Annotated in this window: 51 protein-coding genes and 10 pseudogenes (2 of these 61 cut by a window edge); 42 read left to right on the forward strand and 19 right to left on the reverse strand. The window is 56.1% G+C overall.

The genetic code is table 11. The features are described 5' to 3' along the window. The 11 genes and pseudogenes from JNO11_RS06700 to JNO11_RS06750 all read left to right on the forward strand — a co-directional run. Positions 1–498: the end of a glycosyltransferase gene (locus JNO11_RS06700; protein WP_325177094.1), read on the forward strand. Its footprint begins 1212 nt before the window's first position; 498 of the gene's 1710 nt are visible here — the last part of the coding sequence; its start codon lies beyond the left edge, outside the window; it ends in the stop codon at positions 496–498. Further along, entirely contained in the window at positions 491–904 is a 414-nt protein-coding gene (locus tag JNO11_RS06705; protein WP_325177095.1) for a thioesterase family protein, read from the forward strand. Before JNO11_RS06700 ends, JNO11_RS06705 begins: the two co-directional genes overlap by 8 nt. Continuing rightward, positions 898–1506 carry an outer membrane lipoprotein carrier protein LolA gene (locus JNO11_RS06710; protein WP_010246442.1) on the forward strand — a complete coding sequence of 203 codons (609 nt, stop codon included), beginning with the start codon at positions 898–900 and terminating at the stop codon, positions 1504–1506. The genes JNO11_RS06705 and JNO11_RS06710 overlap by 7 nt, the downstream gene beginning before the upstream one ends. After that, positions 1493–3800, forward strand: a pseudogene (locus JNO11_RS06715) (MMPL family transporter). Before JNO11_RS06710 ends, JNO11_RS06715 begins: the two are co-directional and overlap by 14 nt. Continuing rightward, the gene (locus JNO11_RS06720; RefSeq protein WP_022625891.1) at positions 3797–4369 is read left to right on the forward strand and encodes a DUF3261 domain-containing protein; all 573 of its coding nucleotides are present in this window, start codon (positions 3797–3799) and stop codon (positions 4367–4369) included. Before JNO11_RS06715 ends, JNO11_RS06720 begins: the two are co-directional and overlap by 4 nt. Next, entirely contained in the window at positions 4366–5526 is a 1161-nt protein-coding gene (locus JNO11_RS06725; protein ID WP_033766909.1) for a beta-ketoacyl-[acyl-carrier-protein] synthase family protein, read from the forward strand. The genes JNO11_RS06720 and JNO11_RS06725 overlap by 4 nt, the downstream gene beginning before the upstream one ends. Beyond that, a complete protein-coding gene (locus JNO11_RS06730; RefSeq protein ID WP_010246435.1) occupies positions 5516–5992 on the forward strand; it encodes a 3-hydroxy-fatty acyl-ACP dehydratase in 477 nt (158 codons plus the stop codon). The genes JNO11_RS06725 and JNO11_RS06730 overlap by 11 nt, the downstream gene beginning before the upstream one ends. Next, entirely contained in the window at positions 5989–6720 is a 732-nt protein-coding gene (locus JNO11_RS06735) for a 3-ketoacyl-ACP reductase FabG2 (RefSeq protein WP_060679923.1), read from the forward strand. Before JNO11_RS06730 ends, JNO11_RS06735 begins: the two co-directional genes overlap by 4 nt. Beyond that, entirely contained in the window at positions 6717–7952 is a 1236-nt protein-coding gene (locus JNO11_RS06740; protein WP_187494385.1) for a beta-ketoacyl-ACP synthase, read from the forward strand. Before JNO11_RS06735 ends, JNO11_RS06740 begins: the two co-directional genes overlap by 4 nt. Before the next feature lie 132 nt (positions 7953–8084). Next, entirely contained in the window at positions 8085–8228 is a 144-nt protein-coding gene (locus tag JNO11_RS06745) for a hypothetical protein (protein ID WP_010246429.1), read from the forward strand. Between the two features lie 39 nt (positions 8229–8267). Further along, on the forward strand, positions 8268–8441 hold the full coding sequence (locus tag JNO11_RS06750; RefSeq protein WP_325177096.1) for a hypothetical protein: 174 nt from the start codon (positions 8268–8270) through the stop codon (positions 8439–8441). On the opposite strand, the pseudogene JNO11_RS06755 reads toward JNO11_RS06750, so the two are convergent. Then, positions 8429–9593 (reverse strand): annotated as a pseudogene (locus tag JNO11_RS06755) (beta-glucosidase). The gene JNO11_RS06750 and the pseudogene JNO11_RS06755 overlap by 13 nt on opposite strands. A 154-nt stretch (positions 9594–9747) precedes the next feature. Here JNO11_RS06755 and JNO11_RS06760 point away from each other — a divergent pair. Further along, the gene (locus JNO11_RS06760; protein WP_010669827.1) at positions 9748–11208 is read left to right on the forward strand and encodes a phospholipase D family protein; all 1461 of its coding nucleotides are present in this window, start codon (positions 9748–9750) and stop codon (positions 11206–11208) included. A 296-nt stretch (positions 11209–11504) separates the two neighbouring features. Here JNO11_RS06760 and mdoC read toward each other — a convergent pair. Next, positions 11505–12639 (reverse strand): annotated as a pseudogene (gene mdoC / locus JNO11_RS06765) (glucans biosynthesis protein MdoC). A gap of 268 nt (positions 12640–12907) precedes the next feature. On the opposite strand from mdoC, the pseudogene JNO11_RS06770 reads away from it, so the two are divergent. From JNO11_RS06770 to JNO11_RS06780, 3 genes and pseudogenes are all read left to right on the forward strand, one after another. Beyond that, positions 12908–14444, forward strand: a pseudogene (locus tag JNO11_RS06770) (glucan biosynthesis protein G). Then, positions 14437–16989 (forward strand): glucans biosynthesis glucosyltransferase MdoH, encoded by a 2553-nt coding sequence (gene mdoH / locus JNO11_RS06775; RefSeq protein WP_033766916.1) that lies wholly within the window; start codon positions 14437–14439, stop codon positions 16987–16989. Before JNO11_RS06770 ends, mdoH begins: the two are co-directional and overlap by 8 nt. 134 nt (positions 16990–17123) lie before the next feature. Further along, positions 17124–17363, forward strand: coding sequence for a YceK/YidQ family lipoprotein (locus JNO11_RS06780; protein WP_033779799.1), 240 nt, complete (start codon positions 17124–17126; stop codon positions 17361–17363). On the opposite strand, the gene JNO11_RS06785 is transcribed toward JNO11_RS06780, so the two are convergent. From JNO11_RS06785 to JNO11_RS06795, 3 genes are all read right to left on the reverse strand, one after another. Beyond that, positions 17354–17755 (reverse strand): MysB family protein, encoded by a 402-nt coding sequence (locus JNO11_RS06785; protein ID WP_010246413.1) that lies wholly within the window; start codon positions 17753–17755, stop codon positions 17354–17356. The genes JNO11_RS06780 and JNO11_RS06785 overlap by 10 nt on opposite strands. A gap of 130 nt (positions 17756–17885) precedes the next feature. Then, on the reverse strand, positions 17886–18152 hold the full coding sequence (locus JNO11_RS06790; RefSeq protein ID WP_010669830.1) for a hypothetical protein: 267 nt from the start codon (positions 18150–18152) through the stop codon (positions 17886–17888). Between the two features lie 531 nt (positions 18153–18683). Beyond that, complete coding sequence (locus tag JNO11_RS06795) at positions 18684–19607, reverse strand: Kdo(2)-lipid IV(A) acyltransferase (protein WP_010246409.1); 924 nt, start codon at positions 19605–19607, stop codon at positions 18684–18686. A 252-nt stretch (positions 19608–19859) separates the two neighbouring features. Here JNO11_RS06795 and JNO11_RS06800 point away from each other — a divergent pair. Further along, a pseudogene (locus tag JNO11_RS06800) lies at positions 19860–20910 on the forward strand (rhodanese-related sulfurtransferase). A gap of 39 nt (positions 20911–20949) precedes the next feature. Here JNO11_RS06800 and JNO11_RS06805 read toward each other — a convergent pair. The 9 genes and pseudogenes from JNO11_RS06805 to grxB all read right to left on the reverse strand — a co-directional run bounded on the left by JNO11_RS06805 (position 20950) and on the right by grxB (position 27886). Continuing rightward, on the reverse strand, positions 20950–21525 hold the full coding sequence (locus JNO11_RS06805; RefSeq protein ID WP_010669831.1) for a YceI family protein: 576 nt from the start codon (positions 21523–21525) through the stop codon (positions 20950–20952). 1 nt (position 21526) lies between these two features. Then, positions 21527–22102, reverse strand: coding sequence for a cytochrome b (locus JNO11_RS06810; protein ID WP_029519566.1), 576 nt, complete (start codon positions 22100–22102; stop codon positions 21527–21529). A gap of 295 nt (positions 22103–22397) precedes the next feature. Next, positions 22398–23510: an N-methyl-L-tryptophan oxidase gene (gene solA, locus JNO11_RS06815; protein WP_022625882.1), complete on the reverse strand. Its 1113-nt coding sequence runs from the start codon at positions 23508–23510 to the stop codon at positions 22398–22400. A 94-nt stretch (positions 23511–23604) separates the two neighbouring features. Beyond that, positions 23605–23859, reverse strand: coding sequence for a biofilm formation regulator BssS (bssS, locus tag JNO11_RS06820; RefSeq protein ID WP_010246399.1), 255 nt, complete (start codon positions 23857–23859; stop codon positions 23605–23607). Between the two features lie 246 nt (positions 23860–24105). Further along, on the reverse strand, positions 24106–24378 hold the full coding sequence (locus JNO11_RS06825) for a hypothetical protein (RefSeq protein WP_010246397.1): 273 nt from the start codon (positions 24376–24378) through the stop codon (positions 24106–24108). A 166-nt stretch (positions 24379–24544) separates the two neighbouring features. Beyond that, entirely contained in the window at positions 24545–24769 is a 225-nt protein-coding gene (locus JNO11_RS06830; protein WP_325177097.1) for a DinI-like family protein, read from the reverse strand. Between the two features lie 62 nt (positions 24770–24831). Next, a pseudogene (pyrC, locus tag JNO11_RS06835) lies at positions 24832–25876 on the reverse strand (dihydroorotase). Between the two features lie 684 nt (positions 25877–26560). Then, the gene (locus JNO11_RS06840) at positions 26561–27124 is read right to left on the reverse strand and encodes a lipoprotein (protein ID WP_010246390.1); all 564 of its coding nucleotides are present in this window, start codon (positions 27122–27124) and stop codon (positions 26561–26563) included. Between the two features lie 114 nt (positions 27125–27238). Then, positions 27239–27886 (reverse strand): glutaredoxin 2, encoded by a 648-nt coding sequence (gene grxB / locus JNO11_RS06845; RefSeq protein WP_033757257.1) that lies wholly within the window; start codon positions 27884–27886, stop codon positions 27239–27241. 299 nt (positions 27887–28185) lie between these two features. Between grxB and rimJ the strand changes: the two genes are divergently transcribed. The 4 genes and pseudogenes from rimJ (at position 28186) to murJ (ending at position 32016) form a co-directional block, all read left to right on the forward strand. Continuing rightward, complete coding sequence (gene rimJ / locus JNO11_RS06850; RefSeq protein WP_010246386.1) at positions 28186–28776, forward strand: ribosomal protein S5-alanine N-acetyltransferase; 591 nt, start codon at positions 28186–28188, stop codon at positions 28774–28776. Between the two features lie 16 nt (positions 28777–28792). Next, positions 28793–29431 (forward strand): DUF480 domain-containing protein, encoded by a 639-nt coding sequence (locus JNO11_RS06855; RefSeq protein WP_325177098.1) that lies wholly within the window; start codon positions 28793–28795, stop codon positions 29429–29431. A 1-nt stretch (position 29432) separates the two neighbouring features. Beyond that, complete coding sequence (locus JNO11_RS06860; protein ID WP_245116717.1) at positions 29433–30353, forward strand: Gfo/Idh/MocA family oxidoreductase; 921 nt, start codon at positions 29433–29435, stop codon at positions 30351–30353. 123 nt (positions 30354–30476) lie between these two features. After that, positions 30477–32016 (forward strand): annotated as a pseudogene (murJ, locus tag JNO11_RS06865) (murein biosynthesis integral membrane protein MurJ). Between the two features lie 702 nt (positions 32017–32718). On the opposite strand, the gene flgN reads toward murJ, so the two are convergent. The 3 genes from flgN to flgA form a co-directional block, all read right to left on the reverse strand. Continuing rightward, positions 32719–33150, reverse strand: coding sequence for a flagellar export chaperone FlgN (gene flgN / locus JNO11_RS06870; RefSeq protein ID WP_325177099.1), 432 nt, complete (start codon positions 33148–33150; stop codon positions 32719–32721). Between the two features lie 5 nt (positions 33151–33155). Further along, the gene (gene flgM / locus JNO11_RS06875; protein WP_010246375.1) at positions 33156–33464 is read right to left on the reverse strand and encodes a flagellar biosynthesis anti-sigma factor FlgM; all 309 of its coding nucleotides are present in this window, start codon (positions 33462–33464) and stop codon (positions 33156–33158) included. Positions 33465–33568: 104 nt separating this feature from the next. Beyond that, a complete protein-coding gene (gene flgA / locus JNO11_RS06880; protein ID WP_325177100.1) occupies positions 33569–34228 on the reverse strand; it encodes a flagellar basal body P-ring formation chaperone FlgA in 660 nt (219 codons plus the stop codon). 154 nt (positions 34229–34382) lie between these two features. On the opposite strand from flgA, the gene flgB reads away from it, so the two are divergent. From flgB to flgL, 11 genes and pseudogenes are all read left to right on the forward strand, one after another. Then, complete coding sequence (flgB, locus tag JNO11_RS06885) at positions 34383–34796, forward strand: flagellar basal body rod protein FlgB (RefSeq protein ID WP_009090882.1); 414 nt, start codon at positions 34383–34385, stop codon at positions 34794–34796. 2 nt (positions 34797–34798) lie between these two features. Further along, positions 34799–35203: a flagellar basal body rod protein FlgC gene (gene flgC, locus JNO11_RS06890; RefSeq protein WP_013357440.1), complete on the forward strand. Its 405-nt coding sequence runs from the start codon at positions 34799–34801 to the stop codon at positions 35201–35203. Between the two features lie 12 nt (positions 35204–35215). After that, positions 35216–35890, forward strand: coding sequence for a flagellar hook assembly protein FlgD (gene flgD, locus JNO11_RS06895; RefSeq protein ID WP_010669841.1), 675 nt, complete (start codon positions 35216–35218; stop codon positions 35888–35890). 26 nt (positions 35891–35916) lie between these two features. After that, complete coding sequence (gene flgE / locus JNO11_RS06900) at positions 35917–37173, forward strand: flagellar hook protein FlgE (protein ID WP_022625876.1); 1257 nt, start codon at positions 35917–35919, stop codon at positions 37171–37173. A 20-nt stretch (positions 37174–37193) separates the two neighbouring features. Continuing rightward, positions 37194–37950: pseudogene (locus JNO11_RS06905) on the forward strand (flagellar basal body rod protein FlgF). Positions 37951–37967: 17 nt separating this feature from the next. Then, a complete protein-coding gene (gene flgG, locus JNO11_RS06910; protein ID WP_003849881.1) occupies positions 37968–38750 on the forward strand; it encodes a flagellar basal-body rod protein FlgG in 783 nt (260 codons plus the stop codon). Between the two features lie 60 nt (positions 38751–38810). Continuing rightward, entirely contained in the window at positions 38811–39521 is a 711-nt protein-coding gene (locus JNO11_RS06915; protein WP_029518984.1) for a flagellar basal body L-ring protein FlgH, read from the forward strand. A gap of 9 nt (positions 39522–39530) precedes the next feature. Then, positions 39531–40640: a flagellar basal body P-ring protein FlgI gene (locus JNO11_RS06920; RefSeq protein ID WP_010669845.1), complete on the forward strand. Its 1110-nt coding sequence runs from the start codon at positions 39531–39533 to the stop codon at positions 40638–40640. Beyond that, the gene (gene flgJ / locus JNO11_RS06925) at positions 40640–41602 is read left to right on the forward strand and encodes a flagellar assembly peptidoglycan hydrolase FlgJ (RefSeq protein WP_010246357.1); all 963 of its coding nucleotides are present in this window, start codon (positions 40640–40642) and stop codon (positions 41600–41602) included. Before JNO11_RS06920 ends, flgJ begins: the two co-directional genes overlap by 1 nt. 123 nt (positions 41603–41725) lie before the next feature. Continuing rightward, positions 41726–43375, forward strand: coding sequence for a flagellar hook-associated protein FlgK (gene flgK / locus JNO11_RS06930; protein ID WP_010669846.1), 1650 nt, complete (start codon positions 41726–41728; stop codon positions 43373–43375). A 14-nt stretch (positions 43376–43389) separates the two neighbouring features. After that, on the forward strand, positions 43390–44355 hold the full coding sequence (flgL, locus tag JNO11_RS06935) for a flagellar hook-associated protein FlgL (protein ID WP_022625873.1): 966 nt from the start codon (positions 43390–43392) through the stop codon (positions 44353–44355). A gap of 398 nt (positions 44356–44753) precedes the next feature. Here the strand turns inward: flgL and rne are convergent, their stop codons facing one another. Next, positions 44754–48212 carry a ribonuclease E gene (gene rne / locus JNO11_RS06940; RefSeq protein WP_157351856.1) on the reverse strand — a complete coding sequence of 1153 codons (3459 nt, stop codon included), beginning with the start codon at positions 48210–48212 and terminating at the stop codon, positions 44754–44756. 573 nt (positions 48213–48785) lie between these two features. Between rne and rluC the strand changes: the two are divergent. Next, a pseudogene (gene rluC / locus JNO11_RS06945) lies at positions 48786–49743 on the forward strand (23S rRNA pseudouridine(955/2504/2580) synthase RluC). An 11-nt stretch (positions 49744–49754) separates the two neighbouring features. Here rluC and JNO11_RS06950 read toward each other — a convergent pair. Further along, complete coding sequence (locus JNO11_RS06950; RefSeq protein WP_010246348.1) at positions 49755–50342, reverse strand: nucleoside triphosphate pyrophosphatase; 588 nt, start codon at positions 50340–50342, stop codon at positions 49755–49757. Between the two features lie 140 nt (positions 50343–50482). Between JNO11_RS06950 and yceD the strand changes: the two genes are divergently transcribed. The 10 genes and pseudogenes from yceD to yceG form a co-directional block, all read left to right on the forward strand. Then, the gene (yceD, locus tag JNO11_RS06955; RefSeq protein WP_010246346.1) at positions 50483–51004 is read left to right on the forward strand and encodes a 23S rRNA accumulation protein YceD; all 522 of its coding nucleotides are present in this window, start codon (positions 50483–50485) and stop codon (positions 51002–51004) included. A gap of 14 nt (positions 51005–51018) precedes the next feature. Further along, positions 51019–51189: a 50S ribosomal protein L32 gene (gene rpmF, locus JNO11_RS06960; protein ID WP_003849870.1), complete on the forward strand. Its 171-nt coding sequence runs from the start codon at positions 51019–51021 to the stop codon at positions 51187–51189. A gap of 25 nt (positions 51190–51214) precedes the next feature. Continuing rightward, positions 51215–52255 (forward strand): phosphate acyltransferase PlsX, encoded by a 1041-nt coding sequence (gene plsX, locus JNO11_RS06965; RefSeq protein ID WP_061704083.1) that lies wholly within the window; start codon positions 51215–51217, stop codon positions 52253–52255. Continuing rightward, the gene (locus JNO11_RS06970) at positions 52256–53209 is read left to right on the forward strand and encodes a beta-ketoacyl-ACP synthase III (RefSeq protein ID WP_010246341.1); all 954 of its coding nucleotides are present in this window, start codon (positions 52256–52258) and stop codon (positions 53207–53209) included. 16 nt (positions 53210–53225) lie between these two features. Beyond that, positions 53226–54158, forward strand: a complete 933-nt coding sequence (gene fabD / locus JNO11_RS06975; protein ID WP_010669852.1) for an ACP S-malonyltransferase — start codon at positions 53226–53228, stop codon at positions 54156–54158. A 10-nt stretch (positions 54159–54168) separates the two neighbouring features. Further along, positions 54169–54903, forward strand: a complete 735-nt coding sequence (gene fabG / locus JNO11_RS06980; protein WP_010246337.1) for a 3-oxoacyl-ACP reductase FabG — start codon at positions 54169–54171, stop codon at positions 54901–54903. A gap of 154 nt (positions 54904–55057) precedes the next feature. After that, positions 55058–55294, forward strand: a complete 237-nt coding sequence (acpP, locus tag JNO11_RS06985; RefSeq protein ID WP_003849865.1) for an acyl carrier protein — start codon at positions 55058–55060, stop codon at positions 55292–55294. A gap of 85 nt (positions 55295–55379) precedes the next feature. Next, positions 55380–56621, forward strand: a complete 1242-nt coding sequence (fabF, locus tag JNO11_RS06990; RefSeq protein ID WP_010246329.1) for a beta-ketoacyl-ACP synthase II — start codon at positions 55380–55382, stop codon at positions 56619–56621. 93 nt (positions 56622–56714) lie between these two features. Then, positions 56715–57531, forward strand: a pseudogene (gene pabC, locus JNO11_RS06995) (aminodeoxychorismate lyase). After that, positions 57528–57671, forward strand: partial view of a cell division protein YceG gene (gene yceG, locus JNO11_RS07000; protein WP_010246324.1) — the beginning only. It continues 876 nt past the right edge of the window; 144 of the gene's 1020 nt are visible here — the first part of the coding sequence; it begins with the start codon at positions 57528–57530; its stop codon lies beyond the right edge, outside the window. The pseudogene pabC and the gene yceG overlap by 4 nt, the downstream one beginning before the upstream one ends.

Genomic DNA, 57671 nt, shown 5'->3' on the forward strand with positions numbered 1-57671 from the left:
CGTTTTCGGGCGGTGCTGGAAACCATCGCCCCGCAGGCGGGGGTGAATCTGATGCCGGTGAGCGATATCGGGCCGGAGACCGCTATCCTGCTGCAACAGAAGCTGGATGCGGGCGAATGGGTGGCGATTGTCGGGGATCGCACCGCGGTCAATCCGCAGCGCGGCGGCGAGCGGCGGGTGATCTGGAGCGACTTTCTGGGCCGCGCCGCGCCCTTTCCACAGGGGCCGTTTGTACTGGCGGCCGCGTTGCGCTGTCCGGTGCTGCTGATGTTCGCCCTGCAGCAACAGGGTAAACTGCGTATTCACTGTGAGCCCTTCGCCGATCCGCTGCTGCTGCCGCGTGCGCAACGTCAGCAGGCACTGCAACAGGCGGTCGATCGTTACGCAGCGCGGCTGGCCCATTACGCACTGCTGGCGCCGCTCGACTGGTTTAACTTTTTCGATTTCTGGACGCTGCCTGATCAACAGGCGCACCACAAGGAGTCTGACCATGACTGAACATCATGCTGAAGTCGTGCTGACCGTCTCATTCCACGACTGCGATCCTATGGGCGTGGTCTGGCACGGCAACTATTTCCGCTTTTTCGAAGTGGCGCGTGAAGCCCTGCTGCGCAGCATTAACTACAGCTATGACGAGATGGCCGCCAGCGGCTACGTCTGGCCGGTGGTCGATACCCGGGTCAAATACCGCCAGCCACTGCGCTGCGAAGAGACGATCCGCGTCAGCGCCCGGATTACGGAATATGAGAACCGTCTGCGCATCGACTATGAAGTGCGAAATGCTGCCGGCCAGATCACCACCAAAGCGCATACTCTGCAGGTGGCGGTGGAGCAGGAGAGTCAGGCGTTGTGCTTTGTTTCACCCGATATTTTACTGGAACGTTTAGGAGTGAAAGGATGCTGAAAATTGTGCTTACCAGCCTGCTGCTGTGGGCCAGTGCCGCCAGCGCGGTCACGCTGGATCAGCTGCAGCAGCGTTTTGCCAGCCAGCCTGTGATTCGGGCAGACTTTATCCAGACGCGCACCATTTCCGGCATGCGTCAGCCGCTGGTCTCGCACGGGCAGATGCTGATCGCTCGCGAGCAGGGCTTATGGTGGCATCAGCAGACACCCTTTGTGATGACGCTGCTGCTGGATGATAAACGCATGGTGCAGAGCCTCAGCGGCCAGAAGCCTCAGGTAATCACCGCCGACAGCAACCCGCAGATGTTCCAGTTCAACCATCTATTGCGGGCGCTGTTCCAGGCCGACCAGAAAGTGCTGAACGAGAACTTCAGCGTGGCCTTCAGCGATCGCGGCAACGGAGCCTGGACGCTGGAGCTGACGCCCAAAGCGGCGCCGCTCAACAAAATCTTCAACCGTATCTCGCTGGCGGGCAGCGCCTACCTGGACAGCATCAACCTGGATGATAAGCAGGGCGATAAAACGCAAATAGAGCTCAGCAACACCCGAATTGAACCGCCGCAGTTAAGCGACGAGGAGCAGGCGCGTTTTGCCGGGCCGTAACGATCGGCTGCTGGCCCTCCTGTGGCTGGCCCTCTGTCTGATGCTGGCAGCTGCGCTCTCTTTTTTGCTGCCGCGCAGTCAGCTCAACAGCAGTGTGCTGGCGCTACTGCCGCAGCAGAATCTGGGGGGCGGCACCGCCTGCGCTGCAGCAGGGCTTTATGCAGCGGCTGGATCGCCAGCTGGTGTGGCTGGTTTCACCCGGTGAGCAGGACGATCCCCAGGTCGCCGCCTGGTGGCTGGCCCAGCTGCGTGCGCTGCCTGACCTGAAACAGGTGCAGGGTGATCTCGACGGGCAACAGCAGCAGCAGTGGGGCCGCTTTGCCTGGCAACACCGTAACGGCCTGATCGATGAGGTGACGCGCGACCGCTTACAGAACGGCGGCGAGGCGCAGGCTGACTGGCTGCTGGCGCAGCTCTTTTCGGCCTTCTCTGGCGTCAGCAGCAAAGAGTTGCAGGGCGATCCCCTGATGCTGGTGCGGGGTTCGCAGCTGGCGCTGGCACAAAACGCCGGGCGCATGACGCTGCATGATGGCTTGCTGACAGTAAAAGATGCACAGGGTCAGCAGTGGTATTTTCTGCATGGCGAACTGGCGAACAACGCTTTCAGTATGCAGCAAAGTCATGCGCTGGTTACCCGACTCAGCGCGCTGGAGCAACAGCTTAAAAGCCGCTGGCCGCAGGCGAAACTGCTGACGCGTGGCACGGTGCTGTTCAGCGACAACGCCAGCCAGCGTGCGCAGCATGACGTTAAAACGCTGGGCAGTGTGACGCTGGGTGGCGTCGTCCTGCTGGTGCTGCTGGTCTTCCGCTCACTGCGCCCGCTGTTGCTGACGGTCACGTCTGTGGCCATCGGCGCGATGGCGGGCACGGTGATGACGCTGCTTTGCTTCGGTGAACTGCATCTGATGACGCTGGTGATGAGCCTGAGTATTGTCGGCATCTCTGCGGATTACACGCTCTATTATCTCACTGAGCGCATGGTTCACGGCGATCAGCAGACGCCGTGGCAGAGCCTGCGAAAAGTCCGCGGCACGCTGCTGCTGGCGCTCGGGACCACCGCCATCGCCTGGCTGCTGATGCTGCTGGCACCGTTCCCGGGGCTGCGGCAGCTGGCGGTGTTTGCCGCCAGCGGATTAACGGCTTCCTGTCTGACGGTGATTCTGATCTACCCGTGGCTGGTACGCGGATTACCGGTGCGTCCGGTGCCGCTGATGGTGCCGCTGGCGCGCTGGCTTGCCGCCTGGCGTCGCCAGCGCGGGCTGCGCGTCGGATTACCGGTGGCGATGGCGATCTTCGCGCTGGCCGGTATCGCCCAGTTAAAGGTGGATGATGATATCGCCCATCTGCAAAGTGCGCCTGCGCATCTGCTGGAGCAGGATCGCCAGCTGGCAACCCTGACCGGACAGCGCGCCGATCAGACCTGGTTTGTGGTCTGGGGCGATGATGCACAGCAGACGCTGCAGCGGCTGGAAAAACTGGCACCGGATCTGCACCAGGCGCAGCAGCAGGGCTGGCTGCAGCACTATCGTCTGCTGCCGCTGACGTCGCTGGCGCAGCAACAGCGGGATCTTCAGCTGTTGAAACAGGCAGCACCGGATATTACGGCCCGCCTGCAGCAGGCGGGTATCACGCTGCCGGCACCGGATCTGACCCCGATGCCGGTAACACCAGAGGCGTGGCTGTCGAGTCCGCTGAGTGAAGGCTGGCGACTGCTGTGGCTGACGCTGCCAGACGGGCGCAGCGGTGTTTTGATCCCCACCAGCGGCGTAAAAAACAGCGCTGCACTCGCGGAGCTGACCAAACAGCATCCGGGCGTCAGCTGGATTGACCGCAAATCAGGTTACGATTCGCTGTTCAGCTTCTGGCGCACCCTGCTGAGCGGGTTACTGGCGCTGGCGCTGCTGCTGATCACCCTGAGTTTTGTCCTGCGACTGGGGTTAAAGGCTGGCTTACGCAGCGCGCTGCCGTCAGTGCTGTCGCTGGCGATGGCGCTGGCAACGCTGGGCTGGATCGGCGCGTCGCTGAATCTGTTTGCCCTGCTGGCACTGATTCTGGTGCTGGGCATCGGCATTAATTACACGCTCTTTTTCAGCAACCCGCAGGGTACGCCGCTGACCTCGTTGCTGGCGGTGTCGCTGGCGATGATTACCACCTTACTGACGCTGGGTATGCTGGTATTCAGCAGCACCAGCGCGATTGCCAGTTTTGGCACAGTGTTATGCAGCGGCATCTTCAGCGCTTTCCTGCTGTCGCCGCTGGCGATGCGACCCACCCGATCAAGGAGTAAACGATGATCCGCGCCGCTCTTATTCTGCTGACGGCTCTGCTGCTCAGCGCCTGTGCCGGACCTGCACCCGACAGCAGCCGTCCCACCGCCTGGCTGAAACCGGGCGTGAAGGTGACGCTGCCACCGCCGGGCATCCGTCCCGCCTTCCAGCAGCAGCAGTTGCTGACCGGACAGGTGAAAGGCCAGAGTCAGTCACTGCTGGTGCTGCTCAGCGCCGATGAACAGCAAATTGATCTGGCCGGACTCTCCTCGGTGGGTATTCGTCTGTTCAGCCTGCGCTACGATGCCAGCGGTATTCACACCCAGCAGCTGATGCCGCTGCCGCAGATGCCGCCTGCCAGTCAGGTGCTGGCGGATATTATGCTCAGTTACTGGCCACGGGAGCTGTGGCAAAAACAGCTGCCGCCAGGCTGGACGTTGCAGGATCAGGGGTTAAAGCGACGGCTGATCGATGCCGATAATAAGCTGGTTACCGAAATCGATTATCTGCAACGCGGTAATCAGCGCCAGCCCATCAGCATTCAGCAGCATGCGTTTGGCTATCAGATCCGCATTCAACATCTGGACGGCTCATGATTTACATCTCTGCCATCGGCATGCTGAATGCCCTGGGGAACAACACTCAGCAGATTGCGGCCAGCCTTACCAGGGGTGAGGCACCCGGCATGCAGCTGCGTCATGGCTGGCTGAGCGGCGACCGCGCCTGCTGGCTTGGCAGGGTTGAAGGCGATTTGCCATCGGTTCCTGCTGCCCTGAGCGTGCACAACACCCGTAATAACCAGCTGCTGCTGGCCGCGCTGGCGCAAATCCGTCCGGCGCTCGACGCGGCGATTGCTCACTATGGTGCCAGCAGAGTGGCAGTTGTGCTGGGAACCAGCACCTCGGGCGTGGATGAGGGCGATCAGCAGATTGGCGGCAGTCAGTCCGGTTATCACTATCAGATGCAGGAGCTGGGCGATCCCTCCCGTTTCCTGGCTCACTATCTAAGCCTGGATGGCCCGGCCTATACCATTTCAACCGCCTGCTCCTCCAGCGCCCGCGCCATTATCAGTGGTGAGCGGCTGATCGCGGCAGGGCTGGTGGATGTGGCGCTGGTGGGCGGTGCGGACTCGCTGAGCCGGATGCCGATCAACGGATTCGACAGCCTGGAGTCGCTCTCTGAACGTCGCTGCGCCCCTTTCAGCCGCGATCGCGACGGCATCTCGATTGGCGAAGGGGCCGCACTGATGCTGCTGACGCGGGAACCGCAGCCGCTGGCGCTACTGGGAGCTGGCGAATCGTCTGACGCCTGGCACATGTCTGCTCCCCATCCGCAGGGCGAGGGCGCTGAACGGGCGATGCGTATGGCGCTGCAACAGGCGAATTTGTTGCCAGAGCAGGTGGGTTATATCAATCTGCACGGCACCGCGACGCCGCTTAACGACCAGATGGAAGCCGCCGTGATTCAGCGCCTGTTTGGCAATGCGGTGCCGTGCAGCTCGACCAAACATCTGACCGGCCATACGCTCGGCGCGGCAGGAGTGTGTGAAGCCGCCCTCAGTGCGCTGATCCTGCAAAACAATCTGCCGCTGCCCGCGCAGGATTTCAGTGAGATGGCGCCGGATGAGACGCTGCCGGATTGCGGATTGTTATTACAGCCGCAGGCGCTGCAACGGCCTGTCATCGCTTCTAACTCCTTCGCCTTTGGCGGCAACAACACCTGTCTGATTCTGGGACGCCAACATGGTTATTAATTCTCCCGCGGCACGCTGGCTGCCGCATGCTGCGCCGATGCTGCTGCTTGATCAGCTGATCGCCGTTGATGATGAGCAGGTCCACTGTCAGGTGTCGACCTGCGCCGGTGGCGTACTGACACCGTTTCTGACGCCTCAGGGTGAACTGCCCGCCTGGTTTGGCGTCGAGATGATGGCGCAAACCGTGGGCGTCTGGTCGGGCTGGCATGCAAAGCAGGGCGGCGCCACCCTTATCCCGCCCGGCATGCTGCTGGGCGGACGCGGCTGGCGGGCAGAGCGATCCCTCTTTCCCGCCAGTGTTACGCTGGATATCAGAATGACGCTGCTGATGCGCGATGACCGCATGGGCAGCTTTGAGGGTGACATTCATTACGGCACCCAGCGGCTTGCCAGCGGTCGCCTGAATACGTATCAACCCAATGAAGCAGAATTACAGCAATTGATGTCACAAGGAAATCAGCCATGACAGATTCGGTATTAGTGACGGGCGCCAGTAAAGGGATTGGCCGCGCGATTGCGTTGCGTCTCGCCCAGGATGGCTATCAGGTTATCGTCCATTTCAACCGTGACCGCGCAGGCGCTGAGCAGTGCCTGCAGCAGATCGAAACCGCAGGCGGCAGCGGCCGTGTGCTGGGATTTGATGTGGCCGATCGGGCGGCAACCCGCGCTGCGCTGGAGGCGGATATTGAGCAATATGGCGCCTATTATGGTGTGGTGAGCAACGCCGGTATCACCCGCGATGCGGCGTTTCCTGCCCTGACGGATCAGGAGTGGGACAGCGTCATCCACACCAATCTCGACAGTTTTTACAATGTGATCCAGCCCTGCGTGATGCCGATGATCGGTCTGCGGCGCGGCGGCCGCATTATCACGCTCTCGTCGGTGTCGGGGATAATGGGTAATCGCGGTCAGGTGAACTACAGCGCGGCGAAAGCGGGCATTATTGGTGCCACTAAGGCGCTGGCGATTGAGCTGGCGAAACGCAAAATCACCGTTAACTGCATTGCGCCAGGCCTGATTGATACCGGTATGGAGGGGCTGGAACCTCAGGTGATTGAGGAAGCGATGAAGATCGTGCCGATGAAGCGCATGGGCGCGGCTGAAGAGGTCGCCGGACTGGCGAGCTATCTGATGTCCGATATTGCAGGCTACGTGACGCGTCAGGTCATTTCTATTAACGGAGGCATGCTGTGATCCAGCGGGTAGTCGTAACCGGCATGGGCGGCGTAACCGCCTTTGGTGAGTCCTGGGCTGAAGTTTCGGCACGGATCCGTGCGGGCCGCAATGCGGTGCGCTTTATGCCGGAGTGGCAGATCTACGACGGGCTGCATACGCTGCTCGGCGCACCGGTGGATGACTTTGTGCTGCCGGCGCACTACACCCGCAAGCGTATCCGCGCCATGGGCCGCGTTTCGCTGCTGGCAACGCGCGCGACCGAGCTGGCGCTGACCCAGGCGGGCCTGATTGACCATCCGGTGCTGACCAGCGGAGAAACGGGTATCGCCTACGGTTCTTCCACCGGCAGCACCGGGCCGGTCAGCGAGTTCGCCACCATGCTGACCGAAAAGCACACCAACAATATCACCGGCACCACCTATGTGCAGATGATGCCACACACCACGGCCGTCAATGCCGGGCTCTTTTTCGGCCTGCGCGGCCGGGTGATCCCGACCTCCAGCGCCTGTACCTCTGGCAGCCAGGCGATTGGCTATGCCTGGGAAGCGATTCGTCACGGGTATCAGACGGTGATGGTGGCTGGCGGCGCAGAAGAGCTCTGTCCGTCGGAAGCCGCGGTGTTCGACACCCTGTTTGCCACCAGCCAGCGTAATGACGCGCCGCACACCACACCTGCACCTTTTGATCAGCAGCGCGATGGCCTGGTAATTGGCGAAGGGGCAGGCACGCTGATCCTTGAGTCGCTGGAACATGCCCTGGCACGCGGTGCAACGATCTACGCCGAGCTCACCGGGTTTCATACCAACTGCGACGCCGCCCATATTACTCAGCCGCAGCGGGAAACCATGCAGATCTGCATCGAGCGGGCGTTGCAAAGCGCCGGTATCACGGCCGCAGACGTTGGTTATGTGAATGCGCACGGCACCGCCACTGAACGGGGTGATATGGCCGAAAGTCTGGCGACGGCGGCGGTGTTTGGCGAAACGACGCCGATCTCTTCGCTGAAGTCATATTTTGGCCATACGCTGGGTGCCTGTGGGGCGCTGGAAGCCTGGATGAGCATTGAGATGATGCGGGAAGGGTGGTTTGCGCCAACCCTGAACCTGACGCAACCGGCAGCAGATGGCGGCCAGCTGGATTACATCATGGGTGAGCCGCGTGAGATTGAAACCGACTATATCCAGAGCAACAACTTTGCCTTTGGTGGCATTAATACTTCACTGATTTTCAAACGCTGGCGCGGCGTCTGATCTCAGGCCCGTGCCGCGCTGGCACGGGCCAGTTTATTTTTCGGACGAAAGAACCGGACGATAATCAGCCTTTCATCTACACTGTCACTCACCGCATCACTCCCGGCGGCCCATGTTTTTCACAGGATAGTTATGTCTTTACCCTTGCCACCCGACGATCACGATGAGCCAATTCGCCAGTCACTTGACGATGCGCACTTTGCGATAGTGGTGCTTGCGGTGACCTCGGTAACGCTTATAATCTTTGTCCTGATGATTACGCTCTGGATGAGCTGACACGCACAGGGATTCAACGGATTGAATAAGGAGAAGGCGATGGACTCCGGAGATGACAAATTAATCGCAATTATCGGTTTGCTGGCGGCCTGCCTGATCGGGGTGATCTTCCTGTTTACCATGGTCTGGCTGACCGACGTACGTCATCCTGCCGATCCCTCTCTCGACGTTCGCTCCTGTTACCCTAAAAAGCCACCTTCTCAGCACGTCTGATTTCGTGTCGCAAACTTAATCTGCTGACTGCGCAATACCAGCGCCAGCGGCTCATGCAGATTACGGTTGCCATTGGGATCGGCTAATCCCAGCAGCGGGCCAGGGGAACGCCGGTCATCGGCCCAGGCCGGATACTCCACTACCGGATAGAGCGAAATCCCCTCCACCGCAATGCCCTGATCCAGCGCCACCGCCACATTTTCACTGATCTCCTGCAGCCAGGGGGGCGCGCGCTTCACCCTCAGCGCCAGTTTCAGCAATCAGCATCGGACGCTGGTAGCGCTGCCAGCACTGCGCCAGCAGAATATGCAGCGGCACACGCTCCGGATCCTCCAGCGACATCGGCTGGTCGGGGAAAAACCAGTGGTTATCGGGATAGTAGTTCAGGCCGAGGATATCCAGGCAATCTTCACTGCCGCCTAGCTCCTTATCGACGCGACCAGCCAGCATGTCCCAGGCTTCGAACTGCGCCTGATGCTGCGCATCGGCATAGGGTTTGCTGTCCGGATTATCGGGATGATGAGCGATCTGCACCAGCGGGTCAGTCAGCACAAAGCGCGCCTCCGGATAGACCTCGCGAATGGCATGTATCGCCGCCAGCGAGGCGCGGACCAGCTGGCGCTTCAGCTCTTTACCACGCTGCGCCGCATGAGGATTAAACCAGGCCACATCCGCCCCGGCCCATGACCAGAATGAGATTTGATTAACCGGTGTAAAGAAGGGGCGTTCGATGCCCTGATCGCGCATCAGTTGTGCCATCGCGCGGGCGAAACGACTAAAATGGTCAACAAATTCGGCTTTCCAGATATTAAGATGATCGGGATAACCGAAATGAGCCAGCTCCCAGATGATCTCCATCTGCTGACGTCGCGCGGCGTCGACCATCGGCAGAAAGCTCTGCCAGTCATACTGGCCAGGGATCTTTTCGATCAGATGCCAGCGCGCACCGTCGCGGGCGGTGAGCAGATGCTGCTCAGCCAGGGCGGCATAATCTTTTTCCAGCAGCATATCGTGTCCGCTGCTGATCACCATATCCAGCCGTTTACCGGGCGTACGGCAGGCAGTGGAACAGGGGAAACTGCCCTGGAAAAAGCTGCGAAACAGGCTGGGATGATAGCGCTGGCGGGCATCTGTAAGGGATTGATGAGACATATTCCTCTCCTGCCGGGATAATGCCGGTCACAGATCGTCCGGTTAAGTCTAGACTAAAAACGCCCGTGACCCCTCACTAACTCAGAACAGAGGAATAGCATCAGAGGTCGGACCGGGGAATAATAAAAATAACTGCATTTTACAGGGAAATGTCATGACCGAAGCGTTTGAGCTCTCCCAGCCATTGGAACGGTCCAGCTGGCTGGAAACACAGCTGGAGCCAGAGTGTCTGCGCCATCCGGGGCTGAGCGGCGTCCATCAGCTGAGCGACGGGCTGGATGCCTTTGCTGCCCGCTATCTGCTGATGCAAAAAGCGGAGCGTTCACTCGATATCCAGTATTACATCTGGCAAAACGATCTCTCTGGCCGGTTGCTGTTCAGCGCCGTGCTGGAAGCTGCCCGACGCGGCGTGAAAGTGCGGCTGCTGCTGGATGACAACAATACGCCGGGCCTGGACGACACGCTGGCCCAGCTCAACCGCCATCCCAACATTGAGGTGCGGCTGTTTAATCCGTTCTCGTTTCGCACCCTGCGCGCGCTGGGTTATCTCACCGACTTTGCCCGTCTGAACCGCCGCATGCACAACAAAAGCTTTACGGTGGATGGCGTCACGACCGTGGTCGGTGGGCGCAATATCGGCGACGAATATTTCGGCACCGGCAATGAACCGCTGTTTGCCGATCTCGACGTCATGGCAATAGGCCCGGTGGTTAAAGAAGTCGCAGAGGATTTTGAGCGCTACTGGCGCAGTAAGCCGGTCTCGCCGCTGCAGCAGGTGCTGGATGAAGAGGAGCCGGAAGAGGACAGTGTGAGTCTGCCAGCAGAGTGGCGTCACAGTGAACCGGTGCAGCGCTATCTTCAGCGGCTGGAAAATTCTTCGCTGCTGCAGGAGCTGGAAGAGGGCACGCTGGCTCTGACCTGGGCAAAAGCGCGACTGCTGAGCGATGATCCGCGTAAAGGGCTGGGCAAAGCGCGTGCCAGAAGCCTGCTGCCGCAGCGAATGCTGGAGGTGATAGGCACGCCGCAAAAGCAGTTCGACATCATCTCGGCCTATTTCGTGCCGACCCGCGCAGGGGTCGCTCAGCTGCTGTCGCTGAAGCGCAAAGGGGTAAAAATTGCCATTCTGACCAATTCGCTGGCGGCTAACGATGTGTCGATTGTCCATGCCGGCTACGCTAAGTGGCGCAAAAAACTGCTGCGTCATGGTATTGCGCTCTATGAGCTGAAACCGCAGGCGGGCGTGCCTGATGCCCCGCACGACCGGGGATTAACCGGTAACTCCGGCTCCAGCCTGCATGCCAAAACCTTCTCAGTGGATCAACAGACGCTGTTTATCGGCTCGTTTAACTTCGATCCCCGTTCAGCGGTGCTCAATACGGAAATGGGACTGGTGATTGAGAGTGCGGCGCTCGCCGGAGAGACGCATCAGCGTTTCAGCCAGTCAATGCGCGATCGGGCATGGACGCTGCGGCTGGATAAGTGGGGCAGGGTAAACTGGCTGGAGTATCCGGGTGAGCCGCAGCAGATTGTGCATAAACACGAGCCGGGCTGCTCCTGGTGGCAACGGCTGCAGGTGCGGTTAGTGTGGCGGTTGCCGATTGAGTGGCTGCTTTAAGCTGGACCTTGCCTGGGTACAGGCGCTGGCTCAGGAAGCATACGCCCTCCGCAAAGACGCAAAACCCGCCATCCCTGGCGGGCTCAGCGCGGGCGATTACGCACCTCATCCCTGAGGTGCGCCCGTTGCCGGGCCAACGCGTTGCTTTGTTCAAAAACGCTCCCGGCGTTTTTGTCCCTGGCCCGCTATGCTTTGCTACTGGCGTATGCTCCCATCGCTTTAAACTCTTAAGCTGTCTGTGAGACACATCATTTATAGCCTGACCTCACTTATGGCCCGAGGTCACTGATCGCCTGTCATTGTGCTTGTTTACGCTCAAATTTCCCCGAGAAAAGGAACCGCAGCAGCGGGATGCGCAGGTGAATCTCATACAGCAGAAACGCGATGCCAAACACCATCAGCAGGCCAACGAAGAAGCCCAGGGTGTTGTTTTCAATCCGCGGCGTCACGTAAATGCCATACAGCAGCGTCAGCGGATGGTGCACCAGATAGATAAACAGTGACGCATTGACCAGATACATAATGCGCGGCGAATGTGAATTCAGCAGCTTATGACCAAAGCAGAAGCAGACATTCAGCATGCAAATGCCCATCAGCGTCGAGATAATCGCATCCAGCTCATACAACCAGCCCTCACCGCTGCTCAGTCGCTGGTTGGCGCAATAGGCCGCAAACATCAGCAGCGCACCGACCCACATCACCAGATTGAAGCGGACAAACAGCTGCTTCAGCGGGGGGATGTTTCCACGCCAGCGCTCCCAGCATAAAGAACGGCAGATAGAAGAGCGTCTGCATCACAATGATGCTAAACAAACCATCCATCAGCCACGCAGGCTGGAAAATAAACACCAGACGCCGGAACACGCACCAGAGCAGCGCCCACGCCAGTACGCCCGCCGTCAGCGATCCCCAGCCAACCCGCGAATAATCAATGGTGCGATGCTGATCGCGCAGCCAGCGGAAGGTCACCATCCCCAGCGTGGTCAGCATCACCAGCACCACCAGGAACCACAGGTGTGAAATCAGCTCCCACATCAGGTTATTAAATTTCTGATAGGGGGTGAAACGGGGCCAGTCAGCCAGCTTATCCGTCCACTCTTTCAGCATAAAAAATTGCGGCAGCGTCAGCAGCGGAATGGCGGTCAGCATTGGGATACCTACCCGTTCCAGACGCACCTTCAGGAAGCGACGTGGCTGATAGCGCAGATAAAGCATGTAGGAGAAATAGCCCGAAATGACGAAAAACACCTGCATACGAAACGCATGAATAAAATCATTCAGCAGCGTCAGCCATAACGACGCTTCATGACTGTTTACTGCCCATTTCTGCGCGGAGTAGATGAGGGAAACGTGAAACGGCACCCCCAGTAACATCAGATAGGCGCGGATGGAGTCGAGGAAGTATTCACGTTCAGGTTTTACAGTACTCATAAAGTTCCAGTTCGTTAGTACGTTTAACCGGTTTCACCCTGAAACCGGATTATGCTCTGTGAAAATTCTACCTGGGATAAACCAGGTATACTATCAGTGGAATCCGTAGTGTCTAATTGTCCTAAAAGCAGGGTTAAGCCTGACGAAATGCGGGAACAATGTTGCGCATAAGCTGTCGGAAAACCGAATAATCCTTTAAGATAAACGGGTTTGATTTAAGCACACGAAAGGGGGGGATGTGCTGACTAAAGAAAAAAATAAAGCCGGACTGATGAAGGTACGCTGGATTGGTACTGCAGTTCTGCTGGCGTTGTACGCCAATAACAGTTGGGCGTTTAACATCGACGATGTTGCCAAACAAGCCAAAGCGTTGGCAGGGAAAAGCTTCGAAGCGCCTAAAAGCAATTTACCCTCTCAATTTCGTGAAATGAAATTTGCTGATTATCAGCAGATCCAGTTTAACCACGATAAAGCGTATTGGGGCAAACTGCGCACGCCGTTCAAGCTGGAGTTTTATCATCAGGGAATGTATTTCGATACCCCGGTGCAGATCAACGAAGTGACCGCCAGCGCGGTGCGCGAGATTAAATACAACCCCGATTATTTTAATTTCGGTAATGTAAAACATGACGCAGATGCGGTAAAAAAACCTCGGTTTTGCCGGTTTCAAAGTACTTTACCCACTCAACAACAAGGGTAAAAACGATGAGATCGCCAGCTTCCTGGGCGCGAGCTATTTCCGTGTCATCGGTGCCGGTCAGGTTTATGGCCTGTCGGCGCGTGGACTTGCCATCGATACGGCGCTGCCGTCCGGTGAAGAGTTCCCGCGCTTTAAAGAGTTCTGGATTCAGCGTCCTAAACCACAGGACAAACAGCTGGTGATCTACGCACTGCTCGATTCGCCGCGTGCGGCGGGTGCGTATCGCTTTGTGCTGCATCCGGGTGACGCTTCAACGGTTGATGTGCAGTCAAAAGTTTACCTGCGTGATAACGTCGGCAAACTGGGTGTTGCACCGCTGACCAGTATGTTCCTGTTTGGTCAGAACCAGCCATCGACGGTGAACAACTTCCGTCCGGCACTGCACGACTCTGACGGTCTCTCTATCCACAATGGCAACGGGGAGTGGATTTGGCGTCCGCTGAACAACCCGCGTCATCTGGCAGTGAGCACCTTCACCATCGAGAATCCGAAAGGGTTTGGTCTGCTGCAGCGTGGGCGTGACTTTAACAACTATCAGGATCTTGATGACCGCTATGATCTTCGTCCAAGCGGCTGGGTTGAGCCAATAGGCGACTGGGGTAAAGGCCGGGTTGAACTGGTTGAAATCCCGACGGCAGATGAAACCAACGACAACATCGTTGCGTTCTGGACGCCGGAGACGCTGCCAGAGCCTGGCAAAGAGATGAACTTCAAATATCGTCTGCACTTCTCGCGCGACGAAAACCAGCTGCACTCCGATGATACCGCCTGGGTCAAAAATACCCTGCGTTCAGCGGGTGACGTGAAGCAGTCTAATCTGGTGCGTCAGCCGGATGGCACCGTGGCTTTCACCATCGACTTCGTGGGTAAAGACATGAGCAAGATGGCGGAAAACAGTCAGGTGGCACCGCAGGTCAGCGTGGGTAAAAATGCTGATGTGGTTGAGCAGAGCGTACGTTATAACCCGGTCACCAAAGGCTGGCGTCTGGTGTTGCGTCTGCGTGTGAAAGATGCCAAACAGTCCACCGAAATGCGTGCGGCCTTGGTTAGCGGCGACAAGACATTGACGGAAACCTTGAGCTATCAGTTACCTGCCAATGAATAAATCGACTTTTACACCTCAACGTTATGTGGAATCTCTGCCGCTGGATGCGGCAGGGAAGGCACGCCTGAGCGTCTCATTGCAGAATGCCAGCGAGTTCCACTTCATCCATGATGTGCTGGGCAGGGATGTCGCAGCCAGTGACCGTCCCGACGATGCGCCGTTAAAATCGGTCTCATCGCGGGTTGAAATGGCCTGGCCCGATTCGCTGGCCGAAGGTCAGCAGTTGGGTAAAGATTACCTCGACCGCACCACGCTGAAGGCGATGCCGAAGGTCAAACGCTCACTGATGTTCCCGGAAGCCTGGCGTACCAACCCGGTCGCCCGTGCCTGGGACTCACTGCGTGGACACAAATCGGTGCCGCGTTATGCCAATGCGGAAGAGCGGCGTGCCGAGGAGAAGTGGCGTCATGTTGGTTCAATTCGACGCTACATTCTGCTGATCCTGACCATTTTCCAGACCGTGGTCGCCACCTGGTACATGAAGAGTATTCTGCCGTATCAGGGCTGGACGCTTCTGGATCCGATGGAGATGATCAATCAGAACTGGCAGCAGTCAGTGATGCAGATCCTGCCTTATTTGTTGCAGACCGGCATCCTGTTCCTGTTCGCCATACTCTTCTGCTGGGTCTCAGCCGGTTTCTGGACGGCCCTGATGGGCTTCCTGCAGCTGCTGATTGGACGTGATAAATACAGTATCTCTTACTCAACGGTCGGAGATGAACCGCTTAACCCGGAACATCGTACCGCGCTGATTATGCCGATCTGTAATGAAGACGTTGAGCGTGTTTACGCCGGTCTGCGTGCGACCTGGGAGTCGGTGGTTCGTACCGGTAACGCTGAACACTTCGACGTCTATATCCTCAGCGACAGTTACGATGCGGATATCGCGATTGCCGAACAGAAAGCCTGGATGGAACTGGTGCGGGATGTTGGCGGGGCAGGCAAGATTTTCTATCGCCGTCGTCGTCGTCGCGTGAAGCGTAAAAGCGGAAACATCGATGACTTCTGCCGTCGCTGGGGCAGCAACTACAGCTACATGGTGGTGCTGGATGCCGATAGCGTCATGAGCGGAGAGTGTCTTACCGGTCTGGTACGCATGATGGATGCCAACCCGAATGCCGGGATCATCCAGTCGTCGCCGAAAGCATCGGGTATGGATACGCTTTATGCGCGCTGTCAGCAGTTTGCGACCCGCGTTTACGGTCCGTTATTTACCGCCGGTCTGCACTTCTGGCAGCTGGGTGAGTCTCACTACTGGGGTCACAACGCCATTATCCGCGTGAAACCCTTTATTGAGCACTGTGCCCTGGCACCGTTACCGGGAGAAGGCTCCTTTGCGGGTTCAATCATGTCGCATGACTTCGTAGAAGCTGCGCTGATGCGTCGTGCCGGTTGGGGCGTCTGGATTGCCTATGACCTGCCGGGATCCTATGAAGAACTGCCACCGAACCTGCTGGATGAGCTGAAACGTGACCGCCGCTGGTGTCACGGCAACCTGATGAACTTCCGCCTGTTCCTGGTGAAAGGGATGCACCCGGTTCACCGTGCGGTGTTCCTGACGGGTGTGATGTCCTACCTCTCGGCTCCGCTATGGTTTATGTTCCTGGCGCTCTCCACTGCCCTGCAGGTAGTGCATACGCTGATGGAACCGACTTACTTCCTGCAACCGCGGCAGCTCTTCCCGGTCTGGCCGCAGTGGCGTCCGGAGCTGGCGATAGCGCTGTTCTCGACCACCATGGTGCTGCTGTTCCTGCCGAAAATGCTGAGTGTCGTGTTGATCTGGTTTAAAGGATCGAAGGCCTACGGCGGACCTCTGCGGCTGCTGGCTTCACTGGTGCTGGAAACGCTGTTCTCGGTGCTGCTGGCACCAGTGCGTATGCTGTTCCATACGGTGTTTGTGGTCAGCGCCTTCCTCGGCTGGGAAGTGGTGTGGAACTCACCGCAGCGTGATGACGATGCAACACCATGGAGCGAGGCGTTTAAACGTCACGGTTCGCAGATGGCATTGGGTCTGGTGTGGGCGATTGGTATGGGACTGCTGGATCTTAACTTCCTGTGGTGGCTGGCACCGATCGTCTTCTCACTGATTCTGTCGCCGTTTGTCTCGGTCATGTCGAGCCGCGCAACGCTGGGCATTAAGAGCAAGAAAGCGAAGCTGTTCCTGATCCCGGAAGAGTACTCGCCGCCGCAGGAGCTGGTGGATACCGATCGCTATGTGGTACTGAACCGTGAGCGCGCGCTGGAAAATGGCTTTATGCATGCCTTATTCCATCCTGCCTTCAACGCGCTGGCAACGGCACTGGCCACATCGCGCCACAAGCAGAGTCAGTTACTGGACTATGCGCGTGACCGTCGGGTTGATCAGGCGCTGAGCGATGCGCCGGATAAACTGGGCCGCGAACAGCGTCTGCAGTTGATCAGCGATCCGGTGGTGCTGGCCCGTGTTCATACCCGACTGTGGGAAGATGCGGACAAGTATCATCAGTGGGTTGAGAGTTATCAAAAACTCACGCTCAACCCCAACGCGCTGGCAAACAACGCGTAATCTGAAAAAGCGGCAGCGATGCCGCTTTTTTTATCGGATTAAAACAGCGATTCGCTGATAAATTTATTGCTGGCAGTCGCCGCGAGCAGCGCGTGACGATCTCAATGGCTGTTTCTTCATGGCGGATATGAGTGGTGAAAGGGTGCTTAAAGGCGGGTGTTATCGTCGTGGCTGTACTCTGCTTAAGCGGATGCGGCAGTATTATCAGCCGTACCATTCCCGGGCAGGGGCACGGTAATCAGTACTATCCCGGCGTACAGTGGGATGTTCGCGACAGCGGATGGCGGGTCCTGACGATCCTCGACCTGCCGCTGTCGCTGGTGGTTGATACCCTGTTGTTACCGGTGGATGCCAGCCACGGTCCTTACGAGTAACTGCGATCGGAATCGCTGTTATCATCTTCCCACTCTTGCGCGGCAGCTTCACCCTCTTCGGTGTCCAGCGGCGGCTCCAGCTGGAACTCGCCGTCATCCCACTCGTGCAGGGTATTTTCTGCTAACCACTCCTGACGTAGTTCAACTTCGTCAAAATCTGCATCAAAAATGGCCTGTGCCGCTTCACCGCTACGGTAAGGCAGACATTCGCCTGCTTCACCTTCTTCTGCCATGAATTCAGCCTGCCACATGATATCGCCATCCTGCATTACATACTTTTGCAGACCAAACTGGCTGATTGATGCATCCCCTTCCTCAAGCTCTGGGTGGTTAGCGAGGAACTCTTCACGTGCAGCATCGATGGCTTCCTCTAAGGTACTGTACATGCTCATCGCTCTTCTCCTTCACGGGTCTTTGACTATGGATTTATTTGATTTCAGTGAAGGATAGACGAAATCTGAAGGAGGGAAAGGTCAGGCCGGTGCAACTGGCGGGAAATAAGCCATTTCCCGCCAGTCAGGGTCAGATCATCTTTTGCGGGAAATGCAAAACCGGTTGAACGGACTCATGAATCACGGGGGCTGAGTAGCGGATACAACATTTTATGCATGGCTTAACTTTCTTAAAATTAATTCTGGCGATGGAGAGGGCCTGACTCAAGTTATATAACGTGCCGATAAATATGACCTCTTCTTTATCAGGCATACGCTTGCACCCTTTACGATGAAGAAAGTGATAATTTTCCTGATCGGTACCGATTGTAACGTAATAGTAGAGACCTTTGTTCATATTAACTGTCCCATTAGAGGTTTGCTGTGTTGTCTTTTTTTATAATTCTGGCCAGAGCCGTTAAAGGCCTGACGGTTACAAAAGAAACTACCGATAAGCATTAATGAGTTCAAATTCCATAATGATCTATCGGGGTGTTAAAAAAATGTAAAATGGAATATAAGCTAAATCAGCAAGGCAATCGCTTGTAAAATAAGTTAATTTTTATCGATTCATAAGCGGTGAGACACCGTTAAGACCGGCTAAATAGGATTAGGCCTGGCGTGCAGAATAATCAGCGCCATAACAGATTTAATAGCACTCGCTGCAATATTAATTAATAAATAGCGAAACAGGCTGAATGCCGCCTGCCGTCCTGTTAATTGATTAGCTTTTTTTAAATTTAAACAGAGAGAAATTATATTATGAATATAGGTGTTTATTAACTACTGGACCTGCGGTTTCGCTTACAGGCTGAGTCAGCCATGAGTGATTTATTTAGCAGGGGAGTAAAACGCGCTAAATGCCTGACAGACATTTAGCGCGAACAGATTAATAACGGGAGGGTTCGCCCTCGGGGCGCGTTTTAAAGCGGCGGTGGAGCCACATATACTGTTCAGGTGCCAGCAGCACACCCTCTTCAACAACCTGATTCATTCTGGTTGCGGTTGCGACATCACTTTCCAGCGTAAATTCGCCGCTGATGTCAGGCAGTATCATCAGTTCATAGCCACGACCCCCAGGCAGACGACGCGGTACGAAAGGGATGACAGCCGGTTTACCGGTGCGGATCAGCAGATGAGTGCCCACCGTTGTGGCTGCTTTTTCCACGCCAAAGAAGGGGACAAAGACGCTGCTGCGCGGGCCATAATCGTGGTCAGGCGCATACCAGATAATGTCACCCTGTTTCAGTGCGCGGATCATTCCTTTGAGATCTTTACGGTCGAGCATGCTTTTATTCGACCGCATCCGACCTTTGACCTGAAGCCAGTCGATCAGTTTGTTGTCATTCGGGCGATAGACGCCAATGCCAGGGTTATGGATACCAAACATGCGTGCACCAATCTCCAGCGTCAGAAAGTGCATGCCGATAAGCAGCACGCCGCGCTGGCTATCGCGCGCCTGCTGAATATGCTCCAGCCCTGAAGGCGTATGCCATTTATTGATGCGCCAGTCAGGCCAGAACCAGGCCATACCGGTCTCAATTAATCCCATGCCGACCGATTCGAAATTGTGTTTAACCATCGCTTCGCGTTCATTGACCGGCATATCCGGAAAACTTAATTCCAGATTACGCCGGGAAATACTGACGCGGTGTTTCATAAAACGCATCCCAATGCGGCCAATATTACAGCCGAGAACATAAAGCAGGGGATAAGGAAGTAGCACCAAAAGATAAAGAGAAGCGACACCCAGCCAGGTCAACCAATAGCGCGGGTGAAGCAGTTCTCGTGAAAACTGAGGCAACTGAGTCATGTGAAGGTTAATTTTCCTGCGTCGCGCACCATGCGGTGCTGATATCTCGTTGATTTACACTATTGTGCCAGTTTTTGACGTGCGCTTAAATATCACTATCGGAACGTGCCATCAATGAACAAAGGTTAATAGACCAATGTTGCTGGAAAAAACGGCAACAGGCGATCAATCTGGTCACTGGCCTTTGCATCCCGGTGAAATCAGGTATCATGTGCGCGCTAAATTTCTTCTATTGATAACAGGACGAACACCATGCCAGTGTTACATAACCTCGTTTCCAATAAAGAGCTGAAGGCGCGCATGCTGGCTGAAACCGAGCCGCGCACCACTGTCTCTTTTTTATAAATATTTCCAGATTGCCGATCCCAAAGCATTACGTGACGCGCTCTATCTTGGCCTGACGGCTCTAAAGGTCTTTGGTCGCGTCTATGTGGCTCACGAAGGCATCAATGCGCAGATCAGCGTGCCAGCCAGCCAGTATGAAAAGATGAAAGAATGGCTATATGGCTTTGATCCGGCGCTGAACAACCTGCGGATGAACATTGCGCTGGATGATGATGGTAAATCGTTCTGGGTGCTGCGTCTGAAAGTTCGCGATCGCATTGTCGCGGACGGTATTGAAGACGACAGTTTTGATGCCAGCGATGTGGGTCAGTATCTTAAAGCGGCGGACGTTAACGCCATGCTGGACGATCCTGACGCCCTGTTCGTGGATATGCGTAACCACTACGAATATGAAGTGGGTCGCTTTGATAATGCGCTGGAAGTGCCTGCTGACACCTTCCGCGATCAGTTGCCGATGGCGGTTGAGATGCTGCAGGATCAGAAAGACAAAAAGATCGTGATGTACTGCACCGGCGGGATCCGCTGTGAAAAGGCCAGCGCCTGGATGCGGCACAACGGCTTTGAGGATGTCTATCACATTGAGGGCGGTATCATCGAGTATGCCCGACGCGCCCGTGAGCAGGGATTACCGGTACGCTTCAAAGGCAAAAACTTTGTTTTTGATGAGCGGATGGGTGAGCGGATCTCTGACGATGTGTTGTCGAACTGTCATCAGTGCGGCGAACCCTGTGATACTCACGTTAATTGCGTCAATGACGGTTGTCATCTGCTGTTTATTCAGTGCAAAAGCTGCGCGGAGAAGTTTGAGAACTGCTGTAGCCCGATCTGCCAGGAAGAGGCGAAGCTCTCACCGGAAGAGCAGCGCGCGCGTCGGGCAGGACGTGAAAATGGCAACAAAATCTTTAACAAGTCGCGTGGCCTGTTAAACATGACCATTCCCTCGCCGCTGAAGAAATAAGCGTGGCCGCCTGAAGTCAGCTTCAGGCGGCTTGCTGTTTTACTGGCGTACACCCTCAACCGAGATCATCAGCTGAACCTTCTGCGAAGCTGGCCCCAGATCTTTGGTGATGTTGAAATCTTTCAGTGCAATTTCCCCTTCAGCCTCAAAGCCAGCGCGGTAGCCGCCCCACGGATCTTTACCTTCACCCAGCATTTTCGCCTCTAGAGTTACCGGTTTGGTCACGCCATTCAGTGTAAGATCGCCAGTAATCTTCAGCTCATCACCCTCTTTTTTCACCGCTGTGGATTTGAACGTGGCCTGCGGGTTTTTGCTGGTGTTCAGGAAGTCCGCACTGCGCAGGTGCTTGTCACGTTCAGCATGGTTAGTATCGATGCTGCTGGTGTTAATGGTGACGTCGACTTTATCTGCGGCAGGATTCTTCTCATCAAAGGTGAAGCGGCCATCAAAATCCTTAAAGGTGCCGTAAAGCCAGCTGTAACCCAGATGCTGGATACGGAACTGAATAAAGGCGTGCTGGCCCTCTTTATCAATTTTGTAGTCAGCGGCAGAGGCGGTGAGTGAGCCGAGCAGCAGACTGGCACCGGTCATCGCCAGCAGGGTCTTTTTAAACATATTATTTATCCTTTTCAGAGGGAGAAGTGAAACGCAAACCCGACATCCGTTTTAAGGTGATATCGCGATCGATAAAGTGATGTTTTACCGCAGCCAGACCATGCAGCAGTGACAGGACCACAACCGTCCAGGCCAGCCAGAGATGAATGTCGCCCGCAAGATCAGCCTGTTCCCCAGCACCGCTGAACAGCGCGGGCAGCGTGAACCAGCTGAATACTGAGATGGGTTTGCCATCGGCGGTGGAGATCAGATAGCCGCTGATCAGAATCGCCAGCAGCAGGGTATACAGTAACAGGTGGGCCACCACCGAACTGATGCGTACCAGCGGGGAATAACTGCTAAGCGGTTTTGGCGGCGGTGAAATAACGCGCCACAGCAGGCGAACGATCAGCGTCAGCAACAGGATCACGCCGATGCTTTTATGGATCTCAGGCGCGTCGTGATACCAGCTATCGTAATAGCCAAGGCCGACCATCCATAATCCCAGCGCAAACATGGCGTAAATTGCCAGCGCCATCGACCAGTGCAGCAGCACAGCAACCAGGCCAAACTGATGAGATGAATTACGTAATAACATAATGAGGTTTTCATGAAGTAATAATCTGAAATAAGCATCCACATTATGAAATATAAAAGCAATCATCCTTACGCTTCTATAACTTTAATTTTATATTGTGAAAAGGTTGAATAAACCAGGTGTGAAATGCGCAATATTACTGAATGAGTTATTTGTGAGGCGCTGGTCGTCAACTAAAAAGAGCCGGAATTAACCCAAAGGGCGAAATATATTCTGACTTTATGTCAATAATAGTCAATTTTCGTCAAAGTCTGTCAGTCGGGCGGCATCAGGCTGATACCACCCTTTATCAGAGTCAGAAACGTGAGAGGCGGAAGGGTGTCAGATCAAAAGAGAACGGTTTTTGCTGGGCAAATTCTGCAGCCAGTTCGCCCAATACGCTGGCGAATTTAAACCCATGTCCACTGAGCCCGGTGATTAACAAGCGGTCTGGTTCACCCGGCAGGGTATCAATTATAAAGTCTTCATCCGGGCTAAAATCGTAGCTGCAGGCTTCGCCATGCAGGCAGACACCGACGCCAGGTAAAAACTGACGCAGAAATCCAAAAGCTTCACTGCCATCGGCCGCCACCGCGCCAAAAGGCTTACGATCCTCAGGCTGCTGCATCAACTGACCGCCATCATGACGACCCACTTTCAGGGCGTTGTTATCCGCCGGGAAGCCATAAAACTGGCTGCCATCGCCCATTTCCACCGTAAAACCGGGAAACTTGTTGTTCTCACTGTAGCGGCCATCTGCCTGATACCAGGCGAACACCTTGCGGGTGGGCGCGACCGGCAGGTCAGGAACTAATTTGCCAACCCATGTGCCCGCACTGATCAACATTTTGCGGCCCCGATAGACGCCATCCAGGGTAGTGACCTGCTGCAGATCGCCATCGCGACCCAGCTCTGAAACCGGGCAGTTAAACAGCTGCGCGCAGCCCGCCTGTTCCGCCAGCTGGATCCAGCTGCGTACCGCCTGTTCACATTTCAGATAGCCGGACTGCGGCTCAAATACGCCCAGATAGCCCTCAGGCACATTGATTTGTGGCCAGCGCTTGCGCACGTCATCTGGCTGCATCACCTCAATATTGAGCTGCCAGCGGGTCGCGCTGTCGATGACGTTCTGAATAAACGGCGACTGATTCGGGGCGAGGTTAAGTACGCCGCTGCGATGCATGATGCGCTCACCGGCACGCTGTTCCAGCTCATCCCACAGCGTTTGCGCCCGCAGGACCAGGGGAACATAGCGTTCACCTTCACCATAGGCGTGACGAATCAGCCGGCTCTCGCCATGATGTGTGCCCTGATTATGGGGAGGATGGGCGCTGTCGATCATTAACACCGATAAACCCGCCTGGGTGGCATAGTAGCCTGCCGCCGCGCCCACGGAACCGCTGCCAACGACGATAAGATCATAAATCATGGTAACTACGCTCTAAGAGACAGATAATCAAAAGCATACCAGAAACAGAAACGAAAAAGGCACCCCTGAGGGCGCCTCTTTGATGCGGCAGAAATTAATGCTTTTTGAGGAGTCGTTCTATCTGCTCGGCTGATTCTATCTTGGCGATGCCTGCTTCGAGGATCGAGATAAATTGCCTTGCCACATCCGTTGTCAGCCAGTATGTCGGGCCAACATCCGCTTCTTCTTCTTTTTGATCCTGCGACGACAACGAGTGCAGGCGGATCATCATGGCGTCATAGCTGTCAACGGTACTGATATCCCAGCCCACCAGTGGGTGAGTCTGTATAACATCTTTTCTTCTGTCCATTATAACCTCCTTATTACTCGTTAAACGAAGTGCATGATGAGGTTCAATGCGGCTTTTTTATTCCAATAGCGAAACAATTATAACAGTAAACGAGGGTATCACTGTTTAAAAAATGCCGTGAGTCAGCTTCTCACAGAATATTTGCGTTTGAAAGGCGGGCGTAAAAAAATAAAATGCCTGACGGGCAGGCATTTTTATCAGCAGTCAAAAGACAGGCAAAAAGCGGGCTTAGCCGCGTGACCGGACTCAGAGAGCCGGCGTTTCTGGCACTACGCCGCCGCCGCGTTTTTGCAGTGTTTCTGCCAGACGGGCAAAGTGCTGCTGAAGCTGCTCATCATGGTTTTGATTTTGGGCTTCCAGCGACAGATTGTGTACCAGTAGCTGACTGGCACGATCGTCAAGACAGAAAATCAGACTGGAAAAGGCATTTTCCAGCACCGTTAAACGACGCTTCTGATCACCAATCAGTGCTAACAACTCACCAAAGGTCATCGCCTCTTCCGGTTTATCAGTAGTCATGGTGTCGCACCTCCTGTTATGCGTGACGAGCGCAAGGATAGGGCATTGATCATTAAGAGTCTAGATGCAGGACGGGGTAAGTGCGAGAGGGGAGAAAAGATAAAAAAACCGGGTGGCGACACCCGGAAAAAAGCACAGTGGCGGTTAATCAGTATTGAACCAGTCGTCAGCGCTTTCCCACGTCTGCTGCAGGATCTCGCTGATCTGGTCGCGCGTCTCTTTTTCCACCGCCCAGCACGCTGAGATTATTGGCACTGGCATAACGTACCTTGACGTGATTGGTCGAGTCAGGGAACTGTTCATCAATGCGGCGCGATAATTCATCGCTCAACGCTTCTATCGCACCAGCAGGAAGAGGTCGGGTATTTGATACGGTAATTTCAACGCGCATAACAGCCTCCGTTTAAGATACTGTATATATTTACAGTATCGACAGGCCGGAGGCAAGTAAAATTATGCGATGCGCCAGTTTAGTGTTTCACCCGCCAGGAACGGCACCAGTGAATGGCTGCCGAGCGCGATGGACTCTGGCACCTGCCAGGACTCACGCACCAGGGTAATCGTCCCTTCATTCAGCGGCAGGCCGTAAAAACGCGGGCCATTCTCCGAACAGAACGCTTCAAAATGTTCCAGCGCGTTCAGCTCTTCAAAAACGGTGGCGTAAGCGGGTAACGACACTGGCGCATTAAATACCCCCCGCGCAGCCGCAACTGGCCTCTTTGAGATGACGCAGATGCGGTGCTGTGTCGGTGCCGAGGAACACGCGCGGATGACCACTCGCCACTAATTTGCGCAATGCTTCCTGATGCACGTTGCGTTTAAGAATCGGCAGGCAATAGAGGTGCGGACGAATACCGCCCACCAGCATGTGATTGCGGTTAAACATCAAATGCTGCGGGGTAATGGTCGCGCCCAGCGTCTCATCGGCGGCGGCAACATATTCTGCGGCGTCCTGAGTGGTAATGTGCTCCATCACCACTTTCAGTGCCGGAAACTGGCTGCGCAGCGGCACCATAACCGTTTCGATAAATCGGGCTTCGCGGTCAAAAATGTCGACATGCGCATCGGTGACTTCGCCGTGGATCAGCAGAGGCATACCGAGCTTCTGCATCCGCTCCAGCACGCGGGCAATGGAGGCGATATCGGTAACGCCATGGCTGGAGTTCGTCGTAGCGTGCGCCGGATAGAGCTTAGCCGCGGTAAACAGACCGGAGGTGAAACCGCGCTCAAGCTCATCAGGATCAAGCGAGTCGGTCAGATAGCAGGTCATCAGCGGCGTAAAGGCGTGATCGGCGGGCAGCGCCGCCAGGATGCGATCGCGGTACGCTTCACCTGCTGCCACGCTGGTCACCGGTGGCACCAGGTTAGGCATCACAATGGCACGACCATTCACCGCGCTGGTATAGGGCAGGACCGTTTTGAGCATCTCATCGTCGCGCAGATGAATATGCCAGTCGTCAGGGCGACGCAGGGTAAGTTGCTGAGGTTGTGCTGTCATCAGTGAAGCTCCGGCAGAAGGGAAACAAAAGGCGTGTTTTGGCCGGGGTCTAAGCATAAGGATTCAGGCAACCGTTTGCACCTGCTTTTTATGCTGTCAAAGAAAATCCGCTGCCCAACAGGGTAATGCTGGTCAGTTAAGATTAGATTCGTAAAGGCTGTCACGGTCAAACGTGGCAGCTTTTTTCCGGGCGAGCGAGCCGCAGTGCGGGCCAGCGCACCGCTGCTGCTGCCGGGCCGTCCTCGCGCCGCTCACGCGGTACCTTCGGCTTTGACGTCGTACCGACGAACCGTTCGGGGATCGGCCCTCCCTGGCCGGCCCCGAACTGTCCACGCTTCCCGGCGTGGACTTCTGGCCCGCCGTCACGCCTCAGCGTTGCGGATAGCCCTTTCAGCAGCAGAGGCGCTCAGGCCTCTACTCTCGTGCCCTTTTTAACAATACGCACCAGAAGCTTCAGAGCAGGCCGGTGGCGATCAGGAGCAGGCAATCCGCAGCGCTGAACAGAATGAGTCTGCCAGGAGAGCCCGCAGGACGCGGGCGAAAGGCGGGGCGGCACAGGATGTGCCATCCCCGGCGGTCCGTCAGGCAGGCGAATGAAGAGAAGGAAACGCGCAGCGGCGCGAGGACCGCCAGCCCCTGAGCGGCACCAGACTGCGTTGTCACCTGTCGCTTAACTGACTGGCATTACTGCGTAAAGGGAATAACCAGTTCGCCAGGTTTCACTTCCAGTCCTTTGGCAAACTTCTTCGCCAGCGACTCGCCTTTGCTGCGGTCGGCGCTGAGCACGTAAGCCGGCTTTTGATCAAAGTAGTTTTTCAGCGACTGATTCAGATAAGGCGTCAGCGTTTTCATAATGGAGGCCATTTTTTCCGGAGCAACCTGCGCATCAACAATTTCCAGATCGCGCAGATAGATTGCACCCTGCTGCTGGTCATAGACCGGCTGAGCACGCATCTTCAGTTGCATATCGGCCTGCTGCGGACCAAACAGTGACGTCACATTGATTTTAGCATTGCCAGAGAGCGTCACTTTACCTGGCTCTTCACGGCCAATCTGACTGGTCAGATTGTTCAGGACGATGTGCGCATTAACCAGCCCGGAAACGCCAATATCTTTCTCATAGTTGTTGTGCTTCTGCAGCGCCTGGTTTACTTCCTGTTCGCTGATGGTGTATTGCGTCAGTTGATTACAGCCGCTCACCAGCAGCGCGATCAACAGGGCAGTCAGCCCGAAAAAAGCCTTTTTCATCGATCTTTATCCTGAATATCAGAGCCAATAAACAGGCCATAGCCTGCCTGAATGCGTAGCGGGTGTCATCAGGAAAGAGATGAGAAACGCCGCAGCGTCTCTCATCGGGAGGGGTTAGTGAGCTATTGAGGAGAGCAGATTCACCTGGGTCTGTTTGGCCATGTTATCGCGGTAGTCAGCGACCCGGCTCGGCCAGTCGATTCCGGCCACCAGCGTCAGAGAGCGCAGCAGCGGGAAGAGATTAAAATCATCTTCGGACAGCTCGCCATTCACCGCATTGGGCTGGGCGATTAATTTGTCCAGCTTGCGCAGATCGTCGCTGACGTTTTTAATCAGGCCGGCAGAATGACTTTTCAGCGTGTCGAAATCACCGATGCTCGCCTGCTTTTTGTTGCGGAAATAGTCACGCGCCTCCGGCGTCGCGAATTCGGCAAACGCCGCCTCTGCAATACGAGGCAGCAGCAGTTTATTGACATAGCTGTTCATGTGACGCAGCCAGTCGCCGATCGCCGGATTCAGCGCGCCGATGATCAGCGGTTCGCCATCCTGCTGATCGACATAGTGTACGATCTCCATACTTTCAGGCATCGCGCTGCCATCCTGCTTCTGCAGAATGGGCGCCATTTTCTGACCGATCAGTCGTTTCGGCGTCTCTTCATCGTCGTTGAGCATTACCACCAGCTCAACCGGTTTGTTTTTCAGGCCAAAAATCATTCGCGCTTTAACGCAGAAAGGGCAGTGGTCGTAGATATAGAGCTTCATCCTGATCTCCCGGGTTTTACAGGTTTAGTGTTTAACAGAGTGAATCAATTCATCCTGCTTTCGGGCTCGTAAAAAGTATGGAAGAGATTACTCCACAGGGCAAACCTGCCTGTCAGGCGCGCTGCAGGATCCGCTGGTGATGCCGCCTGCAGCAGGGGTTATCCGCGGTGCGACCCGAGCAAAATCAGCCTCTTTATCACTAAACCGCTGTAACGTTTTACCGCAGCCCAGGCGGCGGTTATAGTGAAAGCCGGGTAATGACGGCTCATCTCTATCAGCCATTGATTTCAGGAGTCAGGATGTTTGGCTATCGTTCTGCCGCGCCCAGGGTGCGATTAACCACCGATCGGCTGGTGGTCCGTCTGGTTCACGAGCGTGATGCCTGGCGAATGGCAGATTACTACGCGGAAAACCGCCTGTTTTTAAAACCGTGGGAGCCGGTGCGTGATGACAGCCACTGCTACCCTTCGGGCTGGCAGGCGCGGCTTGGGCTGATTTCCGACATGCATAAGCAGGGTTCGGCCTTCTATTTCATTTTAATGGACAGCGATGAAACCGAAGTGAGGGGAGTGGCGAACTTCAGCAACGTGTTACGCGGATCCTTTCATGCCTGTTATCTCGGCTATTCACTGGGTGAAAAGTGGCAGGGGCAGGGGTTCATGTTCGAAGCGTTGCAGGTGGCAATCCGCTATATGCAGCGCCAGCAGCATATTCACCGCATCATGGCTAACTACATGCCGCACAACCAGCGCAGCGGCGATCTGCTGGCGCGACTCGGTTTTGAGAAAGAGGGTTACGCGAAAGATTATCTGCTGATCGACGGACGCTGGCAGGATCACGTACTGACAGCCTTAACCCTGCGGGAATGGACGCCTGACCGGCGTGGATAATAATGAGGATGCGAGCATGAAGATGACTTTATCGGCGCAGGCGATGCGCGTGCTGGGCTGCCTGCTGGAGAAGCAGGTCACCACGCCGGAACAGTATCCGCTGTCGCTGAATGGCGTGGTGGTGGCCTGTAACCAGAAATCGAACCGCGAGCCGGTGATGGAGCTGAGCGAAAGTGAGGTACAGGATCAGCTCGATCAGCTGGAAAAACGGCATCTGATCACCGCCAGCAGCGCCGCCGGGCAGCGGGTCGTGAAATATGAGCAGCGTTTCTGCAACTCCGCGTTTGGCACGCTAAAGCTTAACAGCGCAGAAGTCGCTCTGCTGACGCTGCTGTTACTGCGCGGGCCCCAGACGCCAGGCGAACTGCGTACCCGCAGCGGCCGTCTGCACGAGTTCAGTGATGTCAGCGAAGTTGAGCAAACGCTGGAAGGATTGATGCAGCGCGACGACAGTGCTCAGGTGATCCGTCTGCCGCGTGAACCTGGCAGGCGCGAAAGTCGCTTTATGCATCTGCTGGGCGATGAGCCTGACCAGCCGCAGGCCGCAGACGCGTCAGAAGAGCAGGGCGATCTGGCGGCGCGCGTCGCAACGCTGGAACAGCAGGTTGCAGCGCTTCATGCACAACTCACCCAACTGCTGCAACCGGAGAGCTGAGATGACCTTACGTATTGGTGTGGTGGGATTAGGCGGTATCGCGCAGAAAGCCTGGCTGCCGGTGCTGTCGGCGGCGACGGACTGGACCCTGGCAGGGGCGTTTTCCCCGAACCAGGCCAAAGCCCGGCCGGTCTGTGATAGCTATCGCATGCCATATTTTGGTTCGCTGAATGAATTAGCCGCTGCCTGCGACGCGGTCTTTGTCCACAGCAGCACCGCCACGCACTATGAAGTGGTCAGGGCGCTGCTGCTGGCAGGAAAGGATGTCTGCGTCGATAAGCCGCTGGCTGAAACCCTGGAACAGGCTGAGGCGCTGGTGGCGCTGGCGGAAAAACGGCAGCTTAAGCTGATGGTGGCGTTTAACCGGCGGTTTGCCCCGCGCTATCAGCAGCTGCGGGCAGAGATGGCTAGCGCAACTTCTCTGCGGATTGAAAAGCACCGTAGCGACAGCGTCGGGCCACAGGATCTCCGCTTTACCCTGCTCGATGACTACCTGCATGTGGTGGATACCGCCCTCTGGCTGGGCGGGAAACCCTTTCGCCAGGTTCAGGGACGCATCGACACCAACGAACAGGGGCAGATGCTCTATGCTGAGCACCATTTCGCTGTTGAGGGCTTGTCGATTACCACCAGCATGCACCGGCGCGCAGGCAGTCAGCGCGAGCGGGTCAGCGCAGTGTGTGACGGTAAGTGCATCGACATCAGTGAAATGCGCGACTGGCAGGAAGAACGGCGTGACGGGCTGCTGATTACGCCACCGCCCGCCTGGCAGAGTCATCTGACTCAGCGCGGTTTCAGCGGTGCGGCTCGCCATTTCATCGACTGCGTACAAAATCAGACGAAGCCTGAAACCAGCGGTGAGCAGGCGCTGATGGCGCAGCGTGTGGTGGAAAAATTGTGGCGTGAGGCGACGCAGGAATAACGCCTTGTAACACTCCGTGCTGGTCATTTCCCTCCGTGGCAGTAGACTGTCGCCGGGCATCTTCTGGGTGCCCGCGCTAATTCTCCTTTTTTTGCCGATTCTTTTCAGGATGCGCCGTCAATTATGAATTTGTTGAAATCGCTGGCAGCGGTCAGTTCTATGACCCTGTTTTCCCGCGTACTGGGCTTTGCCCGTGATGCCATCGTGGCGCGGGTGTTTGGCGCCGGAATGGCGACCGATGCGTTCTTTGTTGCGTTTAAACTTCCCAATCTGCTGCGGCGTATTTTTGCTGAAGGCGCCTTTTCTCAGGCCTTCGTGCCCATTCTGGCTGAATATAAAAGCAAGCAGGGCGAAGAGGCGACGAAACTGTTCCTGGCTTACGTCTCGGGCCTGCTGACGCTGGCACTGGCGCTGGTTACGGTGGCGGGCATGATTGCTGCGCCCTGGGTCATCATGGTGACGGCCCCCGGCTTTGCCGACAGTCCCGATAAGTTTGCGCTCACCAGCTCGCTGCTGCGGGTGACCTTTCCCTACATTATGCTGATTTCGCTGGCGTCACTGGCGGGTGCGGTGCTGAACACCTGGAACCGCTTCTCGGTACCGGCCTTTGCACCGACCCTGCTGAACGTCAGCATGATTGGCTTTGCGCTGTTTGCCGCGCCGCACTTCCACCCACCGGTAATGGCGCTGGCCTGGGCCGTCGTGGCTGGTGGCGTGCTGCAGCTCGGCTATCAGCTGCCACACCTGAAGAAGCTCGGGATGCTGGTGCTGCCACGCCTGAATCTGCGTGATGCGGGCGTCTGGCGGGTCATGCGTCAGATGGGACCTGCCATTCTGGGCGTTTCTGTCAGTCAGATCTCGCTGATCATCAATACCATCTTCGCCTCGTTTCTGGTCTCAGGTTCGGTCTCCTGGATGTACTACGCGGACCGCCTGATGGAGTTCCCCCTCGGGTGTGCTGGGCGTGGCGCTGGGCACCATTCTGCTGCCGTCGCTGGCCAAAAGTTTTGCCAGCGGCAACCATGATGAATATTCCCGGCTGATGGACTGGGGTCTGCGCCTCTGTTTCCTGCTGGCGCTTCCCAGCGCGGTGGCGCTGGGCATGCTCTCCGGCCCGCTGACCGTGGCGCTGTTCCAGTACGGTAAATTCACTGCCTTTGATGCTCTGATGACGCAGCGCGCCCTGATCGCCTACTCCGTCGGACTGATGGGGCTGATCGTGGTCAAGGTGCTGGCTCCGGGCTTCTATTCCCGTCAGGACATCAAAACGCCGGTTAAAATCGCGATTATCACGCTGATCATGACGCAGGTAATGAACCTGGCGTTTATTGGTCCGCTGAAACACGCCGGTCTGTCACTGTCGATTGGGCTGGCAGCCTGTCTGAATGCGTCGCTGCTCTACTGGCAGCTGCGTAAGAAGAATATCTTTATGCCGCAGCCGGGCTGGAGCAGCTTCCTGATCCGCCTGTTGATAGCCGTAGTGGTGATGGCAGGCGCGCTGTTTGCCATGCTGCAGTGGATGCCAGCCTGGGAGCAGGGATCGATGCTGTGGCGGCTGCTGCGTCTGGCCGCGGTCTGTGGTGTGGGCGGCGGGGCCTACTTCCTGGCGCTGGGGCTGCTGGGCTTCCGGCTGCGCGACTACGCGCGTCGCACCGCTGTGTAAGGTTTGCCACAATGAGTAAACTTAACTCCCTGTGAAAATACAATATCAAAGCGAATCGTAACCGAGGGCCTAAATCACGCCATAAAAAATCCCGCATCAGGCTTAATGCCAGTCAGTTAAGCGACAGGTGATAACGCAGTCTGGTGCCGGGCAGGGGCTGGCGGTCCTCGCGCCGCTGCGCGGTTCCTTCACTTCATTCCTCTGCCTGACGGACCGCCGGGGATGGCACATCCTGTGCCGCCCCGCCTTTCGCCCGCGTCCTGCGGGCTCTCCTGGCAGACTCATTCTGTTCAGCGCTGCGGATTGCCTGCCCCTGCCCGGCACCAGCCTGCTCTGAAACTTCAGTGTGTATTGTTAAGAAGGGCACGAGAGTGGAGGCCTGAGCGCCTCTGCTGCTGAAAGGGCTATCCGCAGCGCTGAGGCGTGACGGCGGGCCAGAAGTCCACGCCGGGAAGCGTGGACAGTTCGGGGCCGGCCATGGAGGGCCGATCCCCGAACGGTTCGTCGGCACGACGTCAAAGCCGAAGGCACCGCGTGAGCGGCGCGAGGACGGCCCGGCAGCAGCAGAGGTGCGCTGGCCCGCACTGCGGCTCGCCCGCCCGGAAAAAAGGCTGCCACGTTTGACCGTGGCAGCCTTTACAAATCTAATCTTAACTGATCAGCATTACCCACCAGGCGGGATTTTTTTCGCTACTATCCGGTTCAGGCTTTGCGACTTAACGTCGTCTGGCCTTTACCCATCCCATCCGGGCCGTAAAAGGCCTGGGTCTGATGCGGCTTCAGCACGTCAAGCGCATCCTGGGTGTAGCGGATCTGGTGTTGCAGCAGCAGGCCGTTATGAACATTGGCATCCTGCAGACGACGGCTATGCTGCTGGATAGTGTCCCAGCGGCGCGCCATGTCGTTCTGACCACGATAAGGTGCCGATGTCGCCTGACTCTGTTCAGCGGTGCGGCGCATCTCATCCAGATAGTTCAGCGTATTGAGCAGCGCGCTTTTATCTTCGGTAATACGCTGCAACAGATTACTGTTAATGTTTCCGGCTGCCAGCTGCTGCTGCTCTTCTTCCAGCACGGCTGAGAGCGACGCCAGCACGTCCTGCATCTTATCTAAGGTGGTCTGCAAATTACTCATGGGAACTAATTACCCTCTAAATACGCCTTGGTGTCGGCAATCAGCGCATCGGCGATTTTGCCGGTATCCATCTTCAGTTCGCCATTACGAATGGCGGTTTTCAGTTGTTCAACGCGCTCGACGTTAATATCTTTGCTGCTCGGCTGCATCAGCTGCGACTGCGCGCTGCTCAGGCTGACCTGGGCTGCTGCAGGGGTCGTGGCTGCTGCCACCGGGCTGGCGCTCTGGCGCACTTTGCTGCTGCCGGACTCACTGCTATCGCGGCTCTGTACGGTGCTGGCGGGTTTCAGAGGTTGCGTTCTGTCAATGCTCATGTTCGGGCTCCTGTACGGTCAGGGGAAGTCTGCCACCTGAATCAGAATAGCGTTATCGCTTCGTTGATTCTTCTATCGGCAGCACTACTGGCTTCTTTAACACTTTACAGCGTTATAAGAATATTCCCATCCTCGCGTACCTTACCGCTGACAATCTGGCCATTTCCCATCCTGACCCGGACCGACTGCGATCGGGCGGCGTTATTCAGCGCCTTGCCCTCACCGCTGGCGTCAAAGCCGTCACCGCTGGCAATCACCATCACATTCTGACCCGCCTTGACACGCCACGGCTGACGCAGCGTGGAGGGATTAATCGGCTGTCCTGGCTGGATATCGCGCAGCACCACAGCATCTGCGACCGAGTCCGCATTCAGCAGGGCGCGGGCAGGCAGAGTATCAAGGCGGCCGGTCCGCAGAGTGAAATCACTCTCGCTCACGCTACTGCCCTGGCTCAGCAGCCGGTTCGCCACCAGATAGGAACCGGTGACCTGCACCTGTACCTGAATATAACGGCGGTTCTCACCACAGTTTGCCGCCACGCTCATATTCCCCCACAACCGGCTGTTGCCGGGCAGGGTGAACTGTGGCGCCTCACAGGCTGGCCACTGTTCCTGTGGCGTGCGTACCACCACGACCATGCCATCAGCATGCTGGGCGTCACGCGCTTTAAAAAATTGATTCAGTTGTGCATTGAGATCCCCGGCGGAAACCGGCAGGGCGATCGCGACCAGCAGGCTGGTCAGCAGGGTCAGATATCGACGCATTGTGCATTTCCTCACTGATGATGGCGACGAGTGTAACCCTTAAGAAAAATCCTTAATTGTCAAAATAGCGGTCATTTGAGGCCTTATTCAGACGATGACCCCTTGCATTTTCAAATTAAGCTGCGAGCTCGAAATTCTCATACGCGGAGGAAACATGCTCGACAAACTGGATGCGGCGCTGAAATTTGGTACGGAGGCCCTCAACCTGCGTGCTCAACGTCAGGAGATCCTGGCGTCAAATATTGCCAACGCCGATACCCCTGGTTATCAGGCCCGGGATATCGACTTTGCCAGCGAGCTGAGTCGGGTGATGTCCAATGGTCGTGCGGAAGGCAGCAGCATGGCGTTAAAAGTCACGTCAGCTCGCCACATTGAAGCACAGACAAACGGCGTGCCATCGATGGATATGCTTTATCGCATTCCTGACCAGCCTTCTGCCGACGGCAACACCGTAGATATGGACCGTGAGCGTACGCAGTTCGCGGATAACAGCCTGAAATATCAAACCGACCTCACCCTCATCAGTAGCCAGATCAAAGGCATGATGAGCGTGTTACAAGGACAATAATTATGGCCTTGCTGAATATTTTTGACATTGCCGGTTCAGCGATGACCGCGCAATCACAGCGATTAAACGTCAGTGCCAGTAACCTGGCGAACGCCGACAGCGTCACCGGCCCCGATGGCAAGCCTTACGTGGCAAAGCAGGTGGTTTTCCAGACCGATGCAGCACCAGGCTCAGCCACCGGCGGCGTGAAAGTGGCAAGAGTCGTGGATGACCCTACACCTGCCAAGCTGGTCTATGACCCGGGCAATCCGATGGCAGATGCCAAAGGCTACGTGAAGATGCCGAACGTGGATGTGGTCTCTGAAAGCGTCAACACCATGTCGGCGTCACGCAGCTACCAGGCCAACGTCGAAGTGCTCAACACCGTGAAGTCGATGATGATGAAAACCCTGACGATCGGGCAATAACGGAGAAAAATTATGGCTATCGCGGTAGGCGTTAACGAAAGACTGGACCCCACGGTCCTTAGCTCTTCTAACACCAGTGGCACCGGCAACAATGCGCAGGATCTGCAGAATCAGTTCCTGACCATGCTGGTGACGCAGTTAAAGAACCAGGATCCCACCAATCCAATGGATAACAGCCAGCTCACCACGCAGCTGGCACAGATCAATACCCTGAGCGGCATTGAAAAACTGAATACCACGCTGGGATCGATCTCCGGCCAGATCAGCACCAGTCAGTCGCTGCAGAGCTCCACGCTGATTGGGCATGGCGTGATGGTCAATGGCGGACAGGTTCTGGTAGGCAACGGCACCACAACGCCATTTGGCGTTGAGCTGGCCTCCGCCTCAACCGGCACATCGGCCACCATTAAAGATGCCAGTGGCACGGTGATCGACACCGTCGATCTGGGCGCGCTGAGCGCTGGCGTGCACACCTTCTCGTGGGACGGCAAGCTGACAGATGGCTCTGTCGCCCCGGATGGTAAATACAGCGTTGCGATTGCCGCAAGCAATGGCAACACACAACTGGTGGCACAACCGCTTAACTACGCCTACGTCAATGGGGTGAGTACTGCGAACAACACCACAAAACTGGATCTCGGCACCATGGGCTCCGCCACCCTTGACGACGTACGTCAGATTCTCTGATTAACCTGTAGACAGGAAACAAACACATGTCATTTTCCCAAGCGGTCAGCGGCCTTGGTGCTGCTTCAAGTAACCTTGATGTCATCGGTAACAACATTGCCAACTCCGCCACTGCGGGCTTTAAATCGAGCACCATCGCGTTTGCCGATATGTTTGCCGGTTCTAACGTCGGCCTCGGTACCAAAGTTGCTGCGGTAATCCAGAACTTTAACGACGGCGCCACCACCACGACCAGCCGTGGCCTGGACGTTGCGCTGAGCGGTAACGGTTTCTTCCGTATGACCGACAGCAGCGGCGGCGTCTTCTATTCACGCAATGGTCAGTTAACACTGGATGCCAACCGTAACCTGGTCAACACCCAGGGTCTGAACGTGACCGGCTATCCGGCCAGCGGTTCACCGGCCACTATCCAGGCAGGTGCTAACCCGGTGGCGCTGCGTATTCCTACCGAGCAGATGTCAGCCCGCGCGACCACTACCGCCGGTCTGGTTGCCAATCTGAACTCAACGGACAAAACGCCATCTGTGGCCACCTTCTCGACGGCGAACGCAGACAGCTACAACAAGAAAACCACGGCAACCGTGTTCGACTCGCAGGGTAATGACCACGCGCTCGACATGTATTTCGTGAAAGACACCACCAGCAACAGCTGGACCGTGCGTACCATTGATGGCAACACCGGCAGTTCAGCGGGTGACTTCAGAATGGCGTTTGACACCAGCGGTAAGCTGACCAGCGTCTCTAAGCTGGATGCCACCGGCGCTGTCGTCAGCACGACGACCGATGGCACCGTCGGCCTGACGCTGAACGTGGGCGGAGCGAATGGCGCAGTCGCCAATCAGCCGATCAACCTGAGCATGCTGGGCAGCCTGCAGCAGAACACCGGCAGCACCACCTTTGGCAGCCCGACCCAGGATGGTTATGCGCCTGGCGATCTGACCAGCTACGCGATCAATGATGACGGCACCATCACCGGCAGCTATTCAAACCAGAAAACCCAGCTGCTGGGTCAGATTGTCCTGGCGAGCTTCTCTAACCCGGAAGGTCTGCAGTCTCAGGGCGACAACGTCTGGTCTGCGTCAAGTGCATCCGGTCAGGCAGCAATCGGTCTGGCGAATACCGGCACCTTTGGTTCACTGACGGCTGGCGCACTGGAATCTTCCAACGTCGACATGAGTAAAGAGCTGGTGAACATGATCGTCGCGCAACGTAACTATCAGGCGAATGCGCAGACCATCAAAACTCAGGACCAGATTCTCAACACGCTGGTTAACTTACGTTAATTCGCTAACAGGATTGCCATATGGATCACGCGATATATACCGCGATGGGCGCGGCCAGCCAGACGCTGGATCAGCAGGCGGTTACCGCCAGCAACCTCGCCAACGCCTCTACACCGGGTTTTCGTGCGCAGCTGAATGCGCTGCGCGCCGTGCCGGTGAGTGGCTGGTCGCTGCCAACCCGTACGCTGGTCGCCGCCTCGACACCGGGCGCCGACATGAGTCAGGGCGCGATGGATTACACCGAGCGTCCGCTCGATGTGGCGGTGCAGCAGGATGGCTGGCTGGCGGTGCGTACCGCTGACGGCAGCGAAGCCTATACCCGCAACGGCAATATGCAAATCAGTCCGACCGGTACGCTGACGGTTCAGGGCAATCCTGTGATGGGCGATGGCGGTCCGATTGTGATCCCGCAGGGCACTGAAATCACCATTGCAGCCGACGGCTCGATCACCGGGCTGAATGCCGGTGATTCGCCGAACGCCACGGTTCAGCTGGGCAAGCTGAAGCTGGTCAGGGCAACCGGGCAGGAGCTGCAGCGCAGTGATGACGGCATGTTCCGGCCTACTGCGTCGACGCAGGCGACCCGCGGTGCCGCGCTGCAGGCTGATGCCACCATGCAGGTGATGCCTGGCGTGCTGGAAGGCAGCAACGTCAAACCGGTAGAAACCATGGTCGATATGATCGCCAACGCCCGACGTTTTGAGATGCAGATGAAAGTCATCACCAACGTCGACGAAAATGAACAAAAAAGCCAACCAGCTCCTGAGCATGGGCTAAGGCACGAGGATAACAACATGATTCGTTCTTTATGGATCGCTAAGACCGGTCTTGATGCGCAGCAGATGAACATGGACGTCATTGCCAACAACCTGGCAAACGTCAGCACCAACGGCTTTAAGCGTTCACGTGCCGTGTTCGAAGATCTGATGTACCAGACCATGCGCCAGCCGGGCACCCAGTCATCAGAACAGACAACGCTGCCATCGGGTTTGCAGATCGGTACCGGTGTACGTCCGGTGACCACTGAACGTCTGCATACGCAGGGCAACCTGTCGCAGACCAGCAACTCAAAAGATATCGCCATTAACGGCCAGGGTTATTTTCAGATTCAGATGCCGGATGGCACCTCTGCTTATACCCGTGACGGCGCGTTTCAGGTTGATCAGAACGGCCAGCTGGTGACCAACTCCGGTTTCCCGGTACAGCCAGGCATTACCATTCCGGCTAACGCCACCAGCATCACGGTGTCGCGTGACGGTGTGGTCAGCGTAACGCAGCAGGGACAGGCTCAGGCCGCGCAGGTCGGTCAGTTAACCCTGAGCACCTTTATGAATGACGCCGGTCTCGATAGCGTGGGTGAAAACCTCTACAAGGAAACGCAGGCATCGGGCGCTCCGACAGACAGCACGCCAGGCCAGAACGGCGCGGGCCTGCTCTATCAGGGCTATACCGAAACCTCGAACGTTAACGTGGCGGAAGAGCTGGTCACCATGATTCAGACGCAGCGCGCCTACGAAATCAACAGCAAGGCGATCAGTACCTCTGATCAGATGCTGGCGAAATTAACTCAGCTTTAATCCCGAACAGGGCCAGCCCGTGCTGGCCTGAATGACAGACATTAATAAGGTCGTGACGCCGTGGCGAAGCAACAGATTCTCAAGCCTGGACATTGGTTAGTCGCCTCGTTGCTGCTAACTCTCAACGGATGTGCCCTGGTCCCGCGTACCCCGCTGGTCGAAGGTGCAACTACAGCGCAACCAATGCCGTCCGCGCCACCGGTGGTCAACGGCTCTATATTCCAGGGCGTCGCGCCGCTTAACTACGGCTATCAGCCGCTGTTTGAAGATCGCCGTCCACGCAACATTGGCGATACCCTGACCATTACGCTGCAGGAAAACGTCAGCGCCAGCAAGAGCTCCTCAGCCAATGCCAGCCGCGATGGCAGCAACAGCTTTGGTGTGAGCGCGGTGCCGACCGGTCTGGCTGGGCTGGTGGGTGCAGGTGGTGAAAAAGCCAACCTCAGCGCCGAAGGCAAAAACGATTTCGCAGGTAAAGGCGGCGCATCCGCCAATAACACCTTTACCGGCACCATTACCGTCACCGTGGATCAGGTGTTGTCAAACGGCAACCTGCACGTGGTCGGTGAAAAACAGATCGCCATTAATCAGGGCACGGAGTTCATTCGCTTCTCGGGCGTGGTCAACCCACGCACCATCAGCGCCAGTAACGCCGTGTTATCTACCGCTGTCGCCGATGCACGTATTGAGTACGTCGGAAATGGTTACATCAATGAGGCGCAGACCATGGGTTGGTTCCAGCGTTTCTTCCTGAACATCTCGCCGATGTAAGAGGTTTCAATGAAAAAGTTAACGCTGTTACGCGCCGGGCTGGCGCTGCTGCTGGGCGTCAGCCTGCTGGCAAAAGCCGATTTGATTCGTGATTTAACCACGGTACAGGGCGTTCGTGATAACCAGCTGCTGGGCTACGGCCTGGTCGTGGGCCTGGATGGCACCGGTGACCAGACCACCCAGACGCCATTTACTACCCAGACAGTGAGCAACATGCTGTCACAGCTTGGTATTACCGTTCCCACCGGAACCAACATGCAGCTGAAGAACGTGGCGGCCGTGATGGTCACCGCTAAACTGCCCTCGTTTGCCCGTCAGGGACAGAACCTGGATGTGGTGGTCTCGTCGCTGGGTAACGCCAAAAGCCTGCGCGGCGGCACGCTGTTAATGACGCCGATGAAAGGGGTCGATAACCAGGTTTATGCGCTGGCGCAGGGTAATATCCTGGTCGGTGGCGCGGGTGCGTCAGCGGGCGGCAGCAGTGTTCAGGTTAACCAGCTGAACGGTGGCCGTATTACCGGCGGTGCAACCGTTGAGCGTGAACTGCAGAGTAATTTTGGTACGCAGAACACCATTAACCTGCAGCTTAACAGCGAAGATTTCTCGATGGCGCAGCGAATTGCTGATGCCATTAACGCCCGTGGCGGCTACGGCGCAGCGCAGCCGCTGGATGCCCGTACCGTGCAGATCCGCGTATCGCCTAATAATGGTGCGCAGGTGCGTCTGCTGGCTGAGATCCAGAACATTAATGTGTCGATCCCGGTTGAAGATGCCAAAGTCATCATCAACTCCCGTACCGGTTCGGTGGTAATGAACCGTGAAGTGACGCTGAATCAGTGTGCGGTGGCGCAGGGCAACCTGTCGGTGACGGTTAACCAGCAGCAGAACGTCAGTCAGCCTGATACTCCACTGGCCGGTGGTCAGACGGTGGCGACGACGCAGACTCAGATCGATCTGCGCCAGACCGGCGGTGCGCTGCAACGCGTCAACGCCAGCGCCAACCTGAACAACGTGGTGCGTGCGCTGAATGCTCTGGGTGCGTCACCTATCGAACTGATGTCAATTCTGCAGTCGATGCAGAGTGCCGGCTGTCTGCGTGCCAAACTGGAAATTATCTGATGGCTGATATGCAATCTCTGACGAGTTCGGCTTTCGACAGCCGTTCCCTGAATGAACTGAAACGGCAGGCCAGCAACGATCCGAAAGGACAAGCGTTGCAGGTGGCGCGTCAGGTCGAAGGGATGTTTGTACAGATGATGCTGAAGAGTATGCGCGAGGCGTTGCCGCAGGACGGCATTATGGGCAACGAGCAGACCAAACTCTTTACCTCTATGTATGACCAGCAGATTGCACAGGAGATGGGGAAACGTGGCCTCGGCCTGGCGGAAACCATCGTCAAACAGATGCAGCCCGCCACCGCGCCGGATGAAAAAGCCGGTACGGTGCCGATGAAGCTGGATAACAGCTTTATTCTCAGCACCAGCGGGGCAACACCACTGCCCGCGCAGCAGCTGGAGCAGATTGTGCGTAAGGCAATGCCGCGTCTGCCGCCGGTCGCTTCACCGACGGGTCTGCCCAGTGACAGCCGCGAGTTTATCGCCCAGCTGACGCAACCGGCGCAGGCTGCCAGCCAGCAGAGTGGCATTCCTCATCACCTGATTCTGGCGCAGGCTGCGCTGGAGTCGGGCTGGGGCCAGCGTCAGATCCTGACCCGCGACGGCAAACCGAGCTACAACGTGTTCGGGATTAAAGCCAGCGGCGACTGGAAAGGTGACACCACCGATATCATGACCACCGAATATGAGCAGGGCGAAGCGAAGAAAGTGCGTGCCAGCTTCCGTGTCTATAACTCCTATTTTGAGGCGCTGACCGACTACGTCAAACTCCTGACCAAAAACCCACGCTATGCGGCGGTGACGAACGCCTCAAGCGCAGAGCAGGGTGCGCAGGCCTTACAGGCGGCCGGTTATGCCACCGATCCAAAATATGCGCAAAAGCTGGTGGGAATGATTCAGCAATTCAAAAGTATGGGCGACAAAGTCGTCAAAGCTTACAGTCAGGATATGGGCGACCTGTTCTGATCATTGCGCCTCAAGTTTCACTTTAGCAAGCCGATAACATCCCTATAGCCAGAAGCGTTTTCGCCTGCTGGCGCCCACTTTGATGTCTGCCAGCCCGGTTGACGGGGAACGTAAGGAACCGAGATGTCCAGCATAATTAACTCCGCGATGAGCGGATTGAGTGCCGCGCAGGCCGCTCTGAGCACCACGAGTAACAACATTTCCAATTACACCGTGGCGGGCTATTCACGTCAGACCACGGTACTGGCGCAGGCGAACAGTACCCTGCAGGGCAATAGCTATTATGGTAACGGCGTGAATATCACCGGTGTACAACGTGAATATGATGCGTTTATTGCTACGCAGCTGCGCGGTTCCAGCGCCAACTACAGCGCGGTAAGCACCCAGCACAGCCAGATTTCTAACATTGACGATCTGCTGTCGACTTCGACTACCAGCCTGTCGACCTCGCTGCAGGGCTTCTTTACTAACCTGCAGAACGTGGTCAGCAACGCCAACGATCCGTCGGCGCGTCAGTCGATGCTCAGCAATGCGCAGGGGCTGGTCAGCCAGTTCCAGACGTCAGCGCAATACCTGAATAATATGCAGAACAGCGTCAACGCCGATGTCGATTCCAGCATCAAGCAGGTCAATACCATTACCAGCCAGATTGCCGATCTGAACAAACAGATTGGCAAACTGAGCACGGCAAACGGTGCCGCACCTAACGATCTGCTCGATAAGCGCGATCAGCTGGTGAATACCCTGAATAACGTGGTTGGTGTGACGGTATCGCAGCAGGATGGCGGCTACACGGTCGCGATGGCCAATGGCCTGACGCTGGTGAACGGCGACAAATCTCACGATCTGGTGGCGATGCCTTCCAGCAGCGATCCGACACGCACCACCATCGGCTATGTCGATAAGCAGGCGGGCAACGTCGAGATCCCGGAGAAGCTGATCACCACCGGTTCGCTGGGCGGTCTGCTGGCGTTCCGTACTCAGGATCTGGATCTGGCACAGAACCAGCTGGGTCAGTTAGCGGCGGCGTTTACCACCAGCTTCAACGATGTTCACAAGCAGGGCTTTGATAGCAAAGGCAATCAGGGTGTCGATTTCTTTAATATCGGCAGCCCGATCGTGGTGGGCAACAGTAAAAACAGCACCGCCGCGTCCGTCACCGCTGAGTGGACCGATACCAGTGCACTGAAAGCATCCAATTACACCGTGAGTTATGACGGCAATAACTGGACCGCGACCCGCGCCTCAGACAGTACGGCTGTTACCATCACGCCAGGTACCGATGCCAGTGGCAACACCACGCTGAGCTTTGACGGCCTGAAACTGACCGTCGCCGGCACGCCTGCACCTGCTGCCAAAGACAGTTTCCTGGTGAAACCGGTCCAGAACGCCATCAACGATATGTCAGTCGCGATCACCAGTGAATCGCAGGTGGCCGCCGCGGGTGCTGTCGGTGGGGAGAGTGATAACCGTAATGCGCAAAAACTGCTGAATCTGCAGGATGTGAAACTGGTCGGCGGCAACGCCACGTTGTCTCAGGCCTACGCCACCATCGTCAGTAGTGTGGGTAACAAAACCAGTTCACTGGAAACCACCAGCACCACTCAGAAAAGCGTGGTCAGTCAGCTGACCCAGCGCCAGCAATCGGTCTCTGGGGTAAACCTCGATGAGGAGTACGCCAACCTGACCAAATATCAGCAATATTACATGGCCAATGCGCAGGTGCTGCAGACTGCCAGCACCGTGTTTAATGCATTGATCAATATTCGCTAAGGGCAGGAGATAACATGCGAATCAGTACAAATATGATTTTTGAGCAGCAGGTGCGTGGCATCACTGACTCACAGGCCTCCTGGCTGAAATCAGGCCAGGAGCTCTCCAGCGGCCGCCGTGTGAATAATCCTTCGGACGATCCGATTGCCGCCTCTCGTGCTGTCGTGTTGTCACAAACCCAGCAGCAGGGCAAGCAGTATGCGCTGGCGCGTACCTTTGCCGAGCAGGGTCTCTCACTGGAAGAGAATACGCTGAAAGGCGTCACCGATGGGATCATTGCTGCGCAAGGGCTGATCGTCAACGGTTCAACCGGTACGCTGAGCGACGATGACCGTGGTTCGATTGCTACCCAGCTGGAGGGTATCCGTGCCCAGTTGCTGAACCAGGCAAACAGCCAGGATGCCAATGGCCGCTATATTTTTGCCGGTTATAAAACTGACAGTGCGCCATTTGTGGATGCGGCAGGCACCGGAGTCGGCTATGCAGGCGGCACCGAGGCGATCACTCAGAAGGTCGATACCAGCCGTACCATGACTGTGGGCCATACCGGTGACAATATCTTTATGGCGATCTCCGGCAATGCCACCAAAGAGCCGGATGGCAGCGCCAGCGAAACGAATGTGTTTAAGATGCTGGATAGCGCCATTGCTGCACTGAAAGTGCCGCAGGATGATGCTGACGCCGCAACCAAACAGACCTTCCAGGCGGCGATGGATAAAACCAACCGTGGCCTGGGTAACTCGCTGAATAATGTCTTAACCGTGCGTTCTGAGATTGGTACCCAGCTTGGTGAGATCGATACGCTGAATGCCCAGGGCGATGACCGTAGTGTGATTTACAGCTCGCAGATGAGTGACCTGGTTAACGTGGATTTAACCGAAGCGGCTTCAAACTACACCATGCAGCAGACGGCATTACAGGCGTCCTATAAGACCTTTACCGACATGTCTAAGATGTCGCTGTTCCAGATGAACTCGTAGTCTTACCTGAAATTTTGAGCGTACTTTAACCGGATGCGCTTACTTTTTCCCACCCTCCCACTAAAGGAGGGTGGGATTTTTTTTGCCTGCGATTCAGCCGGTGGCGGGAACCATAGAAATTAAACCGGGTTGATTTACAGCGACAGTCAGCTCGCATGTCAGTCTTGCTTTCACGCTTTCACGCTTCCACGTTTCCACGCTTCCACGCTTCCACGCTTCCACGCTTCCACGCTTCCACGCTTCCACGCTTCCACACACGCACACACGCACACACTTTCCTGATTCCTGATAAGCGAGGAGGGGAGGTTAATTATCCTCTGTCTGCTGGCGGGCAGAATCGCAGGCATAAAAAAAACCCCGGCTTGCAGGCCGGGGTTCAGTTCACAACAGCTTGTGCGTTACGGCTTGGTCGCCGGGGCTGTGGCATGATGTGTGGCGCTATGACCACCCGCAGAACCGCGACCGTCGAACTCATAAGGTGCACGCACCCAGTCACTGTGCGGTGCCGGTTCTGACTGCCAGACTGGCGCAGGCGCTTTAGTCATCGGCGCAGAGGCAAAATGCTTCCAGCGCGTACCGTCATTCGGCACTGATGCCGTTGCAGGCTCGGATGCCGTTGCAGGCACTGATGCAACAGGTTCGGCCGCAGTCACCGGTGCTGCAGGGGCGACATCGCGTGCGGCCACCGGAGCATGAGGTTCACGAACTGGCGCTGTTTCAGCTTCAGCAGCGACCGGCGCATTCAGAACTTCTTCAACTTCTGCTGCGATCGCTTCGCTGACGTCGGTAGCCGATTGCTCAGCAACCTCTGAAGGCTGTGCTTCTTCTGCAACCGCTGCAGGCTGTGCAGTCTCAACCGCAGGTGTCACAACCGGCGCTTCGGTGACAGGCTCAGCAGGCACGGCTTCGGCTGCTACCGCTTCCGCTTTTGCTTCATCTGCCGCCGGAACAACGGAAGGCTGCTCGTCAACCGGCGCGTCAATAGCACGGGTATCGTCAGTATTCACAACCGGCACTGGCGTTTCTGCCTGCGGCTCGGCCTGTTGCACTGGCGCTTCCTGAGCAACAGATTCAACTGCGGCAGCAACGGGCAGCGCACTGGCGGCGTCTGCTGTCTCTTCGCGGTTGTACGCTGGCGTCTCGTGAGTCACATTCTGAACCTGCTCTTCGCTGGCCTGGCTCACCGGGTAACGGATCCAGACTTTACCGGATGCCATCTCTGGTGATGCAGCTGCAGCGGCCAGCGGCATTGCTGACTGAGTCGGATAACGCTCATCACGGTAACGACGACGACGCTGTCCGCTGACGCGCAGATGACGAGGCGAACGACGTGAACGACGCGGCATATTGGCGTTATCACGGTTGTCGTTGTCATCCTGCTCTTCACCCTGCGGTGCCTGGAACTCAGGCTGCGGCTGAGCCACGTCTGTCTGCTGAGGCTGACGCACTTCAGCCGGCTGGGCGAAGTCGCTGGCTTCGGCTGGCATAGGTGGACGGTTATCATCAACACGCACCTTCTGGTTCAGCTGACGCGGCTTGCGACGCGGCATAACCTGTACGCGCTCATCATCCTGCGGCTCGGTCACGTCCGGAACGTCGGCTACCACTACTGGCTGCTCAGCCACTTTGGCGGCTTCTTCACCGGCGCGTTTCTCTTCCTGACGACGACGCTGACGCTCAGCACGCTGTTCACGGCGCTGTTGCTGCTGCTCATCACGCTGCTGGCGCGCTTCTTCGCTCAGTGCCGGACGCTCTTCACGCACTTCACCAGACTGGGACTGGCGCTTGTTGCGGCGATTATCGTTACCCTCGCGCGGCTCGCGATTTTCACGTGGCTCGCGACTTTCGCGCGGTTCACGACTTTCACGAGGTTCGCGGTTTTCACGAGGCTCACGGTTTTCGCGTGGTTCACGGCCTTCACGCGACTGCGCGTTATCTCCGTTGCGCGGCGTACGCTCACGACGATTATTGTTACGACGGTTGTTATTGTTGTTGCGGCGCTCGCCACGGCCGTTGCCGTTTTCCTGCTCGCTTTCAGGCGCTTTCTGCGGTTCTGCAACCTCAGTGGCCACGGGTGCGGCGGCAGGGGCTTCTTCGCCTGCGAACATTTTTTTCAGGCCACCAAGCAGACGGCCAAAGAAGCCGGTGCTGACGGTAGCAGGCGCAGCCACAGCAGGTGCTGCTTTTGCGGCTGGCTGGGCTTCAGCGCGCTGCGCTTCTGGCTCAACTTCTACCGGTGCCGGAGGCGCATCAGGCATCACAAACGCGGCCAGAGCAGGCTGCTCAGGACGACGACGTTCAGCATGTTCCTCTTCCGACGGCATCGCCATTTCGGCTTCATGCAGCTTCGGCAGATGATAGCTCAGGGTCTGCGTCTCTTCGCCTTTGCGCACGCGCAGCACGGAGTAGTGTGGGGTTTGCATCTTGTCATCAGGAACGATGATAGCCCGCACGCCACCCTGGCGTGTTTCAATAGCGTTAACCGCTTCACGTTTTTCATTCAGCAGGTAAGAGGCCACCTGAACCGGAACAATGGCGTGAACTTCTTTGGTGTTGTCTTTCAGCGCTTCTTCTTCAATCAAACGCAGGATCGACAGCGCCAGTGACTCGTTATCACGGATGGTGCCGGTGCCGCTACAGCGTGGGCAGACGTGATGACTGGATTCACCTAATGACGGGCTCAGACGCTGACGGGACATCTCCAGCAGGCCGAAACGTGAAATGTGGCTGATCTGAATGCGGGCGCGGTCCTGACGGACAGCTTCACGCAGACGATTCTCAACCGCGCGCTGATGGCGTACCGGCGTCATATCGATGTAATCGATAACGATCAGGCCGCCCAGGTCACGCAGACGCAGCTGACGAGCAATCTCATCGGCCGCTTCAAGGTTGGTGTTGAACGCCGTCTCTTCGATGTCACCGCCGCGCGTTGCACGTGCTGAGTTGATATCGATAGCGGTCAGCGCTTCGGTACTGTCGATCACAATCGAGCCACCGGAAGGCAGGCGGACTTCACGCTGGAAAGCGGATTCGATTTGCGATTCGATCTGATAGTGGCTGAACAGCGGGATTTCACCGGTGTAGAGCTTAATTTTGCTGCTGAAGTCCGGACGGCCCAGCGCAGCGATATGCTGACGCGCCAGTTCCAGTACTTTCGGGTTATCGATAAGGATTTCACCGATGTCCTGACGCAGATAGTCGCGGAAGGCACGCACAATCACGTTACTTTCCTGATGGATCAGGAACGGAGCAGGGCGGTTTTCAGCGGCTTTCTTGATCGCTTCCCAGTGTTTTAGACGGAAGCTTAAATCCCACTGCAGCGATTCGGCTGATTTACCAACGCCCGCAGTACGGACAATCAGGCCCATGCCTTCCGGCAGTTCCAGCGCCGACAGGGCTTCTTTCAGCTCGGTACGATCGTCACCTTCGATACGGCGAGAGATACCGCCTGCACGTGGGTTGTTCGGCATCAGTACCAGATAGCTGCCCGCCAGAGAGATAAAGGTGGTCAGCGCAGCGCCTTTATTGCCGCGTTCTTCTTTATCGATCTGAACAATGACTTCCTGACCTTCACGCAGCACGTCTTTAATATTCGGACGACCATGCGCGTTGTAGCTGGAGGGGAAGTATTCGCGGGAGATTTCTTTTAACGGGAGGAAACCGTGACGCTCTGCGCCGTAATCGACAAACGCAGCTTCAAGGCTGGGTTCAATGCGAGTGATTTTACCTTTGTAAATGTTGGCTTTTTTCTGCTCGTGTCCAGGACTTTCAATATCCAGATCGTACAGACGCTGACCGTCAACCAGGGCAACGCGCAACTCCTCCTGCTGAGTTGCGTTTATTAACATTCTTTTCATCGTGACTTACTCGTTATTCTTTCATGAGTGATTACAGCTGCGGGCATAGTTACCCTGGACGAGTATCAACCGATGGCCCCGTGACTTAGTGCAATGTCGTCAACCTCACGGCTGTCGACCGCGCGAGGGGCGCAAATAACGTCGGTGGCCTGTTTTTCATAAGGGAAAACAGCACCAGATAGTGGAAATGCCTGAGAGAATAAAGAAAACCCGTGCATCCCATACTGTTGTCCAGGCCGCAACCCGCAGCCCGCTAAGTGCCTGATTTCGCATTACGTCTTACGCCATTGCTGCGTGTCTGCTCAATCCGGCAAAATGACAATTTCGCTCTTTTTCTGCCCTGAAATGGTTCAGGTAAGAAACTCAAGCATTATTCCATTGCTAACCTTCATATAGCAAGGCGACTTTAGCCAGCTTGTGAAGTTTCTTTACATTTAAATCGCTAATGTGTCGGACAAAACAGCGCTTTGCTGAAAAAGCCAGCAGAGAGGCGACCTGCCGTCACATCAACTCCAGAGTTAAGCACAGAAAAAGGGGTGGCGCTATCAGGGGACACTATTTAGAATCGCCGCCATGAAAACAGAGAATCCCGGCGTACATTTTGTCGCCATCACGGCTGAAAATGCCGGACAACGCATTGACAATTTTTTGCGCACCCAGCTCAAGGGTGTGCCCAAAAGCATGATTTATCGCATCGTTCGTAAAGGCGAGGTGCGGGTGAATAAAAAGCGCGTCAAGCCAGAATATAAGCTGGAGGAGGGCGATGAGGTGCGCATTCCGCCGGTTCGGGTAGCGGAACGCGATGAAGATGCCGTTTCCCCCAAACTGGCGAAAGTGGCGTCACTGGCCGATGCTATCCTGTTTGAGGATGAGTCGCTGCTGGTGATGAACAAGCCTTCCGGCACAGCCGTGCATGGCGGTAGCGGACTCAGCTTCGGGGTGATTGAAGGGTTACGTGCCCTGCGACCGGAAGCACGCTTTCTGGAGCTGGTGCATCGCCTGGATCGTGACACCTCCGGCATTCTGCTGGTCGCTAAAAAAGCGTTCGGCGCTGCGTTCCCTCCATGAGCAACTGCGTGAAAAGGGGATGCAGAAAGACTATCTGGCCCTGGTGCGCGGCAACTGGCCGTCACACCTGAAGGTGGTTCAGGCGCCGCTGCTGAAAAACATCCTGCAAAGCGGTGAGCGCGTGGTGCGCGTCAGCAGCGAAGGCAAAGCCTCAGAAACCCGCTTTAAAGTAGAAGAGCGGTTTGAGTTTGCCACGCTGGTGAAAGCGAGCCCGGTCACCGGTCGTACCCATCAGATTCGCGTCCATACGCTGCATGCCGGGCATCCCATTGCCTTCGACGATCGCTACGGAGAACGTGAGTTTGACAGTCAGCTGGCGGCAACCGGTTTAAAACGCCTGTTCCTGCATGCTGCGGCGCTGACCTTTACGCATCCCGGCACCGGCGAAGTGATGCGGGTCGAGGCGCCACTGGATGATGGCCTGAAGCAATGCCTGCTTAAGCTGCGTCAGCGGAAAGCGTAATCTCTCCGGCATCAGTTCGTTAAAGGATTGATGCCGGCCTGCTGCAACATCTCATTGAGCGCGATCAACGGCAGCCCGACCAGCGTATTGGGATCGCGTCCCTCCAGCCGATCAAACAGACAAATCCCCAGACCTTCACTTTTAAAACTGCCCGCACACTGAAGCGGCTGCTCCTTTTCCACATAGCCGCTGATTTCAGCGTCAGTTAACGTGCGGAAATGAACCACAAAGGGCTCACAGCAGTGCAGCAGCGTGCCACTGACCGGATGAAATAGCGCCAGACCGGTATAAAAGGTAATGGCTTTTCCGCTGGCGGCACGCAGTTGCGCCCGCGCATTCTCAGCCGTGTGAGGCTTACCGGCGATAGCGCCATCCAGCACGCAAACCTGGTCGGAGCCGATTATCCAGTGGCTGGGATACGTTTTTGCCAGTGCCTGCGCTTTAGCTACGGCAAGACGGGTTACGAGCGCTTCAGCGGTTTCATCGGGCTGGGGTGACTCATCAACCTCAGGCGCGGCGGTAATAAAAGGCAGGCCCAGTTTATGCAGTAATGCCTGCCTAAAGGGCGAGGTTGAAGCTAAAAGAATCGATGGCGTCATTTTTTTTCAATAGTGATAGCGAATTGGTGACAGTCATTTTAAACTGTGCGCCGCACTGGATGCGAATAGTGGTTGAAAGATGCTGTTTAACGGCCTTTTTCTTTGACTCTATGACATTACAAAGTTAATATGCGCGCCCTATGCAAAAGGTAAAATTACCCCTAACGCTGGACCCTGTCCGCACTGCTCAGAAGCGCCTTGATTATCAGGGTGTCTACACATCTGTACAGGTGGAGCGTGTGGCCGAGTCGGTCGTTAGTGTGGACAGTGATGTGGATTGTGCCATGTCGTTTGCGGTTGATAACCAACGTCTGGCAGTACTGACGGGTACTGCTGAAGTACAAGTGACGTTGCGTTGCCAGCGCTGCAACCAGACCTTTCCTCATCACGTAAAAGTGAGTTACTGCTTCAGCCCTGTCTCTTCTGAAGAGCAGGCCGAGGCATTGCCGGAAGCGTACGAGCCGGTCGATGTCAACGAGTTTGGTGAGATCGATCTGCTGGCGGTTGTCGAGGATGAAATTATTCTCGCGCTGCCGGTCGTTCCGGTGCACGATTCTGAACACTGTGAAGTGTCCGAGGCGGACATGGTCTTTGGTAAACTGCCTGCAGAGGTGGAGAAACCAAATCCATTTGCCGTATTAGCCAGTTTAAAGCGTAAGTAATAGGAGTAAGGTCCATGGCCGTACAACAGAATAAACCCACCCGTTCTAAGCGTGGTATGCGTCGTTCGCACGATGCGCTGACCACTGCTGCTCTGTCAGTAGATAAAGTTTCTGGCGAAACTCATCTGCGTCACCACATCACTGCGGACGGTTACTACCGCGGTCGCAAGGTTATCGTTAAGTAAGTTTCTTGCTTAGCAAGGCGATACCTTGACACGTTTGACCCTGGCGATTGATGCCATGGGCGGGGACTTCGGTCCCTGCGTGACAGTGCCTGCAGCATTGCAGGCACTGGCCTCTCATTCGGAACTATTCCTTCTTCTGGTCGGACATCCCGACACCCTCATGCCATTGCTTGCCAAAGCGGATTCCTCCCTGATGGGGCGTTTGCAGGTCATCCCTGCCGAATCGGTTATTGCAAGTGATGCGCGGCCCGCTCAGGCCATCCGCAACAGTCGCGGCAGCTCAATGCGTGTGGCACTGGAGATGGTTAAAGAGGGACGTGCGCAGGCCTGCATCAGCGCCGGGAATACCGGTGCGCTGATGGGGCTGTCGACGCTCTTATTAAAACCGCTGGATGGCATTAAACGTCCGGCGCTGATGTCCGTTTTACCGCACCAGCAACAGGGTAAAACCGTGGTGCTGGATCTGGGCGCAAATGTGGGCTCAGACAGTGCGATGCTGGTGCAGTTTGCTGTAATGGGGTCGGTAATGGCTGAGCATGTGCTTGGTATTGCACGGCCCCGTGTCGCGTTGCTCAATATTGGTCATGAAGAGACCAAAGGGCTGGAAACGATCCGCGACGCCGCGGCAGTGCTGCGAGAATCACCGCAAATCAACTATATTGGTTACCTTGAAGGTAACGAACTGCTCACCGGTAAAACGGATGTGATGGTCTGTGACGGTTTTGTCGGAAACGTCACGCTGAAGACTATGGAAGGCGTGGTAAGAATGTTTCTTTCTCTGCTGAAGTCATCAGGGGAAGGTAAAAAACGGTCATGGTGGCTTCAGTTGCTGGGGCGCTGGATTCAGAAACGTCTGACGAAGCGCTTCGGGCATCTCAACCCTGACCAGTACAATGGCGCTTGTCTGTTAGGATTGCGCGGAACAGTGATCAAGAGTCACGGTGCGGCAAATCAACACGCCTTCGCTGTGGCCATAGAACAGGCAGAGCAGGCGGTGAGGCAGCAAATTCCCGAGCGAATTGCTGCGCGCCTTGATGCTGTATTAGCCAGGAGTGACAAAGCCTAGATGTATACCAAAATTATCGGTACGGGCAGTTATCTGCCAAGCCAGATCCGCACTAATGCCGATCTGGAAAAAATGGTGGAGACGTCGGACGAGTGGATTGTTACCCGTACCGGCATCCGCGAGCGCCGTATTGCTGCGCCTGACGAAACCGTCGCCACCATGGGATTCAGTGCGGCGCAACGCGCCCTTGAAATGGCAGGCATTGAAGCGAACGATGTTGGGCTGATTATTGTCGCCACAACCTCTTCCAGCCATGCCTTCCCCAGCTCTGCCTGCATGATCCAGCAAATGCTTGAGATCAAAGACTGCGCGGCGTTTGACCTCGCTGCCGCCTGTGCAGGTTTCACCTATGCACTGAGCGTGGCCGATCAATACATCAAAAATGGCGCAGTGAAACATGCTCTGGTGATTGGTGCTGATGTCCTGGCACGCGCACTTGATCCGGAAGATCGCGGCACCATCATCCTGTTTGGCGATGGTGCAGGCGCGGTCGTGCTGGGTCAGAGCGAAGAGCAGGGGATCATCTCTACCCATCTTCATGCTGATGGTCGCTATTCACAGCTGCTGACGCTGCCTTATCAGGATCGTGCGCATCAGGATCAGCCCGCTTATGTCACCATGTCAGGCAACGAAGTCTTCAAGGTTGCCGTTACCGAGCTGGCTCACATCGTTGATGAAACGCTGCAGGCCAATAATCTCGATCGTGAAATGCTGGACTGGCTGGTGCCGCATCAGGCGAACCTGCGCATTATCAGCGCCACCGCGAAAAAACTCGGCATGACCATGGATAAAGTGGTCGTCACACTGGATCGTCATGGCAATACCTCTGCCGCATCGGTGCCAAGCGCACTGGATGAAGCGGTCCGTGATGGCCGCATCAAACCCGGACACCTTATTCTGCTGGAAGCCTTTGGTGGTGGATTCACCTGGGGTTCTGCGCTGGTTCGCTTTTGATTGACAGGAACGAAAAATGACGCAATTTGCATTTGTTTTCCCCGGTCAGGGTTCACAGACCGTGGGCATGCTGACTGAATTAGCGGCAACGTATCCGCTGGTAGAAGAGACCTTCCGTGAAGCCTCTGACGCGCTGGGATATGATCTGTGGCAATTAGTAAGTCAGGGTCCGGCTGAAGAGCTGAACAAAACCTGGCAGACTCAGCCTGCACTGTTAGCCGCCTCCGTGGCAATCTACCGTGTCTGGCAGCAGCAGGGCGGTGAACAGCCAGCCCTGATGGCCGGTCACAGCCTGGGTGAATATTCAGCGCTGGTTTGCGCGGGTGTGCTTAACTTTGCGGATGCAGTGAAGCTGGTTGAACTGCGCGGCAAACTGATGCAGGAAGCGGTGCCTGAAGGCACTGGCGCGATGCAGGCGATTATTGGCCTGGATGACGCGGCTATCCGCAAAGCCTGTGAAGAGAGCGCGCAGGGTCAGGTTGTCTCACCGGTTAACTTTAACTCGCCGGGCCAGGTGGTTATTGCGGGTAACAAAGAAGCCGTTGAACGTGCGGGTGCCGCCTGTAAAGCAGCGGGCGCTAAGCGTGCCTTGCCACTGCCGGTCAGCGTTCCTTCTCACTGCGCACTGATGAAGCCTGCGGCCGATAAACTGGCGGTGGCGCTGGAGAGCATCACCTTTAACGCGCCTGCGGTACCGGTGATCAACAACGTCGATGTGAAAGCTGAAACCGATGCTGCGGCCATCCGCCATGCGCTGGTCCGTCAGCTCTACAGCCCGGTTCGCTGGACCGAGAGCGTGGAAGCGATGGCAGCACAGGGCGTGACGCAGCTCCTGGAGATGGGGCCAGGTAAAGTCCTGACCGGACTGACGAAACGTATTGTCGATAGCCTGACAGCGGCTGCCGTTAACGATACTGCATCCCTGACGGCTGCACTCGGTAAGGAATAAGAGGAAAATCATGAGCTTTGAAGGTAAAGTTGCGCTGGTTACCGGCGCGAGTCGCGGCATTGGTCGTGCGATTGCAGAAACACTGGCGGCACGCGGTGCTAAAGTGGTAGGAACTGCAACCAGCCAGAGTGGCGCCGACGCCATCAGTGCTTACCTTGGCGACAAGGGCAAAGGCCTGTTACTGAATGTGACTGACGCTGACTCAATCAGCACTGTTTTAGAGAATATTCGTGCTGAATTTGGCGAAGTGGATATTTTAGTCAATAATGCAGGCATTACGCGTGATAATCTTCTCATGCGCATGAAGGACGATGAGTGGGAGGATATCCTGGATACCAACCTCACATCGGTATTCCGCCTTTCCAAGGCGGTCCTGCGTGCCATGATGAAAAAGCGCGTGGGCCGTATCATCACCATTGGTTCCGTTGTTGGAACCATGGGTAATGCGGGCCAGGCAAACTATGCGGCAGCAAAAGCGGGTTTGATTGGCTTTAGCAAATCACTGGCGCGCGAAATCGCGTCACGTGGCATTACCGTCAACGTCGTGGCTCCAGGCTTTATTGAGACTGACATGACGCGGGCACTGAACGAAGATCAACGTTCCGGTATTTTGGCGGAAGTTCCTGCGGGTCGCTTAGGCGATGCTCAGGAAATCGCCAATGCTGTGGCATTTTTAGCCTCTGACGAAGCAGCCTACATCACAGGTGAAACGCTGCACGTCAACGGCGGAATGTACATGGTCTGATAAATCACGAAATGATTTGCTTTATTTGCGGTTAGAACCGCAAAATAACGCAAAATCGTGGTTCGACCAGCCGGGATTTTGTTGCATCTTTTTCACCATTTTATACACTACGAAAACCATCGCGAAAGCGAGTTTTGATAGGAAATTAAATAGTATGAGCGATATCGAACAACGCGTTAAGAAAATCATCAGTGAGCAGCTGGGTGTGAAAGAGGAAGAAGTCACCAACTCTGCATCTTTCGTAGAAGACCTGGGTGCCGATTCTCTTGATACCGTTGAGCTGGTGATGGCTCTGGAAGAAGAGTTTGATACTGAGATTCCAGACGAAGAAGCTGAGAAAATCACTACCGTTCAGGCAGCGATCGACTATATCAATAGCCATAAAGGCTAATGAATATCTTCAGGCGGTCGCTCGACCGCCTGATTTTTTTGTTTGTCCCACATAGTTCCCTATTTCCCCTCCCTGGAGGACGAACGTGTCTAAGCGTCGTGTAGTTGTGACTGGTCTTGGCATGTTGTCTCCTGTCGGCAATACCGTAGAGTCTACCTGGAGTGCTCTCCTTGCCGGTCAGAGCGGCATTACCCTGATCGACCATTTTGATACCAGTGCTTATGCAACACGTTTTGCAGGTCTGGTAAGAGATTTTAATTGTGATGACTACATCTCGCGCAAAGATCAGCGCAAGATGGATGCCTTCATCCAGTACGGCATTGTGGCCGGTATGCAGGCCATGCAGGACAGTGGTCTGGTAGTTACCGACGAAAATGCAAGCCGTATGGGCGCAGCAATTGGCTCCGGCATCGGTGGTTTAGGTCTGATTGAAGAGAATCATACTTCACTGGTCAACGGCGGCCCGCGCAAAATCAGCCCATTTTTTGTGCCTTCAACCATCGTTAACATGGTGGCGGGTCATCTCAGCATCATGTATGGCCTGAAAGGTCCAAGCATCTCTATCGCGACAGCCTGTACCTCTGGTGTGCATAACATCGGTCATGCCGCACGTATCATCGCCTATAACGATGCTGATGTGATGCTGGCGGGTGGCACAGAGAAAGCCAGTACGCCATTAGGCGTCGGTGGCTTTGGTGCAGCACGTGCTCTCTCAACCCGTAATGAAAACCCGCAAGCGGCCAGCCGCCCGTGGGATAAAGATCGTGACGGTTTTGTGCTGGGTGACGGCGCTGGCATTGTGGTACTCGAAGAGTATGAACATGCGAAGAAACGTGGTGCGAAAATCTACGCGGAAATCGTAGGTTTTGGTATGAGCAGCGATGCCTACCACATGACTTCACCACCAGAAGATGGATCAGGCGCCGCCGCGGCAATGATCAACGCATTGCGCGATGCTCAGCTTACGCCAGAGCAGATCGGCTATGTCAACGCGCACGGCACCTCCACGCCAGCGGGTGATAAAGCGGAAGCGCGGGCGGTGAAATCGGTCTTTGGGGCAGCAGCCAGCAGCGTGATGGTGAGCTCGACCAAATCAATGACCGGGCACTTACTGGGTGCGGCAGGCGCGGTTGAATCGATCTACTCGATTCTGGCGCTGCGCGACCAGGCCATTCCACCGACCATTAACCTCGACAATCCGGATGAGGGCTGCGATCTCGACTTCGTGCCCCACACCGCGCGTCAGGTTCCCGGTCTGGAGTACACCCTGTGTAACTCCTTCGGTTTCGGCGGAACCAACGGTTCGTTGATCTTCCGTAAAGTGTAATCGTTGTTGATTGCTAAAAAAGGCCCGCGATGCGGGCCTTTTTTTTATCCTGCAGAATGCGCTGAAATCACGAGTCACGCTCAGGAGAGAACCATGTGGATTAACGGGTTAAAACAATCGATGCTGGCCGCCAGTGACCGCGGCCTGCAGTTTGGGGATGGCTGTTTTACTACCGCCGCGGTGCGTCAGGGTAAAATCGTGCTGCTGGAGAGCCACATTCAGCGCCTCAAAGAGGGCTGTGAGCGATTATGGATTGATGACGTCGACTGGCTTCAGCTTGAGACAGAAATGCGACAGGCCGCGCAGCAACAAACCCAGGCGGTGCTGAAAGTGATTATCAGTGCCGGCAGCGGCGGGCGGGGCTACAGCCGGCGCGGCTGTGGTGAACCTACGCGGATCGTCTCGCTGGCGCCCTGGCCGCAACACTACGCCGATTTACAGCAGCGTGGCGCGTCACTCCGACTTAGCCCGATCCGTCTGGCACGAAACCCACAGTTTGCCGGTATCAAGCACCTTAATCGTCTGGAGCAGGTGATGATCAGAGCTCATCTTGACCAGACAGACGCCGACGAGGCGCTGGTGCTTGACACTGAAGGTTGGGTGGTGGAATGCTGTGCGGCCAATTTATTCTGGCGTCAGGGCTCGCAAATTTTCACGCCTGATCTGTCAGCGTCGGGCGTGGATGGCATTATGCGGCGGAGTCTGATGGCGCAACTTGCTGCTGCAGGTCAGGCTTGCCAGGTAATAAAAAAGCGAACCGGCGCAGTTGCTGGCCGCCGATGAAGTGGTGATATGTAACGCGCTGATGCCGGTCCTGCCGGTCCGACAGATAGAAGCGGTAGAGTTTACTGAGCGCTCGCTGTTTAATCAGTTGCGCGCAAGCTGTGAAAAGATAATGGATGCATCATGATTCGAAGCAAAAAAATCGTCGTCAGCCTGCTGGCGATCGTTGGTCTCGCGGCTGTGCTGAGTTACTGGCAGGTTAAGCGGTTTGCGGCTACTCCGTTAACCCTGCAGCAGGAAACGATCTACACGCTGCCTGCCGGCACG

Origin of the sequence: Pantoea sp. 1B4 (genome assembly GCF_016925765.1) — a bacterium.
GTDB lineage: Bacteria > Pseudomonadota > Gammaproteobacteria > Enterobacterales > Enterobacteriaceae > Pantoea > Pantoea agglomerans.

Excerpts from the sequence above, each read along its gene's own strand:
- JNO11_RS06735 (WP_060679923.1), top strand. The coding sequence starts at position 5,989 with ATGACAGATTCGGTATTAGTGACGGGCGCCAGTAAAGGGATTGGCCGC.
- JNO11_RS06795 (WP_010246409.1), bottom strand. The coding sequence starts at position 19,607 with ATGACTCAGTTGCCTCAGTTTTCACGAGAACTGCTTCACCCGCGCTAT.
- JNO11_RS06730 (WP_010246435.1), top strand. The coding sequence starts at position 5,516 with ATGGTTATTAATTCTCCCGCGGCACGCTGGCTGCCGCATGCTGCGCCG.
- JNO11_RS06760 (WP_010669827.1), top strand. The coding sequence starts at position 9,748 with ATGACCGAAGCGTTTGAGCTCTCCCAGCCATTGGAACGGTCCAGCTGG.
- JNO11_RS06705 (WP_325177095.1), top strand. The coding sequence starts at position 491 with ATGACTGAACATCATGCTGAAGTCGTGCTGACCGTCTCATTCCACGAC.
- flgE (WP_022625876.1), top strand. The coding sequence starts at position 35,917 with ATGTCATTTTCCCAAGCGGTCAGCGGCCTTGGTGCTGCTTCAAGTAAC.
- JNO11_RS06750 (WP_325177096.1), top strand. The coding sequence starts at position 8,268 with ATGGACTCCGGAGATGACAAATTAATCGCAATTATCGGTTTGCTGGCG.
- JNO11_RS06840 (WP_010246390.1), bottom strand. The coding sequence starts at position 27,124 with ATGAAAAAGGCTTTTTTCGGGCTGACTGCCCTGTTGATCGCGCTGCTG.
- JNO11_RS06855 (WP_325177098.1), top strand. The coding sequence starts at position 28,793 with ATGAAGATGACTTTATCGGCGCAGGCGATGCGCGTGCTGGGCTGCCTG.
- JNO11_RS06920 (WP_010669845.1), top strand. The coding sequence starts at position 39,531 with ATGAAAAAGTTAACGCTGTTACGCGCCGGGCTGGCGCTGCTGCTGGGC.
- rpmF (WP_003849870.1), top strand. The coding sequence starts at position 51,019 with ATGGCCGTACAACAGAATAAACCCACCCGTTCTAAGCGTGGTATGCGT.
- rne (WP_157351856.1), bottom strand. The coding sequence starts at position 48,212 with ATGAAAAGAATGTTAATAAACGCAACTCAGCAGGAGGAGTTGCGCGTT.
- grxB (WP_033757257.1), bottom strand. The coding sequence starts at position 27,886 with ATGAAGCTCTATATCTACGACCACTGCCCTTTCTGCGTTAAAGCGCGA.
- rimJ (WP_010246386.1), top strand. The coding sequence starts at position 28,186 with ATGTTTGGCTATCGTTCTGCCGCGCCCAGGGTGCGATTAACCACCGAT.
- JNO11_RS06790 (WP_010669830.1), bottom strand. The coding sequence starts at position 18,152 with ATGAACAAAGGTCTCTACTATTACGTTACAATCGGTACCGATCAGGAA.
- JNO11_RS06745 (WP_010246429.1), top strand. The coding sequence starts at position 8,085 with ATGTCTTTACCCTTGCCACCCGACGATCACGATGAGCCAATTCGCCAG.
- bssS (WP_010246399.1), bottom strand. The coding sequence starts at position 23,859 with ATGGACAGAAGAAAAGATGTTATACAGACTCACCCACTGGTGGGCTGG.
- yceD (WP_010246346.1), top strand. The coding sequence starts at position 50,483 with ATGCAAAAGGTAAAATTACCCCTAACGCTGGACCCTGTCCGCACTGCT.
- JNO11_RS06805 (WP_010669831.1), bottom strand. The coding sequence starts at position 21,525 with ATGTTTAAAAAGACCCTGCTGGCGATGACCGGTGCCAGTCTGCTGCTC.
- JNO11_RS06785 (WP_010246413.1), bottom strand. The coding sequence starts at position 17,755 with ATGAGCATGTACAGTACCTTAGAGGAAGCCATCGATGCTGCACGTGAA.
- JNO11_RS06950 (WP_010246348.1), bottom strand. The coding sequence starts at position 50,342 with ATGACGCCATCGATTCTTTTAGCTTCAACCTCGCCCTTTAGGCAGGCA.
- flgC (WP_013357440.1), top strand. The coding sequence starts at position 34,799 with ATGGCCTTGCTGAATATTTTTGACATTGCCGGTTCAGCGATGACCGCG.
- JNO11_RS06725 (WP_033766909.1), top strand. The coding sequence starts at position 4,366 with ATGATTTACATCTCTGCCATCGGCATGCTGAATGCCCTGGGGAACAAC.
- JNO11_RS06720 (WP_022625891.1), top strand. The coding sequence starts at position 3,797 with ATGATCCGCGCCGCTCTTATTCTGCTGACGGCTCTGCTGCTCAGCGCC.
- JNO11_RS06825 (WP_010246397.1), bottom strand. The coding sequence starts at position 24,378 with ATGACTACTGATAAACCGGAAGAGGCGATGACCTTTGGTGAGTTGTTA.
- flgK (WP_010669846.1), top strand. The coding sequence starts at position 41,726 with ATGTCCAGCATAATTAACTCCGCGATGAGCGGATTGAGTGCCGCGCAG.
- flgB (WP_009090882.1), top strand. The coding sequence starts at position 34,383 with ATGCTCGACAAACTGGATGCGGCGCTGAAATTTGGTACGGAGGCCCTC.
- JNO11_RS06830 (WP_325177097.1), bottom strand. The coding sequence starts at position 24,769 with ATGCGCGTTGAAATTACCGTATCAAATACCCGACCTCTTCCTGCTGGT.
- flgL (WP_022625873.1), top strand. The coding sequence starts at position 43,390 with ATGCGAATCAGTACAAATATGATTTTTGAGCAGCAGGTGCGTGGCATC.
- flgA (WP_325177100.1), bottom strand. The coding sequence starts at position 34,228 with ATGCGTCGATATCTGACCCTGCTGACCAGCCTGCTGGTCGCGATCGCC.
- JNO11_RS06860 (WP_245116717.1), top strand. The coding sequence starts at position 29,433 with ATGACCTTACGTATTGGTGTGGTGGGATTAGGCGGTATCGCGCAGAAA.
- JNO11_RS06710 (WP_010246442.1), top strand. The coding sequence starts at position 898 with ATGCTGAAAATTGTGCTTACCAGCCTGCTGCTGTGGGCCAGTGCCGCC.
- flgM (WP_010246375.1), bottom strand. The coding sequence starts at position 33,464 with ATGAGCATTGACAGAACGCAACCTCTGAAACCCGCCAGCACCGTACAG.
- JNO11_RS06810 (WP_029519566.1), bottom strand. The coding sequence starts at position 22,102 with ATGTTATTACGTAATTCATCTCATCAGTTTGGCCTGGTTGCTGTGCTG.
- fabD (WP_010669852.1), top strand. The coding sequence starts at position 53,226 with ATGACGCAATTTGCATTTGTTTTCCCCGGTCAGGGTTCACAGACCGTG.
- mdoH (WP_033766916.1), top strand. The coding sequence starts at position 14,437 with ATGAATAAATCGACTTTTACACCTCAACGTTATGTGGAATCTCTGCCG.
- fabG (WP_010246337.1), top strand. The coding sequence starts at position 54,169 with ATGAGCTTTGAAGGTAAAGTTGCGCTGGTTACCGGCGCGAGTCGCGGC.
- solA (WP_022625882.1), bottom strand. The coding sequence starts at position 23,510 with ATGATTTATGATCTTATCGTCGTTGGCAGCGGTTCCGTGGGCGCGGCG.
- JNO11_RS06970 (WP_010246341.1), top strand. The coding sequence starts at position 52,256 with ATGTATACCAAAATTATCGGTACGGGCAGTTATCTGCCAAGCCAGATC.
- flgJ (WP_010246357.1), top strand. The coding sequence starts at position 40,640 with ATGGCTGATATGCAATCTCTGACGAGTTCGGCTTTCGACAGCCGTTCC.
- flgD (WP_010669841.1), top strand. The coding sequence starts at position 35,216 with ATGGCTATCGCGGTAGGCGTTAACGAAAGACTGGACCCCACGGTCCTT.
- acpP (WP_003849865.1), top strand. The coding sequence starts at position 55,058 with ATGAGCGATATCGAACAACGCGTTAAGAAAATCATCAGTGAGCAGCTG.
- flgN (WP_325177099.1), bottom strand. The coding sequence starts at position 33,150 with ATGAGTAATTTGCAGACCACCTTAGATAAGATGCAGGACGTGCTGGCG.
- flgG (WP_003849881.1), top strand. The coding sequence starts at position 37,968 with ATGATTCGTTCTTTATGGATCGCTAAGACCGGTCTTGATGCGCAGCAG.